61 protein-coding genes (2 of these 61 running past the window's edge) are annotated in these 55,293 nt (G+C 71.9%); 38 read left to right on the top strand and 23 right to left on the bottom strand.

The features are described 5' to 3' along the window. Nucleotides 1–744, bottom strand: the 5' portion of a protein-coding gene (locus tag NE235_RS02065; RefSeq protein ID WP_252798926.1) for an LLM class flavin-dependent oxidoreductase. It extends 357 nt beyond the left edge of the window; 744 of the gene's 1,101 nt are visible here — the first part of the coding sequence; the start codon lies at nt 742–744; the stop codon falls past the left edge of the window. 261 nt (nt 745–1,005) lie between these two features. Here NE235_RS02065 and NE235_RS02060 point away from each other — a divergent pair, with 261 nt between their 5' ends. Further along, entirely contained in the window at nt 1,006–1,638 is a 633-nt protein-coding gene (locus tag NE235_RS02060) for a hypothetical protein (protein ID WP_252798925.1), read from the top strand. A 294-nt stretch (nt 1,639–1,932) separates the two neighbouring features. On the opposite strand, the gene NE235_RS02055 is transcribed toward NE235_RS02060, so the two are convergent. Continuing rightward, the gene (locus tag NE235_RS02055) at nt 1,933–2,814 is read right to left on the bottom strand and encodes an aldo/keto reductase family oxidoreductase (RefSeq protein WP_289848005.1); all 882 of its coding nucleotides are present in this window, start codon (nt 2,812–2,814) and stop codon (nt 1,933–1,935) included. Nucleotides 2,815–2,907: 93 nt separating this feature from the next. Here NE235_RS02055 and NE235_RS02050 point away from each other — a divergent pair, with 93 nt between their 5' ends. Beyond that, nucleotides 2,908–3,771, top strand: coding sequence for a LysR family transcriptional regulator (locus NE235_RS02050; protein WP_252798924.1), 864 nt, complete (start codon nt 2,908–2,910; stop codon nt 3,769–3,771). Nucleotides 3,772–3,866: 95 nt separating this feature from the next. On the opposite strand, the gene NE235_RS02045 is transcribed toward NE235_RS02050, so the two are convergent. Next, a complete protein-coding gene (locus NE235_RS02045) occupies nt 3,867–4,160 on the bottom strand; it encodes a DUF1330 domain-containing protein (RefSeq protein ID WP_252798923.1) in 294 nt (97 codons plus the stop codon). On the opposite strand from NE235_RS02045, the gene NE235_RS02040 reads away from it, so the two are divergent. Continuing rightward, nucleotides 4,159–4,890 (top strand): LysR substrate-binding domain-containing protein, encoded by a 732-nt coding sequence (locus tag NE235_RS02040; RefSeq protein ID WP_308206002.1) that lies wholly within the window; start codon nt 4,159–4,161, stop codon nt 4,888–4,890. The genes NE235_RS02045 and NE235_RS02040 overlap by 2 nt on opposite strands. Before the next feature lie 99 nt (nt 4,891–4,989). Here the strand turns inward: NE235_RS02040 and NE235_RS02035 are convergent, their stop codons facing one another. After that, nucleotides 4,990–5,427, bottom strand: coding sequence for a winged helix-turn-helix transcriptional regulator (locus NE235_RS02035; RefSeq protein WP_252798922.1), 438 nt, complete (start codon nt 5,425–5,427; stop codon nt 4,990–4,992). A gap of 155 nt (nt 5,428–5,582) precedes the next feature. Here NE235_RS02035 and NE235_RS02030 point away from each other — a divergent pair, with 155 nt between their 5' ends. After that, a complete protein-coding gene (locus NE235_RS02030) occupies nt 5,583–6,776 on the top strand; it encodes a thiolase family protein (RefSeq protein WP_252798921.1) in 1,194 nt (397 codons plus the stop codon). Nucleotides 6,777–6,963: 187 nt separating this feature from the next. Beyond that, nucleotides 6,964–7,797 (top strand): pentapeptide repeat-containing protein, encoded by an 834-nt coding sequence (locus NE235_RS02025; RefSeq protein ID WP_252798920.1) that lies wholly within the window; start codon nt 6,964–6,966, stop codon nt 7,795–7,797. A 46-nt stretch (nt 7,798–7,843) separates the two neighbouring features. On the opposite strand, the gene NE235_RS02020 is transcribed toward NE235_RS02025, so the two are convergent. Beyond that, the gene (locus NE235_RS02020) at nt 7,844–8,662 is read right to left on the bottom strand and encodes an MBL fold metallo-hydrolase (RefSeq protein WP_252798919.1); all 819 of its coding nucleotides are present in this window, start codon (nt 8,660–8,662) and stop codon (nt 7,844–7,846) included. 136 nt (nt 8,663–8,798) lie between these two features. Between NE235_RS02020 and NE235_RS02015 the strand changes: the two genes are divergently transcribed. The 3 genes from NE235_RS02015 to NE235_RS02005 all read left to right on the top strand — a co-directional run bounded on the left by NE235_RS02015 (nt 8,799) and on the right by NE235_RS02005 (nt 9,952). Next, a complete protein-coding gene (locus NE235_RS02015; RefSeq protein WP_252798918.1) occupies nt 8,799–9,305 on the top strand; it encodes a DinB family protein in 507 nt (168 codons plus the stop codon). A 90-nt stretch (nt 9,306–9,395) separates the two neighbouring features. Beyond that, the gene (locus NE235_RS02010) at nt 9,396–9,764 is read left to right on the top strand and encodes a hypothetical protein (RefSeq protein WP_252798917.1); all 369 of its coding nucleotides are present in this window, start codon (nt 9,396–9,398) and stop codon (nt 9,762–9,764) included. Nucleotides 9,765–9,796: 32 nt separating this feature from the next. Then, nucleotides 9,797–9,952, top strand: coding sequence for a hypothetical protein (locus NE235_RS02005; protein WP_252798916.1), 156 nt, complete (start codon nt 9,797–9,799; stop codon nt 9,950–9,952). A gap of 78 nt (nt 9,953–10,030) precedes the next feature. Here the strand turns inward: NE235_RS02005 and NE235_RS02000 are convergent, their stop codons facing one another. Both NE235_RS02000 and NE235_RS01995 read right to left on the bottom strand, forming a co-directional pair. Then, nucleotides 10,031–11,386, bottom strand: coding sequence for an aspartate aminotransferase family protein (locus tag NE235_RS02000; RefSeq protein ID WP_252798915.1), 1,356 nt, complete (start codon nt 11,384–11,386; stop codon nt 10,031–10,033). A 14-nt stretch (nt 11,387–11,400) separates the two neighbouring features. Beyond that, a complete protein-coding gene (locus NE235_RS01995; protein WP_252798914.1) occupies nt 11,401–11,904 on the bottom strand; it encodes an Lrp/AsnC family transcriptional regulator in 504 nt (167 codons plus the stop codon). A gap of 152 nt (nt 11,905–12,056) precedes the next feature. Between NE235_RS01995 and NE235_RS01990 the strand changes: the two genes are divergently transcribed. The 7 genes from NE235_RS01990 to NE235_RS01960 are packed head-to-tail and all read left to right on the top strand — an operon-like array spanning nt 12,057 to nt 19,595. Then, nucleotides 12,057–13,487, top strand: a complete 1,431-nt coding sequence (locus NE235_RS01990) for a gamma-aminobutyraldehyde dehydrogenase (protein WP_252798913.1) — start codon at nt 12,057–12,059, stop codon at nt 13,485–13,487. Continuing rightward, nucleotides 13,484–14,611 carry an ABC transporter ATP-binding protein gene (locus NE235_RS01985; protein ID WP_252798912.1) on the top strand — a complete coding sequence of 376 codons (1,128 nt, stop codon included), beginning with the start codon at nt 13,484–13,486 and terminating at the stop codon, nt 14,609–14,611. The genes NE235_RS01990 and NE235_RS01985 overlap by 4 nt, the downstream gene beginning before the upstream one ends. Next, the gene (locus NE235_RS01980; RefSeq protein WP_252798911.1) at nt 14,608–15,831 is read left to right on the top strand and encodes a polyamine ABC transporter substrate-binding protein; all 1,224 of its coding nucleotides are present in this window, start codon (nt 14,608–14,610) and stop codon (nt 15,829–15,831) included. Before NE235_RS01985 ends, NE235_RS01980 begins: the two co-directional genes overlap by 4 nt. 3 nt (nt 15,832–15,834) lie before the next feature. Further along, a complete protein-coding gene (locus tag NE235_RS01975) occupies nt 15,835–16,689 on the top strand; it encodes an ABC transporter permease (RefSeq protein ID WP_252798910.1) in 855 nt (284 codons plus the stop codon). After that, nucleotides 16,686–17,510 carry an ABC transporter permease gene (locus NE235_RS01970; protein WP_406567524.1) on the top strand — a complete coding sequence of 275 codons (825 nt, stop codon included), beginning with the start codon at nt 16,686–16,688 and terminating at the stop codon, nt 17,508–17,510. Before NE235_RS01975 ends, NE235_RS01970 begins: the two co-directional genes overlap by 4 nt. Nucleotides 17,511–17,518: 8 nt before the next feature. After that, on the top strand, nt 17,519–18,916 hold the full coding sequence (locus NE235_RS01965) for an NAD(P)/FAD-dependent oxidoreductase (RefSeq protein ID WP_252798947.1): 1,398 nt from the start codon (nt 17,519–17,521) through the stop codon (nt 18,914–18,916). A gap of 58 nt (nt 18,917–18,974) precedes the next feature. Next, complete coding sequence (locus NE235_RS01960; RefSeq protein WP_252798909.1) at nt 18,975–19,595, top strand: ABATE domain-containing protein; 621 nt, start codon at nt 18,975–18,977, stop codon at nt 19,593–19,595. Between the two features lie 147 nt (nt 19,596–19,742). On the opposite strand, the gene NE235_RS01955 is transcribed toward NE235_RS01960, so the two are convergent. Continuing rightward, on the bottom strand, nt 19,743–20,690 hold the full coding sequence (locus NE235_RS01955; RefSeq protein WP_252798908.1) for a GlxA family transcriptional regulator: 948 nt from the start codon (nt 20,688–20,690) through the stop codon (nt 19,743–19,745). A 186-nt stretch (nt 20,691–20,876) separates the two neighbouring features. On the opposite strand from NE235_RS01955, the gene NE235_RS01950 reads away from it, so the two are divergent. The 3 genes from NE235_RS01950 to NE235_RS01940 all read left to right on the top strand — a co-directional run bounded on the left by NE235_RS01950 (nt 20,877) and on the right by NE235_RS01940 (nt 22,497). Then, on the top strand, nt 20,877–21,548 hold the full coding sequence (locus NE235_RS01950; protein ID WP_252798907.1) for a DJ-1/PfpI family protein: 672 nt from the start codon (nt 20,877–20,879) through the stop codon (nt 21,546–21,548). Between the two features lie 36 nt (nt 21,549–21,584). Further along, entirely contained in the window at nt 21,585–22,127 is a 543-nt protein-coding gene (locus NE235_RS01945; protein WP_252798906.1) for a hypothetical protein, read from the top strand. 118 nt (nt 22,128–22,245) lie between these two features. Then, complete coding sequence (locus tag NE235_RS01940; RefSeq protein WP_252798905.1) at nt 22,246–22,497, top strand: hypothetical protein; 252 nt, start codon at nt 22,246–22,248, stop codon at nt 22,495–22,497. 64 nt (nt 22,498–22,561) lie between these two features. Here the strand turns inward: NE235_RS01940 and NE235_RS01935 are convergent, their stop codons facing one another. Continuing rightward, entirely contained in the window at nt 22,562–23,635 is a 1,074-nt protein-coding gene (locus tag NE235_RS01935) for a tyrosine-type recombinase/integrase (protein ID WP_252798904.1), read from the bottom strand. 157 nt (nt 23,636–23,792) lie between these two features. Between NE235_RS01935 and NE235_RS01930 the strand changes: the two genes are divergently transcribed. The 3 genes from NE235_RS01930 (at nt 23,793) to NE235_RS01920 (ending at nt 27,848) form a co-directional block, all read left to right on the top strand. Beyond that, nucleotides 23,793–24,203: a VOC family protein gene (locus NE235_RS01930; RefSeq protein WP_252798903.1), complete on the top strand. Its 411-nt coding sequence runs from the start codon at nt 23,793–23,795 to the stop codon at nt 24,201–24,203. 325 nt (nt 24,204–24,528) lie between these two features. Further along, nucleotides 24,529–26,913, top strand: coding sequence for an ATP-binding cassette domain-containing protein (locus NE235_RS01925; RefSeq protein WP_252798902.1), 2,385 nt, complete (start codon nt 24,529–24,531; stop codon nt 26,911–26,913). Between the two features lie 179 nt (nt 26,914–27,092). Next, nucleotides 27,093–27,848 (top strand): GbsR/MarR family transcriptional regulator, encoded by a 756-nt coding sequence (locus NE235_RS01920; protein ID WP_252798946.1) that lies wholly within the window; start codon nt 27,093–27,095, stop codon nt 27,846–27,848. A 63-nt stretch (nt 27,849–27,911) separates the two neighbouring features. Here NE235_RS01920 and NE235_RS01915 read toward each other — a convergent pair whose 3' ends face one another. Together NE235_RS01915 and NE235_RS01910 are read right to left on the bottom strand one after the other, a co-directional pair. Then, the gene (locus NE235_RS01915) at nt 27,912–28,868 is read right to left on the bottom strand and encodes a sigma-70 family RNA polymerase sigma factor (protein ID WP_252798901.1); all 957 of its coding nucleotides are present in this window, start codon (nt 28,866–28,868) and stop codon (nt 27,912–27,914) included. A gap of 21 nt (nt 28,869–28,889) precedes the next feature. Then, the gene (locus tag NE235_RS01910; RefSeq protein ID WP_252798900.1) at nt 28,890–30,110 is read right to left on the bottom strand and encodes an NAD(P)/FAD-dependent oxidoreductase; all 1,221 of its coding nucleotides are present in this window, start codon (nt 30,108–30,110) and stop codon (nt 28,890–28,892) included. 193 nt (nt 30,111–30,303) lie between these two features. Here NE235_RS01910 and NE235_RS01905 point away from each other — a divergent pair, with 193 nt between their 5' ends. The 3 genes from NE235_RS01905 to NE235_RS01895 all read left to right on the top strand — a co-directional run bounded on the left by NE235_RS01905 (nt 30,304) and on the right by NE235_RS01895 (nt 33,085). Continuing rightward, entirely contained in the window at nt 30,304–31,959 is a 1,656-nt protein-coding gene (locus tag NE235_RS01905) for a serine/threonine-protein kinase (protein WP_252798899.1), read from the top strand. Between the two features lie 171 nt (nt 31,960–32,130). Beyond that, the gene (locus NE235_RS01900) at nt 32,131–32,829 is read left to right on the top strand and encodes a TetR/AcrR family transcriptional regulator (RefSeq protein ID WP_252798898.1); all 699 of its coding nucleotides are present in this window, start codon (nt 32,131–32,133) and stop codon (nt 32,827–32,829) included. Between the two features lie 40 nt (nt 32,830–32,869). Beyond that, nucleotides 32,870–33,085: a hypothetical protein gene (locus NE235_RS01895; protein WP_252798897.1), complete on the top strand. Its 216-nt coding sequence runs from the start codon at nt 32,870–32,872 to the stop codon at nt 33,083–33,085. Here NE235_RS01895 and NE235_RS01890 read toward each other — a convergent pair. After that, nucleotides 33,072–34,100 carry a zinc-binding dehydrogenase gene (locus NE235_RS01890; RefSeq protein ID WP_252798896.1) on the bottom strand — a complete coding sequence of 343 codons (1,029 nt, stop codon included), beginning with the start codon at nt 34,098–34,100 and terminating at the stop codon, nt 33,072–33,074. The genes NE235_RS01895 and NE235_RS01890 overlap by 14 nt on opposite strands. Before the next feature lie 394 nt (nt 34,101–34,494). Between NE235_RS01890 and NE235_RS01885 the strand changes: the two genes are divergently transcribed. From NE235_RS01885 to NE235_RS01865, 5 genes are all read left to right on the top strand, one after another. Then, on the top strand, nt 34,495–35,391 hold the full coding sequence (locus NE235_RS01885) for a helix-turn-helix transcriptional regulator (RefSeq protein WP_252798895.1): 897 nt from the start codon (nt 34,495–34,497) through the stop codon (nt 35,389–35,391). 201 nt (nt 35,392–35,592) lie between these two features. Then, nucleotides 35,593–36,786 carry a hypothetical protein gene (locus tag NE235_RS01880; protein ID WP_252798894.1) on the top strand — a complete coding sequence of 398 codons (1,194 nt, stop codon included), beginning with the start codon at nt 35,593–35,595 and terminating at the stop codon, nt 36,784–36,786. Between the two features lie 465 nt (nt 36,787–37,251). Then, nucleotides 37,252–38,676 carry a rifampin monooxygenase gene (rox, locus tag NE235_RS01875; RefSeq protein WP_252798945.1) on the top strand — a complete coding sequence of 475 codons (1,425 nt, stop codon included), beginning with the start codon at nt 37,252–37,254 and terminating at the stop codon, nt 38,674–38,676. Nucleotides 38,677–38,798: 122 nt separating this feature from the next. After that, a complete protein-coding gene (locus NE235_RS01870; protein WP_252798893.1) occupies nt 38,799–39,536 on the top strand; it encodes a VOC family protein in 738 nt (245 codons plus the stop codon). 154 nt (nt 39,537–39,690) lie between these two features. Next, a complete protein-coding gene (locus NE235_RS01865) occupies nt 39,691–40,167 on the top strand; it encodes a MarR family winged helix-turn-helix transcriptional regulator (RefSeq protein WP_252798892.1) in 477 nt (158 codons plus the stop codon). A gap of 98 nt (nt 40,168–40,265) precedes the next feature. Here the strand turns inward: NE235_RS01865 and NE235_RS01860 are convergent, their stop codons facing one another. The 4 genes from NE235_RS01860 to NE235_RS01845 all read right to left on the bottom strand — a co-directional run bounded on the left by NE235_RS01860 (nt 40,266) and on the right by NE235_RS01845 (nt 43,555). Continuing rightward, on the bottom strand, nt 40,266–41,246 hold the full coding sequence (locus NE235_RS01860) for an alpha/beta hydrolase (protein WP_252798891.1): 981 nt from the start codon (nt 41,244–41,246) through the stop codon (nt 40,266–40,268). A 271-nt stretch (nt 41,247–41,517) separates the two neighbouring features. Next, complete coding sequence (locus NE235_RS01855; RefSeq protein ID WP_252798890.1) at nt 41,518–42,189, bottom strand: class I SAM-dependent methyltransferase; 672 nt, start codon at nt 42,187–42,189, stop codon at nt 41,518–41,520. Between the two features lie 68 nt (nt 42,190–42,257). Continuing rightward, nucleotides 42,258–42,551, bottom strand: a complete 294-nt coding sequence (locus NE235_RS01850) for a sulfurtransferase TusA family protein (protein ID WP_252798889.1) — start codon at nt 42,549–42,551, stop codon at nt 42,258–42,260. Between the two features lie 296 nt (nt 42,552–42,847). Next, nucleotides 42,848–43,555 (bottom strand): SDR family NAD(P)-dependent oxidoreductase, encoded by a 708-nt coding sequence (locus tag NE235_RS01845; RefSeq protein ID WP_252798888.1) that lies wholly within the window; start codon nt 43,553–43,555, stop codon nt 42,848–42,850. Between the two features lie 102 nt (nt 43,556–43,657). Here NE235_RS01845 and NE235_RS01840 point away from each other — a divergent pair, with 102 nt between their 5' ends. Continuing rightward, nucleotides 43,658–44,497: a helix-turn-helix transcriptional regulator gene (locus NE235_RS01840; RefSeq protein ID WP_252798887.1), complete on the top strand. Its 840-nt coding sequence runs from the start codon at nt 43,658–43,660 to the stop codon at nt 44,495–44,497. A gap of 66 nt (nt 44,498–44,563) precedes the next feature. Here NE235_RS01840 and NE235_RS01835 read toward each other — a convergent pair whose 3' ends face one another. The 3 genes from NE235_RS01835 to NE235_RS01825 form a co-directional block, all read right to left on the bottom strand. After that, nucleotides 44,564–45,532 (bottom strand): pyridoxal-phosphate dependent enzyme, encoded by a 969-nt coding sequence (locus tag NE235_RS01835; protein WP_252798886.1) that lies wholly within the window; start codon nt 45,530–45,532, stop codon nt 44,564–44,566. A 113-nt stretch (nt 45,533–45,645) separates the two neighbouring features. Then, on the bottom strand, nt 45,646–46,104 hold the full coding sequence (locus tag NE235_RS01830; RefSeq protein WP_252798885.1) for a nuclear transport factor 2 family protein: 459 nt from the start codon (nt 46,102–46,104) through the stop codon (nt 45,646–45,648). Nucleotides 46,105–46,171: 67 nt separating this feature from the next. Then, nucleotides 46,172–46,957, bottom strand: coding sequence for an SDR family NAD(P)-dependent oxidoreductase (locus NE235_RS01825; RefSeq protein WP_252798884.1), 786 nt, complete (start codon nt 46,955–46,957; stop codon nt 46,172–46,174). A gap of 86 nt (nt 46,958–47,043) precedes the next feature. Here NE235_RS01825 and NE235_RS01820 point away from each other — a divergent pair, with 86 nt between their 5' ends. Continuing rightward, entirely contained in the window at nt 47,044–47,901 is an 858-nt protein-coding gene (locus NE235_RS01820; RefSeq protein WP_252798883.1) for a helix-turn-helix transcriptional regulator, read from the top strand. 57 nt (nt 47,902–47,958) lie between these two features. Here the strand turns inward: NE235_RS01820 and NE235_RS01815 are convergent, their stop codons facing one another. Further along, nucleotides 47,959–48,138: a hypothetical protein gene (locus NE235_RS01815; protein WP_252798882.1), complete on the bottom strand. Its 180-nt coding sequence runs from the start codon at nt 48,136–48,138 to the stop codon at nt 47,959–47,961. A 9-nt stretch (nt 48,139–48,147) separates the two neighbouring features. Here NE235_RS01815 and NE235_RS01810 point away from each other — a divergent pair, with 9 nt between their 5' ends. Then, entirely contained in the window at nt 48,148–48,774 is a 627-nt protein-coding gene (locus tag NE235_RS01810; RefSeq protein ID WP_252798881.1) for a LysE family transporter, read from the top strand. 101 nt (nt 48,775–48,875) lie between these two features. On the opposite strand, the gene NE235_RS01805 is transcribed toward NE235_RS01810, so the two are convergent. Then, complete coding sequence (locus tag NE235_RS01805; protein ID WP_252798880.1) at nt 48,876–49,820, bottom strand: alpha/beta hydrolase fold domain-containing protein; 945 nt, start codon at nt 49,818–49,820, stop codon at nt 48,876–48,878. Between the two features lie 2 nt (nt 49,821–49,822). Then, complete coding sequence (locus tag NE235_RS01800) at nt 49,823–50,287, bottom strand: Lrp/AsnC family transcriptional regulator (RefSeq protein WP_252798879.1); 465 nt, start codon at nt 50,285–50,287, stop codon at nt 49,823–49,825. A 94-nt stretch (nt 50,288–50,381) separates the two neighbouring features. Between NE235_RS01800 and NE235_RS01795 the strand changes: the two genes are divergently transcribed. The 4 genes from NE235_RS01795 to NE235_RS01780 are packed head-to-tail and all read left to right on the top strand — an operon-like array spanning nt 50,382 to nt 53,185. Continuing rightward, nucleotides 50,382–51,236: an LLM class flavin-dependent oxidoreductase gene (locus NE235_RS01795; RefSeq protein ID WP_252798878.1), complete on the top strand. Its 855-nt coding sequence runs from the start codon at nt 50,382–50,384 to the stop codon at nt 51,234–51,236. Between the two features lie 14 nt (nt 51,237–51,250). Continuing rightward, on the top strand, nt 51,251–51,676 hold the full coding sequence (locus NE235_RS01790; protein ID WP_252798877.1) for a nucleoside deaminase: 426 nt from the start codon (nt 51,251–51,253) through the stop codon (nt 51,674–51,676). A gap of 58 nt (nt 51,677–51,734) precedes the next feature. Continuing rightward, complete coding sequence (locus NE235_RS01785; protein ID WP_252798876.1) at nt 51,735–52,295, top strand: GNAT family N-acetyltransferase; 561 nt, start codon at nt 51,735–51,737, stop codon at nt 52,293–52,295. Continuing rightward, nucleotides 52,292–53,185: a TIGR02452 family protein gene (locus NE235_RS01780; protein ID WP_252798875.1), complete on the top strand. Its 894-nt coding sequence runs from the start codon at nt 52,292–52,294 to the stop codon at nt 53,183–53,185. The genes NE235_RS01785 and NE235_RS01780 overlap by 4 nt, the downstream gene beginning before the upstream one ends. Before the next feature lie 40 nt (nt 53,186–53,225). Here NE235_RS01780 and NE235_RS01775 read toward each other — a convergent pair whose 3' ends face one another. Beyond that, complete coding sequence (locus NE235_RS01775; protein ID WP_252798874.1) at nt 53,226–53,552, bottom strand: winged helix-turn-helix transcriptional regulator; 327 nt, start codon at nt 53,550–53,552, stop codon at nt 53,226–53,228. A gap of 172 nt (nt 53,553–53,724) precedes the next feature. Between NE235_RS01775 and NE235_RS01770 the strand changes: the two genes are divergently transcribed. Next, entirely contained in the window at nt 53,725–54,585 is an 861-nt protein-coding gene (locus NE235_RS01770) for an alpha/beta fold hydrolase (RefSeq protein ID WP_252798873.1), read from the top strand. A gap of 59 nt (nt 54,586–54,644) precedes the next feature. After that, nucleotides 54,645–55,293 carry the 5' portion of an alpha/beta hydrolase gene (locus NE235_RS01765; protein ID WP_252798872.1) on the top strand. The gene runs 242 nt beyond the window's last position, so only the first 649 of its 891 coding nucleotides appear in the window; the start codon lies at nt 54,645–54,647; its stop codon lies beyond the right edge, outside the window.

The raw sequence follows: 55,293 nt of genomic DNA, 5'->3' as shown, positions 1-55,293 counted from the left end.
GGCGTCCTGGGAGTTCCGGCGCATGAACACCTGCCCGCCCAGGCCGACGATCGCCTGTTCAGGGGTGCCGTGGCCATAGTGGGCGTAGCGCTCCCGGTACAGGCCGATGAGCCGCTGGAAGTGCTCCTTGGGCCAGAAGATGTTGTTGGCGAAGAAGCCGTCGCCGTAGTAGGCGGCCTGCTCGGCGATCTCAGGGCTGCGGATCGAGCCGTGCCAGACGAACGGCGGGATCCCGTCCAGGGGCCGGGGCGTGCTGGTGAACCCCTGCAACGGGGTGCGGAAGCGGCCCTTCCAGTCGACGACGTCCTCGCGCCACAGCCGGTGCAGCAGCGCGTAGTTCTCGATGGCCAGGGGGACGCCCTGGCGGATGTCCTGGCCGAACCAGGGGTAGACCGGACCGGTGTTGCCGCGGCCCAGCATCAGGTCGACGCGCCCGCCGGCCAGGTGCTGGAGCATCGCGAAGTCCTCGGCGATCTTCACCGGATCGTTGGTGGTGATCAGCGTGGTCGCGGTCGACAGGATCAGCCGTTCGGTCCGCGCCGCGATGTGGCCCAGCATCGTCGTCGGGGACGAGGGCACGAACGGCGGGTTGTGGTGCTCGCCGGTGGCGAACACGTCCAGGCCGACCTCCTCGGCCTTCAGCGCGATCCTCACCATCGCCGTGATCCGCTCGTGCTCACTCGGCGTCCTGCCGGTGGTCGGATCGGGCGTGACGTCGCCGACCGTGAAGATCCCGAACTGCATGACGCGACCCTTCCCTGCTGGTTGAATATTCAACTTTACCGTGAACGGTTCGGTCACCACGAATTCGCCGGACGGTCACCGGCACAACCGTCGGCGGCCTTTGCCAGGTGCTCGCGCCGCGATTGAATATGGATCATGAAAAAAGAAACGATCCACCCTGCCGGACGCCCTGGCACGGCCGGGGATCCGACGCCGGGTCCCGGCTTCCTCGCGGGGGGGAATGAGCCGCCCGGCCGCGGCGTGGGCCGTGGGCCCTCGCCGGTGCGGCCGATCGCGAGGCGTCCGGTCCTCGCGGCCGCGGCGGCCGGCGGTATCGCCCTGCTGACCGGTGTGATCCTGCTGACCGGAACCGGATCCCATCGCGACACGGCGAGCCGGACCTCGTCGACGTTCGGCGGCGGACAGGCGCCGACGGGCATCGAGCTCGTATCCTATCCATCCCCCGACGACCTCACGCGCGAGATGGCCCCCGGGCCGCAACTGGCCGGGCCGGAGAAACCGGACGGGTCCGGCCCGGACGCCCTCGTGGTCCTGGCCCCGCACGAGTTCTCCTTCGGGACGTACGGGAACCGCTATCCAGGCGGGGTTAAGACGAAGAACCTCGCCCTCTCCATGGACCAGGCGGGCATCCTCTCACTGGTCGGCGACCGCGGCCCGTTGTGGAGCACGGGGCCGCGCGCCCGCGGGGGCCGCGCCGTGTTCCAGCCCGACGGCAACCTCGTGGTCTACGACCGTGACGGCAATCCGGTCTGGGCGTCCGGAACGGACGGCAACCCCGGGGCGAGGCTCGTCCTCCAGGCCGACAAGAACCTGGTGATCTACGCCGCTGACGGCGGCCCGCTCTGGGCGACCGGCACCGACAACTACCAACCGCCGAGCCTCCCCCTCTTCTGACCCTGGCTCCCGGCCGGAGCAGCCCGCCCGGCTCCTCCAGGGAAGGCCGAGTTCCGCTCCGCCGAGCCCATGCGGTCGGCGGAGCGGGACCGGCCGGGGAGCCGGGCCTCCACCCGGCGGCGGGCCCATCACCTCCACGAGACGGAACCCGTTTCCGGTGGTGATCACGCACCGTCGAGCCGGAGGGCGCCTGCCCGGTGCAGGACCGGCACGGCGTCACCCCGGACGACGCCCCCATCACGGCACCGCCAACGGGTTCCCTGGCCGGCCGAAGCCCGATGTCACTCAGGACACCTAGCGGCCGATCTTGTCCAGTTCGGCGAGATCCTCGTCGGAGAGCGGGAGTCCCGCGCCGGCGACGTTCTCGCGCAGGTGTGCCACCGACGAGGTGCCGGGGATCAGCAGAATGTTCGGCGACCGCCGCAGCAGCCAGGCCAGGGCGACCGACATCGGCGTGGCGTCCAGCCGGGAGGCCACGGCCGTGAGCGCCGAGGACTGCAGTGGGGTGAAGCCGCCGAGCGGGAAGAAGGGCACGTAGGCGATGCCCTGCTCGGCGAGCTCGTCGATCAGCTCGTCATCCTGGCGGTGGGCGAGGTTGTACATGTTCTGCACGCACACGATCGGCGCGATGGCGCGTGCCTCGGCGACCTGCTCGGCCGTCGCGTTGCTCACGCCGAGGTGCCGGATCAGGCCCTGCCGCTGGAGTTCGACGAGGGTCTCGAACGCCTCGGCGACCGAGCCGGGCTGGGGGCCCTGGGCGTCGCCGAGCCGGAGGTTGACCACGTCCAGCGTCTCGAGGCCGAGGTTCTCCAGGTTGTGGTCGACGGCCCGGCGCAGGTCGTCGGGCTTGCGGGCCGGGGGCCAGCCTCCCTGCTCGTCCCGGGTCGCGCCGACCTTGGTCACGAGGTGCAGCGACGCGGGATAGGGGTGCAGCGCCTCGCGGATCAGCCGGTTGGTGATGTGCGGCCCGTAGGCGTCGGCGGTGTCGATGTGGGTGATGCCGAGGCCGACGGCCTCGCGCAGGACGGCGAGCGCGCCGTCGTGATCAGCGGGCGGGCCCATCACTCCGGGGCCGGCGAGCTGCATGGCGCCGTAGCCGACCCGGGTGACGGTCAGGTCGCCCAGGGTCCAGGTTCCACCGGTCAGTGACGAGGGCGTGTTCACGGTTTCGCTCATGCCGTCGATGCTGGCTCGCGGACGAGCCGCGCAGCCAATACCGATCCAGTGCCCTGTCATACCCGGTAGGTATCACCGGGCTATGCTGTGGCCATGGACGACTTGGAGACCCGCGAGCTGAGGTACTTCATAGCCGTCGCAGAGGAACTGCACTTCGGCCGTGCCGCCGAGCGCCTCGGCATGGCCCAGCCACCGCTGTCCCGGGCGATCCAGCAGCTCGAGCGGCGCCTCGGCGTCCGTCTGCTGGAACGCAACCGCCGCGGCGTCTCCCTGACCGGCGCCGGAGAGATGCTGCTGCACGAGGGCCGCGCCGCCCTCGACGCGGCCACCGCCGCCGCTCGCCGCACCCGTCGCGCCGGTGGCGCCGACAGCTCGGGCGGCCCCCGCAACCGCCTGGTGCTGGCGGTGAAGGCCGGCGCGTTTCACGAGCTGCTGCACAAGCTCCTCGACGCCTACGCGGCCGAGCCCGACGCCGCCGAGATCGAGGTGCTGCCGAGCGGCACGTGTGAGCAGGAAGGGATGCTGCGCGACGGCCGCGCCGACGTGGCGCTCATGCACACGCCGTTCAACTCCCTCGCCGGGTTCGACAGCGAGGAACTGATGACCGAGGGGCAGGTCGCCATCCTGCCCGCCGGGCATCCGCTCGCCGCGCGGAGCACCTTGTCCCTGGCCGACGTCAGCGACATCCCCGATCTTCCGCTCGCCCGCTGGTCCCGCGACGGCGTGTACCCACCCGGCCCGGGCCCCGAGATCCACGACCAGACGCAGCTGGCCCAGCTGATCGCCCTCGGACGCACCGTGGCCGTCTTCCCCGAGTCGGCCCGCGCCTGGCTGTGGGCCGAGCACGCCGCCGTCCCTTTGACCGACGCACCTCCCGTCGTCACCCACATCGCCTGGCCCGCGCACAGCCGCTCCCTCGCCCTCGCCGGGCTGATCCGCACGGCCACACGCCTCTGACGCGCCTCGCCGTCCATCGCCGCTGCACAACGCCTGACATGCACCAGCGGAAACCGAGATGGTGGATCTTCGGTGAAGATCCGCCTGGACCTAGGTCAGTCGATGCCTTCGACGATGCGGAAGTCGCGCTCGACGCCGTCGGGGAGGGCGACCAGCGCCTTCTGGTATGCCTCGCTCTCGTATGCCGCGACGGCCTGTTCAAAGCTGTCGAACTCCACCAGAACGACGCGTTGCGTGATTCCGGCCTCATGGGCGACGACTCGACCGCCACGGGACAGGACGCGCCCGCCCCCGGCCTGGACGGCCGGACGGGCCAGCTCGCCGTAGGCGGTCAGCTCCTCAGGGTCGGAAATGGCGGGGTAGACACTGACCCAGTAGCCCTTAGCCATGGAAACCTCCTGTGTTCGGCCGGACGCGTCCGGCTTCGAATCGGCCCTCAGATCGGTCGATCCAAGCGACGGGTATTGCGGTCGGTTGAATCGTCATATGCGCAGGTTAGGGCTTGATGTGCGATCGAGGGAAAGACCGGTACGGGATGGTACCGGCCCTGGTGGACAGGCTGATTCGCGGCAACAGCGGACTCGAGGTCGGCGCGGTCCCGATGGCGACACCGGAGATCTCCCCGCGGTCGGCGACGGCCGCATCGACGCCGGGATCACCCGCGGTGAACAGCCGGGCAGTGGCGTGCGCCGGTTCCTGCTGCGGCGTGCGCGCATCGGGGTCCAGCTGGCGCAGCACCATCCGCTGGCCGAAAATCCGGAGATCGAGATCGCCGACGCGGCCGCGTATCCGCTGCGACTCCCGGACCGTGCGGCCAACCCCGTGATCCACGATCAGCTGTCCGCACTGTTCCGAGACACCCGGCCACACCCCCGATTCCACACGCCCGCGGTCTCTTTCGACATGTCTCAGCGCGACCTGCGCGACGGGGTCACCCTCGCCCCGGCCGGAGAGGCCGCGGTCACGGTACAACCGGCCGGTCTCACCTGGCGACCGCTGCGGGGCGCGCCCAGCTTGACGATCCACCTGGTCCTCCCACGCGAGCAGTCGCCGCTGCACCGCCGCATCCGTGCCGTCGCCAAAGCCCTGGCGCACGAGCTGCACTGGCTGCCGGACTGACGCGCAAGAGGTCAAGCGGGACGGACGCCTGCGGTGGCGGCTGGTCGCACGGCCCCGAGTGGAGGGCCGGTCGCACCGGCGACGGAACGCGAGCCGCCGTCACCGTACGGGGCCGAGGCGGACCGCGCTGAGACCTTCCTCCGTCACCGGCTCGCCGCAGTGGGCGCACACCGTCTCGGGGTGCAGGTCGGCTCCGCAGGAGTGCCGCCAGACCGTCGGCGGCGGGCCGTCGGTGACGTACCGGTCGCCCCAGTCCATCAGGTTCAGCAGGATGGGCTGGAGCGCCCGCCCGGCCTCGGTGGGCACGTACTCATAGCGCGGCGGGTGCGCTTCGTACTGGCGTCTGGTCAGTACCCCGGCCGCGACCAGCGTCCGCAGCCGCGCGGCGAGGATGTCGCGGCTGGCGCCGGTGTTGCGGGCGATCTGGTCGAACCGCCGCTCGCCGAGCAGGATCTCGCGCAGGGCGAGCAGGCTCCACTTCTCGCCGATCACGGCCAGCGCGTCGGCGATCGAACACTGACGGCCGCGTACGGCCACGGGGCTGCCCTCCTCGCTCGGCGCCGCCGGCGCACCGGCCGGTCCTGAAGACCAACCTACCCCGGTGCGGCGACGCCCGCGACCACTGGGTTGTGAAATCCAACTTTGCACGCTATACCCGTCAGTAGCAGTCGTGGCGAGTGAGGAGAAGGCTCATGAACGACGCGGTCATCGTCGACGCGGTCCGCACGCCGATCGGCAAGGGCAAACCGGGCGGCGCCCTGTCGGGGATGCACCCCGTCGACCTGCACGCGCACGCGATCCGGTCGCTGCTGGAACGCACCGGCATCGACCCGGCCGCCGTGGACGACGTCATCAGCGGAGCCGTCGGCCAGATCGGCGAGCAGAGCGGCAACACCGCGCGGTGGGCGGCGCTGGCGGCCGGGCTGCCGGAGTCGGTGCCCGCCGTCACGGTGGACCGTCAGTGCGGCAGCAGCCAGCAGGCGATCCACTTCGCCGCCCAGGGCGTGATCAGCGGCGCGTACGACGTGGTGATCGCCTCCGGCGTCGAGTCGATGAGCCGCGTGCCGATCGGCAGCCAGACCGCCGGACGCGACTTCCTCGGCGCGGGGGTGGCCGAACGGTACGCCGGCGGCCTCGTACCGCAGGGCGTCAGCGCCGAGCTGATCACCCAGCGCTGGAACCTGTCCCGGGAACGGCTGGACGCCTTCGCCGCCGAGAGCCACCACCGCGCCGCGCGGGCGTGGGATGAGGGCCGCTTCGCCGGCGAGGTCTCCCCCGTCAAGGCGCCCGCGGCCGACGGCACGCTCGTACCGGTCACCCATGACGAGTCCGTACGGCCGGGCACGACGCCGCAGATCCTGGCCGGCCTGCGGCCGGCGTTCCGCGCCGGCATCTGGCAGGAGCGCTTCCCCGCCATCGACTGGCGCGTCACCGCGGGCAACTCCTCACCGGTCAACGACGGCGCCGCCGCCGTGCTCATCACCAGCAGCGAGACCGCGCGGCGGCTCGGGCTGCGGCCCCGGGCCCGCCTGCACTCCTTCGCCGTGGTCGGCGACGACCCGCTGCTCATGCTCACCGGCGTCATCCCCGCGACGCGCAAGGTCCTCGACCGCGCGGGCCTGTCCCTGGCGGAGATCGACGCGTTCGAGGTCAACGAGGCGTTCACCAGCGTCGTGCTCGCCTGGCTCGCCGAGACCGGCACCGACCCGGCCAAGGTCAACGTCAACGGCGGGGCGACCGCCCTGGGGCACCCGCTGGGAGCCAGCGGCGCCCGGCTGATGACCACGCTGCTGTCGGTCCTTGAACAGCGCGGCGGGCGCTACGGGCTGCAGACGATGTGCGAGGCCGGCGGCCTCGCCAACGCGACCGTCGTCGAACGCCTATGAACGCTGCGCGGCACGCGGGCCCCGGCACCCGTACCGGGTGATCGCACGACGCCGGCGCCTGCTCCCGGGCGGTCACACGCCGCCCGGGGACCGGTCCCGGGCGATCGCACGGCGCCCGGGACCGGATAATCGAGGTCCGTGCCGGGTCTCGCGCCCGGCGCCGAACCGAACCAGGAAGAACACGCCGTTGCCCCGCGAACGTCAGACCATCCCGCTCACCCCCGCCGGCTCGGAGCTGCGCGCCGACTGCGGCCGATGCCAGGGGCTGTGCTGCGTGGCGCTGCCGTTCGCGGCCTCGGCCGGCTTCGCCATCGACAAGGACGCCGGGCGGCCCTGCCCCAACCTGAACGCCGACTTCCGCTGTGGCATCCACGCCGACCTGCGGAGCAAGGGCTTCTCCGGCTGCACCGTCTTCGACTGCTTCGGCGCCGGGCAGCAGGTCTGCCAGGTCACCTTCGCCGGGCAGGACTGGCGGGAGTCGCCCGGCACCGCACGGCGGATGTTCGCGGTGTTCGCCGTCATGCGGCAGCTCCACGAGATCCTGTGGTACCTGACCGAGGCGCTCGCCCTGCCGGCCGCCCGCCCGGTCCACGGTGAGCTGCGCCGGGCCCTGACGGATCTCGACCGTCTCACCCGCGCGGACGCCGCGGAGCTGGCAGGCGTGGACGTCGCCGCGCAGCGGGACCGGGTCAATCCGCTCCTGACGCGCGCCAGCGAACTCGTACGAGCCGGGGTGCCGGGCCGGCGGAAGAATCACCGGGGCGCCGACCTCATCGGGGCGCGGCTGCGCGGCGCGGACCTTCGCGGCGCCGATCTGCGCGGCGCCTACCTCATCGCCGCGGACCTGCGGAACGCCGACCTGCGGACGGCCGACCTGATCGGCGCCGACCTGCGCGACACCGACCTGCGGGGAGCGGACCTGACCGGCGCGATCTTCCTGACCCAGGCGCAGGTCAACGCGGCCCGCGGCGATGACGCCACACGCCTGCCGTCCGCGCCGGCCCGCCCCGCGCACTGGTGACCCGGCCGGGCCGGCGCCCGCGCGGGACCCCCGCCGGCAGGCTCGATCAGCCGATCGGGGGTGCGAGGTACTCCAGCGCATAACCGTCGCCGGACGGGGTGACGCGGGCGATGCCGGGTGAGTCGAGGTGGGCGCCGGCCACGAAGTGATGTGGCCGGGTCAGCCGCTCGAGGAGCGCCGCTCGCGCGGCGCGGGCCTGGGGCTGGTCGCCGTCGAACTCCCAGGCCACGTTCGGCTGATCGAATTGGAGCGTGGGAACGTGAATGGTGTCGCCCCAGACGAGAAGGCGGCCGGCACCGCTCCTGACCTCGTAGACGATGTGACCGGGTGTGTGGCCCGGTGTCGGGATCGCGGTGGTCCAGTCGTTGATCGCGACCTGCTCCGACACGGGGACGACCCGGTCGCGGATCGGCTCGAGCCGGCCCGTGAACACCGAGGTGTCGCCCGCGCCGATCCACACGCGCTCGAGTCCGGCGAACGCCTCTGAGCCGTCCGGCGCGATCAGGCCGCCCACGTGGTCTACGTGCCTGTGGGTGATGGCCACATCGGTGACCTGCGCGCGGTCGATCCCCGCTTCGTCGAGCGCGTCGTAGATCAATCCCATGGTGGGGTCGTGCCACGCGTTGGACGCGCCGGTGTCGATGAGAACCGACCGCGTGCCGTCGGTGACGAAGAAGGCGTTGACCGCCAGCCGCAGGTTGCCGCCGACCAGCGGGACGGCGGCCGGCAGTTCAGTGAGCGCGCACCCGTCCTCGTCGCGGAGCCGTGTCGGCGGCATGTCGATGTACCCATCTCGCAACGAGATCACCTGCAGCTCGCCGAATTCGAACGTGGCATGGTGGCGGCCACTTGAGATCGAACGCATGGAACCTCCGTCGTGTGGTCGGCCCACCGGGCCGAATCGCTGTATCGACCTGCCGGACAAGAAGCTGGGTGAATCAGGTTAGGGCCGTCGATAATCCCCTCGACATGGGTCGGGGTGATGGAGGACGCTTCGCGAGATGACAAGAATCGATGACACACCGTCTGCCTGGGACGAGCGCACCCAGCTCACCACGTTTCTCGACTACGCACGTGACACCGCCCGCGCCAAATGTGAAGGCGTCTCTGCGGAGAACGCACGCAAGGCGCTCCTGCCGGGCTCACCGCTGATGACCATGAGCGGAGTGATCAACCACCTCCGCTGGGTCGAGTACTACTGGTTCCAGGTGGTCTTCCTCGGCGAGGAAGACCGGGGCCCCTGGACCGAGGAGGACCCCGACCGCGAGATGCGTATCGCCGTCGACTTCCCGCTCACGCAGTTGCTCGATGAGTACGCCGAGCAGAGCGCCCGCTACCGCGAACTTGTCGCCGCGAACGACCTGGACAAGCAGGCACAGCGAGCCATCCGCAAGGGCCTCCACGTCGACTTGCGCTGGATCCTCCTGCACCTCACCGAGGAGACGGCCCGCCACAACGGCCATCTGGACATCCTGCGCGAGATGCTCGACGGCACGACCGGCGACTAGATCTGGCGGAATCACGGGGCGTCGCCGGACCGCCCCGGGCGGTGGCTTATTCGGTCGACCGGCCCGGTGGGCGTCGATAGGGTCGCGGCCGTGCCGAGACCAGTCGTCCCCACCTCGGGAGTTCTTCCGGTGCACGCCATCGCCCGCCTGTCCGCCGCTGAGTTCACCGCACGCACTCCGGACCTGGCCGACCTGCTCCTGGATGCCGTCGCCGGCGGCCACTCGCTCGGTTTCGTTCGGCCGTTCGGGCGCGGCGCCGCGCTCGACTGGTGGCGGGCGCGCACCGCGGCCGTGGCCGATGGGAGCCTGCTCGTCTGGGCCTGCCCCGGTCCACGGGGTCTCGACGGGACCGTCGGTCTCGCCGTGGAATCCAAGCCGAACGGCCGGCACCGCGCCGAGGTGGTCAAACTGATGGTCCATCGCGACGCGCGGGGCCGGGGGCTGGCCGGGCCCTGCTGACCACCGCCGAGCAGGCCGCCGCGGACCTCGGCGTGACGCTCCTGCTCCTGGACACCGAGACCGGCAGCGCCGCCGAGAGCCTCTATGCCGCGGCGGGCTGGACGCGGTACGGCATCGTTCCGGGGTACGCCACCGATCCGTCCGGCGTGGCGCGCGACTGCAGCTTCTTGTATAAGCGCCTGCCGTGAGCCCCGCCGGCGCCGAACGGCACCTTCGCTCCGCGGACGCCTGTGGCGCTCTTCGCGGAGCGCCACAGGCGGGGCGGCTCAGAGGCGGGACCAGGCCTCGGTCAGCGTCTCGCGCAGGATCCGCTCGATCTCATCGAAGTGCTCCTGGCCGCAGATCAGGGGCGGTGCCAGCTGGATCACCGGGTCGCCGCGGTCGTCGGCGCGGCAGACGAGGCCGGCGTCGAACAGCGCCGAGGACAGGAACCCGCGCAGCAGCCACTCGGACTCCTCGGCGCTGAAGGTCTCCCGTGTGTCCTTGTCCTTGACGAGTTCGATGCCGTAGAAGTAGCCGGCGCCGCGGACCTCGCCCACGATCGGCAGGTCGGTCAGCTTCTCCAGGGTGGTGCGGAAGGCGGCCTCGTTGTCGCGGACGTGGTCGAGGACCTTCTCCTTCTCGAACAGGTCGAGGTTGGCCAGGGCGACCGCGGTGGAGACCGGGTGGCCGGCGAAGGTGATGCCGTGCAGGAAGGTGGCCGGGCCGTCGGCGAACGGCTCGACGAGCCGGTCGCTGACCATCATGCCGCCCAGCGGCGAGTAGCCGGAGGTGACGCCCTTGGCGAAGGTGATGATGTCGGGCTGGTAGCCGTAGCGCTCGGCGCCGAAGTAGTGGCCGAGCCGCCCGAACGCGCAGATCACCTCGTCGGAGACCAGCAGCACGCCGTACTTGTCGCAGATCGTGCGGACCCGCTCGAAGTAGCCGGGCGGCGGCGGGAAGCAGCCGCCGGCGTTCTGCACCGGCTCGAGGAAGACGGCGGCGACCGACTCGGGGCCCTCGCGCAGGATCGCGCGTTCGATCTCGTCGGCCGCCCACCGCCCGAACCGCTCCGGGGAGTCGCCGTACTCGGGCGCGCGGTAGAAGTTGGTGTTGGGCACGCGGACCGAGCCGGGCACGAGCGGCTCGAAGGGGTGCTTGATCGGGGCGAGGCCGGTGATCGACAGGGCGCCCATGGAGGTGCCGTGGTAGGCGATGTCGCGGCTGATCACCTTGTAGCGGCCGTGCTGCCCGATCAGCTTGAAGTAGTTGCGGGCGAGTTTCCACGCCGACTCGACGGCCTCGGATCCGCTCGCCGTGAAGAAGACGCGGTCTAGGTCGCCGGGGGCGAGGGCGGCGAGCCGCTCGGCCAGCTCGATCGCGCCGGGGTGGGCGTAGGACCACAGGGGGAAGTAGGCCAGTTCTCCGGCCTGGGCGCCCGCGGCGTCGGCGAGTTCGCGGCGGCCGTGGCCGAGCTGGGACACGAACAGGCCGGACAGGCCGTCGAGGTAGCGCCGGCCCTTGTCGTCGTAGACGTAGGCGCCCTCTCCGCGGACGATGACGGGGACGTCGGCGTCCTTGTAGGACGACATCCGGGTGAAATGCATCCACAGATGGCGCTTGGCGGCGTCCTGGAGGTTCATCTTTCTGCTTTCTCTCAGCGGGTTCCCCACGCGTAGGTCTGCTTGCGGAGCTTGAGGTAGACGAAGCTCTCGGTGCCGGCGACGCCGGGCACCGCCCGGATCCGGCCGAGGACGTCGAGGAGGTGGTCGTCGCTCTCGCACACGATCTCGACCAGCAGGTCGAAGGAGCCCGCGGTGATCACGACGTAGTCGGTCTCGTCGAGGCCGGCGAGGGCGTCGGCGACGCTCTGCAGGTCGCCTTCGCAACGGACGCCGATCATGGCCTGCCGGAAGAAGCCGAGCGAGAGCGGGTCGGTGACCGCGACGATCTGCATGACGCCGGACTCCAGCAGCCGCTGGACGCGCTGCCGCACGGCGGCCTCGGACAGGCCCACCGCCTTGCCCAGCGCGGCGTACGAGCTGCGGCCGTCCGCCTGGAGCAGCTCGATCAGCTTCTTGGACGTCTCGTCGAGGGTGTTGTTGCCCGTGCGCCGTCCGTTACCCGCCGGCCGTGCCGGGGGGCCTTGATCGTCGGTCATCGCGGCCTCCTTGCTGCGACATCGTGGCAGATCAGGCCCAGAAGTCAAGGATTTCGTTGTGAAATCTCTTCGTAACAACGGAATCGCTTGTTTTGGGGGTTTCGTTCTGCCAGGGTCGGCACATCACAGCCTGTAGACCCCGGAGGCCGACCGTGACCTTGCGGAACTTCGTGGGCGGCGAGCACGTCGATGCCAAGGACGGCCGCACGTCCGACGTGATCGATCCCAGCACCGGCGAGACGTACGCCCAGGCGCCCCTGTCGGGGCCCGCGGACGTCGACGCGGCGATGACCGCCGCCGCCACGGCGTTCGAGCAGTGGCGCGACGCCACCCCCGGCGAGCGAAGTCTGGCGCTGCTGCGCATCGCCGACGCCGTCGAGGCCCGGGCCGAGGACCTCGTCCAGGCCGAGTGCCGCAACACCGGCAAGCCCCTCCAGCTCACCCGGGACGAAGAGGTCGGCCCCATGGTCGACGAGTTCCGGTTCTTCGCCGGCTGCGCCCGGCTGCTGGAGGGACGCTCGGCCGGGGAGTACATGACCGGCCACACCTCGATGATCCGCCGGGAGCCGATCGGCGTCTGCGCCCAGGTCACGCCGTGGAACTACCCGATGGTCATGGCGACCTGGAAGATCGCGCCGGCGCTCGCGGCCGGCAACACGGTCGTGCTCAAACCGTCCGACACCACGCCGGTCACCACACTGATGCTCGCCGAGATCGCCGCGGAGTTCCTGCCACCGGGCGTGCTCAACGTGGTCTGCGGCGACCGGGACACCGGGCAGGAACTGGTCGGCCACCCGATCCCGCAGATGGTCTCGGTCACCGGCTCGGTACGGGCGGGCATGCAGGTCGCCCGGCAGGCCGCCGGGTCGCTGAAGAAGGTCCACCTCGAACTCGGCGGCAAGGCGCCGGTGCTCGTCTTCGACGACGCCGACGTCGCCAGGACCGCCCAGGGCATCGCCGAGGCGGGCTACTTCAACGCCGGCCAGGACTGCACCGCCGCCACCCGCGTCCTGGCCACCCCCGGAATCTACGACGACCTCGTCGCCGCGCTCGCCGAACGGGCCAAGGCCACGCGGGTCGGCCCGCCCGCCGACGAGGACGCCTTCTACGGCCCGCTGAACAACGCGAACCAGCTCCACCGCGTCACCGGCTTCCTCGACCGGGCGCCCGCCCACGCCGAGGTCGTGGCCGGCGGCGAACGCGTCGGCGACCGCGGCTACTTCTACGCCCCCACCGTGGTCACCGGCCTGCGCCAAGGCGACGAGATGATCCAGAGCGAAATCTTCGGCCCCGTCATCACAGTCCAGCGCGTCGCCGACGAGGACGAGGCGATCGCCATGGCCAACGGCGTGCCGTACGCGCTGGCCGCCAGCGTGTGGACCCGGGACCACGGGCGCGCGATGCGGATGTCCAGGCGGCTCGACTTCGGCGCCGTGTGGATCAACACCCACATCCCCTTCGTCTCCGAGATGCCGCACGGCGGCTTCAAGCACTCCGGCTACGGCAAGGACCTGTCGATGTACGGCTTCGAGGACTACACCCGGATCAAGCACGTCATGAGCTACATCGGAGCCGGCGAATGACCGAGCTGCGCGAGACCGGGCCCGTCACCGCCGCGAAGGTCGCCGCGATCGAGCTGCGCGGTGTCGTCAAGAGCTTCCAGTCCCACGGCGAGACCGTCACCGCCGTACGGGGCGTCGACCTGTCCATCGCCGAGGGCGAGTTCTTCTCCCTTCTGGGCCCGTCCGGGTGCGGCAAGACCACGACGATGCGCATGATCGCCGGGTTCGACGAGCCCACCGAGGGACAGATCATCCTGCACGGCGGCGACGTCGTCGGCGTGCCGCCGAACCGCCGCGACGTCAACATGGTCTTCCAGTCCTACGCGCTGTTCCCGCACATGAGCGTGTTCGAGAACGTCGCGTTCGGGCTGCGCCGCAAGAACACCCCAAAGGACGAGGTCACCCGCCGCGTCGGGGAGATGCTGGAGATCGTCGATCTCGCCGGCCGGGACAAGCGCCGGCCGCGCGAGCTGTCCGGCGGCCAGCAGCAGCGGGTCGCCCTGGCCCGCGCGCTGGTCAACCGCCCGCGGGCGCTGCTCCTGGACGAGCCGCTCGGCGCGCTGGACCTCAAACTGCGCCAGGCCATGCAGGTCGAGCTCAAGCGCATCCAGCGCGAGGTCGGCATCACCTTCGTCTACGTCACCCACGACCAGGGCGAGGCGCTCACGATGTCGGACCGCATCGCGGTCATGAACGAAGGCGTGATCGAGCAGCTCGGCCCGCCGCGCCAGGTCTACGAACGGCCCGCCACCGCCTTCGTCGCCGGCTTCATCGGCACCTCCAACGTCCTGTCCGGCACCGTCGCCCGTACCGACGGCGGCACCGCGGTCATCGAGCCGGGACCCGGCGAGCGGATCCTCGTGCCGGGCGCCGCCGCAGCGGGCGACGTCGAGCTCACCGTACGGCCCGAGAAGATCGCCATCGGGCTGCACCCTCCGGACGGGGACGTCTGCGCGCTGCGCGGCACCGTCACCGAGGTCGTCTACCTCGGCACCTTCACGAATTACACGGTCCGCACGTCCACCGGGGCCGAGGTCGTGGTGTTCGTGCAGAACGCCTCGTCCGCGGACGACGTCGCCGCGTCCGGGGACACCGTCTGGCTCTCCTGGGAGCCCCGCCACTCCTACGCGATCGGAGCAGCATGAACGAGATCAACCCCGAGCTCCTGCGCGGCATGACGCGGAGCCGGCGTGACGCACTGCGGCTGTTCGGACTGGCCGGCGCCGGCCTCGGGCTGGCCGCCTGCGGCGTCAAGGGCCAGAAGGCCGCCCCGGCGAAGCAGAGCGACGTGCAGAAGTACTGGAACGGCAAGACCAAGCACGGCCACGTGAACTTCGCCAACTGGCCGCTGTACATGGACAAGGGCCGTACGCCGCTCAAGCAGTTCACCAAGGAGACCGGCATCTCGGTGACCTATCGTGAGGTCATCCAGGACGACCCGTCGTGGTTCGGCAAGATCCAGCCGCAGCTGCAGGCGAACCAGTCGATCGGGTACGACCTGATGGTCATCACCAACGGCGTGTCGTTCACCAAGCTCACCGAGCTCGGCTACCTCGTGCCGCTGGACCACTCCAAGATGCCGAACTTCGCCAAGAACGCCGGCGCCGCGTACAAGAACGAGTCCTTCGACCCCGGCAACGTCTACAGCGTGCCGTACCAGACCGGGATCACCGGCATCGCCTACGACCCGGCGAAGACCGGACGGGAGATCACGAGCCTCGCGGACCTGTGGGACCCGAAGTTCAAGGGCAAGGTCGGGATGTTCTCCGACGTCCAGGAGATCGGCAACTTCGGGATGATGGCCGTCGGCGTCAACCCCGAGCAGTCCACGGCCGACGACTGGAAGAAGGCCGGTGCCAAGCTCCAGGAGCAGAAGGACCAGGGGATCGTCCGCAAGTACTTCGACCAGGACTACATCGACGCGCTCAGCCGCGGAGACATCTGGCTGTCGATGGCCTACTCCGGCGACATCTTCCAGCAGAACCTCTCGGAGGGGTCGAACCTGAAGTTCGTCATCCCCGAAGAGGGCGGCACGATCTGGACCGACAACCTGACGATCCCCAAGACCGCCGAGAACCCGGTCGACGCCCTCACGCTGCTGGACTACTTCTACCGGCCGGACGTCGCCGCCCAGCTCGCCGAGATCGTCAGCTACGTCACGCCGGTCCCCGGCGCCAAGGACGTCCTCGCGGCCGAGGCCGCCAAGGCCACCGGCTCGCGGAAGAAGACCCTGCAGACCCTCGCGGACAGCCCGCTGATCTTCCCCTCCGACGCCGACTACGCCCGGCTCCGGCACTACCGGAAGATGACCACGGCGGAGGAGCAGCAGTACAACGGCGTCTTCCAGAAGATCACGGCCGGGTGACCGATGCGCCGACGTCTCGCCCCGTACCTGCTGATCCTGCCCGGCGGGCTCTGGCTCGCGATCCTCTTCGTGCTGCCGATGGTCGTGATGCTGTCGTTCTCCCTGATGCAGGGCGACGTCGTCAACGGCTTCCAGCTCATCTGGCACTGGCAGAACTACACCGACAGCCTGTCGGCCTACGACGACCAGCTGATCCGCTCCCTCGTGTACGGCCTGCTCGCGACGGCGGCGTGCGTGCTGCTCGCCTACCCGGCCGCGTACTGGATCGCCTTCCGCGGCGGCGGCCGCAAGTCGACGTACCTGTTCTTGATGCTGCTGCCGTTCTTCGTGTCGTTCGTGCTGCGGACGTTCTCCTGGAAGTTCCTGCTGGCCGATGACGGCATCGTCCTCGGGCCGCTGAAGGACGCCGGGCTGCTGCCGCAGGACTTCCACGTGCTCGCCACCGGCTTCGCCGTCGTGGCCGGCCTGACCTACAACTACCTGCCGTTCATGGTGCTGCCGATCTACGTGGCGCTGGAACGGGTGGACCCGCGGCTGCTCGAGGCGGCGCAGGACCTGTACGCGGGCCGGGCGCAGGCGTTCCTGCGCGTGGTGCTGCCGCTGTCGGTGCCGGGGGTCTTCGCGGGCGTGCTGATGACGTTCGTGCCGGTCAGCGCCGACTACGTCAACGCGACGGTGCTCGGCGGCACCAACAACACGATGATCGGCAACGTCATCCAGAACCTCTACCTGGTCAACAACGACTATCCCCAGGCCGCGGCGCTGTCGTTCGCGCTGATGGCGATCCTGCTGATCGGGATCTTCGCGTACGCGCGGGCGCTGGGCACCGAGGACGTCCTGGAGGTGGCGGCCCGATGACCATGACGCAGGCCCGGCCCGCCGCGCGCGTACGGCGCGGCCGGCGCGGCTGGGGCGACCGGATCCTGTACGCCTACACCTGGCTGATCATCGTCTGGCTGTGCCTGCCGATCGCCGTGATGATCACGTTCGGGTTCAACAACGCCAAGGGGCGCCTGAACCTGACCTGGCAGGGCTTCACGCTCAAGTGGTACGGCAGGCTGTTCGCGGTGCCGGACCTGACCACGGCGCTGGTGAACTCCCTCACGATCGCGGTGCTGGCCGCGCTGGGCGCCACGGTCCTCGGCACGCTGATCGGCCTGGCCCTGGGGCGGTTCCGGTTCCGCGGCCAGGGCGCGCTGAACCTCGTGCAGTTCGCGGCGATCTCCGCGCCGGAGACCGTGATGGGCGCGTCCCTGCTGTCGTTCTTCGTGCAGTTGGGCGTGGGCCGCGGCTACCTGACGATCCTGGTCTCGCACATCATGTTCTCGCTGTCGTTCGTGGCGGTCACCGTACGGGCGCGGGTGCTGACCCTGGACCCGTTCGTGGAAGAGGCGGCGCAGGACCTGGGCGCGAGCGGCTGGACGACGTTCCGGCTCGTCACCCTGCCGATGATCTTCCCGGCGGTGCTGGCCGGCGGCCTGCTGGCGTTCGCGCTGTCCATCGACGACTTCATCATCACGAGCTTCAACAGCGGCTCCACCCTGACGTTCCCGCTGTGGATCTGGGGCGCGCAGAAGAACGGCCTCCCCCCGCAGGTCAACGTCATGGGCACGCTCATCTTCCTGGCGGGCGTCCTCCTCGCGGTGGGCAACGCGGTGCTCGCCCGCAGGAGGCGGTGAACGGTGAGATGAACGTCCTGGCGGCCCTGGCCGAGGCCGAGCCCACGCCGTACTGGCCGGCCGACCCGGCGGCACCCGAACCCGCGCCGGCGCTGGTCGGGCGGACCTCCTGCGACCTGGCCGTCGTCGGCGCGGGCTACACCGGCCTGTGGACGGCGCTACGGGCCAAGGAACGCGACCCTTCCCTGGACGTGGTCGTCGTCGAGGCGGACGTGGCGGGCGGCGCCGCGTCCGGCCGCAACGGCGGGTTCTGCGCGGCGAGCCTCACCCACGGGCTCGGCAACGGCCTCGCCCGCTGGCGCGCGGAGATGCCGGTCCTCGAGCGCCTCGGCCGGGAGAACCTCGACGGGATCGAGGACACGGTGCGGCGTTACGGCATCGACTGCGGCTTCGAGCGCACCGGTGAGCTGAACGTCGCCACGGAGGACTGGCAGCTCCCCGGCCTGCGGACGCTGGCCGGGGAGTCCGCCGCCCTCGGCCGTCCCCTCGAGCTCCTCGACGCCGAGGCCGTCCAGGCCGAGGTCGCCTCACCCACCTACAAAGGCGGGCTGTGGGACCGGGACGGCGTCGCGATGGTGCACCCGGCCAAGCTCGCCTGGGGACTGCGGCAGGCGTGCCTGACGGCCGGCGTCCGGCTGTACGAACGCACCCCGGCCGAGGCGGTGGAGGACGAGTCCCACGGCCGGCTCCGGCTGCGCACGCCGTACGGCTCCGTCGACGCCGCGAAGGTCGCGGTGGGCACGGGCGCCTTCGCCGGACCGCTGCGCCGCCTGCGGCACTTCACTGTCCCGGTGTACGACTACGCGCTGGTCACCGAGCCGCTGCCGGCGGGCCGGCTCGCGTCGATCGGCTGGCGGAATCGCCAGGGCGTCGGCGACGCCGGGAACCAGTTCCACTATTACCGGCTCACCGCGGACGGCCGGATCCTGTGGGGCGGCTACGACGCCGTCTACCACTTCCGCGGCGGGGTGGCGTCCGAGCTGGAGCGCCGCCCGCAGACGTTCGCGACGCTCGCCCGGCACTTCTTCGCCACGTTCCCCCAGCTGGAGGGCGTGCGCTTCAGCCACGCCTGGGGCGGCATGATCGACACGTGCAGCCGTTTCTGCGCCTTCTACGGCACGGCGTACGGCGGCCGGCTGGCGTACGCGGCCGGCTACACGGGTCTCGGCGTCGGCGCGACGCGGTTCGGTGCCGACGTCATGCTCGACCTGCTGTCCGGCGCGGACACCGAGCGCACCCGGCTGGAGATGGTGCGGTCCAAGCCGATGCCGTTCCCGCCGGAGCCGCTGCGGTACGGCGTCATCCAGCTCACCCGCTGGTCGCTCGCCCGCGCCGACCGGCACCAGGGTCGCCGCAACCTGTGGCTGCGCACCCTCGACCATCTGGGCGTCGGCTTCGACTCCTGAGCGGCCGTGTAACGCCTGGCCGCGGCCGGTCCCGTTAGAAGCGCGGTAGGGTGCGGCCATGGGAACGAGCGCGCCGCTGCTGGGCGAACCGCTGCCCATCGAGCTGATGAACACGGTCTGGGGCGACCGCGACGGCGTGCACGACGCGCTCGACGGGCCGTCCGGCGCCGAGGCGTGGCTACGGGCCGTCCTCCCCCGGATCGAGCCGCTGACCGCCGCCGACCTCGACGGCCTGACCGCGGACGACGCCGAGGACCTGGCGCGGCGGCTGCGCGCGCTGCGCGACGCCCTGCGGCGGCTCGCGGCCGAGGCCACCGGCGATCCGCGGCCGGCGGCGGCGGCCCCGGTACGGGACCTGGCTGCCGCCGTCGCCGTCGTCAACGAGGCCGCCGGCGCGGCGCCCCGCTGGTCCGCGCTGACGTGGGCGCCCGGTGGGACACCCGCCCGTTCCGTCCGGGCCGGTGGGCGGGCGCCGGCCGCCGCGGTGTCGGCCGTCGCCGAAGAGACCGTCGCCCTGTTCGGCCGCCCCGACCGGTTGCGGCTGCGCGCCTGCCTGGCCCCCGGATGCGTCCTGTACTTCCTCAAGGACCACCCTCGCCGCGAGTGGTGCTCCACGGCCTGCGGCAACCGGGTCCGCGCCGCGCGTCACTACCGGCGCCGCCGCCGCCCGGCCTCCTGAGACGGCCGCGCGCCCGGCCGCGCGACGGCCGGGCGCGGGAGCCGGTCAGAGCGATCAGCGACGTACGCCGCCGTGGTCGTTCAAACGGCCGGGCGCGGAGCCGGTCGGGGTGATCCGCGCGCGGGAGGCGTGTGCCGCGGTGGTCGTTCAACGGGAGCCGCGGAACGCGGCCCGGTAGGCGTGCGGGGTCGTGCCGGCGACGCGCTTGAAGCGGTCGCGGAAGGCGGTCGCGGATCCGAAGCCGGCCTGGACGGCGATCCTCTCCACGGAGTGGTCGGTGTGCTCGAGGAGGTACTGCGCCCGCCTGACCCGGGCGCGCAGCAGCCACTGCAACGGGGTGGTGCCGGTGTGCTCGCGGAAGCGGCGGCTGAAGGTGCGGGTGCTCATGCCGCAGCGCGCGGCCATGGTCTCCAGGGTGAGTTCCTCCCCCAGGTGCTCTTCGATCCAGGTCAGCGCCGGCTCGAGCAGCGAGCCGCGTGGCACCGGATGGTGCTCATGGACGATGTACTGCGCCTGGCCGCCCTCCCGCTCCAGGGGGGTGACGGCCAGGCGCGCGGCGTCCGCCGCGACGGCGGAGCCCAGGTCGCGGCGGACCATGTGCAGGCACAGGTCCAGGCCCGCGGACGCGCCGGCCGAGGTGAGCAACTGTCCGTTGTCCACGTACAGCACGTCGGGCCGCACCTCGACCTTGGGGAACAGCTCGGCGAATTGCTGCGCGGCGGTCCAGTGCGTGGTCGCGGCCAGCCCGTCCAGCAGGCCCGTGGCGGCCAGGATGAAGGCGCCGCCGCAGATCGAGGCGATGCGCGTGCCGCGGGCGGCCGCGTCCCGCAGGGACTCCAGGACGTCGGCCGGCGGGGGCCCGGCGGTCTCGCTGCGGCCCGGCACGATGATCGTGTCGGCGTCCGCGAGCGCCTCCAGCCCCCACGGGGGGTGGATCGTGAAGATCTCGGTCGGCACGTGCGGCCGCGGTCCGCAGGCGCGGACCCGGTACGGACGGCGCCCGTCCGGCAGGCGGACCCGGCCGAAGACCTCGACCGGAATGGCCAGGTCGAAGACCACCGTCTCGTCCAGCACCAAGATCGCCACTGTGTGCACGGGCGCAGCGTACGCCGGATTCCGGCCAATCCACAGCCGTGCGATCCAGCGGCGGCGACGATGGAACCCGCAGTTCAGCGAGTTGGCGAGAACTCGTTGGAATCTGTCGTTCCAGCCTGTGGTCCGCGCGCGCCGGCTCTCCTAGCGTGAGCGCGGCAGTGGCGGAACGACAGAGACGAGACCCCGATGCTTGCCCAATTCGTCCTTTTCGACGGCTTCGACCCGCTCGATGTCGTCGGCCCGTTCGAGGTGTTCAGCGCCGCCGGCATGGTCACCGATCAGGTGAGCGCCGAGCTGGTCGCCCCCGACGGGCCAGGGGAGATCCGCAGCGGAGTCCCCGGCGTCTCCCTGACGGCCGCCGCCTCCCTGAACCCCGACCGCGCCGACCTGATCGTCGTCCCCGGCGCCGCCGGCAGCACCCCTCCCCCGGACCGGAACGACCTCACCGACGAGGAACGGGAGGCCACGGTCCCCGCGATCCTCGGCCGCACCCTGACCACCGGGCTCCCGGCACTGCTGGGCAAGGCCCTGGCGGCACCCCGCACCACGGTGGCCGCGGTGTGCGGCGGCTCGCTGATCCTCTCGATGGCCGGGCTCATCGAGGGCCGCAACGCCGCCACCCATCACCAGGGGCTCGGCATGCTCGGCGCGAGCGGCGTCAACGTCATCCGGGCCCGCGTCGTCGACGACGGCGACCTGGTCACCTCCGGTGGCGTCACCTCCGGTCTGGACGTGGGCCTGTACCTGCTGGAACGGGAGGTGGGTCCGAAGATCGCGCTCGCCGTCGAGGAGCTGTTCGAGTACGAGCGCCGCGGCGTGGTGTGGCGCGACCTCGGGCCAGCCCCGGCGAGCGCCTGACCCATCCCCTCCTGCAATCGAAAGCGCACCCTGGCGATGACGAAGATCCTCCTCATCCTCCACGTACTCGCGGCGGTCATCGCCGTGGGCCCGGTCACCGTCGCGGGCAGCATGTTCCCGGCCGCGGCCCGCAGGGCCGCCGGCGCATCCGGCGGGCCTGGCGCATCCGGCGGGCCTGCCGGGGCCGGTGGGGCCGGTGGGGCCGTTGGGGCCGGTGCTGAAACGGCCGCCATGCGGCTGCTGCACCGCATCTGCCGCGTCTACGCCGCCGTCGGCCTCGCCGTCCCCGTCTTCGGGTTCGCGACCGCCGCCGGCCTGCACGTCCTCGGCACTCCCTGGCTGATCGTCTCCATCGTCCTCACCGGTGCCGCCGCCCTCGTGCTCGCGCTGCTGGTCCTCCCCGCTCAGGAGGCCGTCCTCGCCGGCCTGACCGGCGGCGGTACCGGCGCCGCGACAGCGGCGGGCATCGAGCCCGCGCGGATCAGGCGGCTGGCCATGCTGACCGGCACGTTCAACCTGCTGTGGGCCACGGTCACCGTCCTGATGATCGTCCGCCCCGGCTCCACCACAGGAGTGTGACCCCATCACCGCGCCCACGCCCCCGACGCCACGGCCCGCCCGCAGGCCCCTGCGCGTCTCCGCGACCGTCGAACTGGTCAGCCTCGCCGTCCTGCTCGTCAACCTGGCGACCGCGCACGTGCAGGAGGTCGCCGCGCTCTTCGGCCCGATCCACGGCATCGTCTGGCTCTTCGGGGTCTTCGCCACCTGGCGCGACCCGCGCCGGACCACCGGGATCGCGGTGTGCGCCGCCGTCCCCGGCATCGGCGGCCTGCTCGCGCTCCGCGCCCTGGACCGCGCCGACGCCCAGGCGCCGAACCCGCACGCGCCGGCGGACCCCGCCGGCTCCGGACGGCACGCCGCCCCGAGCGCGACGCGAGGCCGGTCGTGAGGACCTCGCCGAGTGAACACCGGACCCGCTGCGGGGTCCGTGGCGTGCTGCGGCCCCGTACAGATCAGGGCAGGCGCAGCCGGTCCACGGCGTCGCGGCGTTGCCGTTCGGGACGGCGGTCATAGCGCGCGGTCGTGGCCGGTGAGGCGTGACCGACGAGCTGCTGCGCCGTGGCGAGGTCGACTCCGGCGTCGAGCAGCTCCCCGATGAAGGTCCGGCGGAAGTCGTGGGGCGTGTGCGGCGGAACGCCCGCCTGCGCCAGCCGGCGGTCGAGGATCCCGGCGATCGCCTGCCCCGTGGGGTGGGTCAGGACCCCATCGCGTACTCGGCACCGGCCCATCCTGCTGATCGGCGGGAACAGCGCCCCGGGCCCACGGCCGCGGACGGCGACCCACGCGTCCAGGCGCATGGCCGCCTCGACCGTCACGTACACCAGCCGTTCCTTGTCGCGCTTGCCGCGGACCCGCAGCGACCGCTCCGCCGGGTCATAGTCGCCGACCGCCAGCCCGGCGATCTCCCCGCGCCGGGCACCGGTGGTGTAGAGCACGGCGAGCAGCGCCGCGTCCCGCCGCCCGGCGGGCGAAGGATCGGCGTCGCACACGGCCAGCGCGGCGGCCAGGGAACGATCCGGGATGTGGTGGCCGCGCGGCAGCCGGCTGCCCTCCACCGACTTCAGGTCGACGGCCCGCTGGTAGTCCTCGGCGGTCATCAGCCCCAGCCGCCAGCACTCGCGCAGCACCTGCCGCAACGCCACGAGATGCTTGTTGATCGAGGACGGCGAGTAGGCCGGCCGCCCGTCCTCCATCGTCCTGGCGCGCAGTTCGGCGCGGATCCGCGTCGTGTGCTCGTAGCGGAGCAGCCACCACGGGCGCCCGGCCCCGGTCACGCTCTCGTCCATGGCGACGATCCGGGCGATACGGTCCAGGCAGCCGCGCATCGTCCGCCGCGACTGCTCGCTGTCGAGCCGGTCCAGGTAAACGCGGTACGGATCGCGTTCCGGGTCGTACGCCGACGGCAGGCCGGGCGCCCCCCACTCGTGCAGCGCGCCACCGCCGGGCGACGCCGACCCGGCCGGCGTGCCGGCTCCACGGATCCGGTCGAGGCCCGCTGCTGTGCCCTGGAGTTCGTCGTCAGCCATCGGTGGACCATCTTGTCACCCGGCGATCATCTTTTTCGATCCGCGCCCACCGGCGTCGGGCACCGCGTACGAAGTCCCGCTCAGGGGTGCGGCGGGTGACCGGACCGATCAGGAATCGAGAAGCGCGGGCATGGCGGCCGCGCCTAGCCTTACGGCCATGGACCTCACCATTCACAACACGTTCCTGCCGCACGACGACCCGGATGCCTCTTTGGCGTTCTACCGCGACACGCTGGGCTTCGAGGTCCGCAACGACGTCGGCCAGGGCACGATGCGCTGGATCACGGTCGGCCCCAAGGGCCAGCCCGGCACGTCCATCGTCCTGCACCCGCCGGCCGTCGATCCCGGTATCACCGAGGACGAGCGCCGTACGATCAGCGAGATGATGGCCAAGGGCACCTACGGCATCATCGTCCTGGCCACCAAGGACCTCGACAGCGCGTTCGAGCGGCTTCAGACCGGCGACGCCGAGGTCGTCCAGGAGCCGACCGATCAGCCGTACGGCATCCGCGACTGCGCCTTCCGCGACCCCGCCGGCAACATGGTCCGCATCAACGAGATCCGCTGAGCCGGCCGCCGCGGCCATCACCGGTGCCGGCGCCGCGAAGGAGGCGGTGTCCGGCACCGGGCGGCCGCGGTCTCGTCTCCGATCACCACGTTCCCGACCGGCCCGTACGGGTTCCGATCCCCGTGAGGAGGCCACGCCGTACCGCTGGTTCCGCGTCCTCCCGCGCCGGATCCAGGCGTGGCGTGCGGTGAACGAGCCGCCGGACCGCGAGCTGATGCGCGGCGGCCGCCGGCCGGTCTGAGATTCTGGCCGCCCGGAGCCGGTCGGATCGCCCCAGGCGGCGCCGCCGGTGACCCCGGCGGCCCGCCCAACAGATGGAGACACGATGAGCATTGCCACGAGGACGGACACGCAGGCGCCTGCGCTCCACGTGGCCGACGGCCACGACCTGATCCGGGTCCACGGCGCGCGCGTCAACAACCTCAAGGACATCAGCGTCGAGATCCCGAAACGCCGGCTGACGGTGTTCACCGGCGTGTCCGGCTCGGGCAAGAGCTCGCTGGTGTTCGGCACGATCGCCGCGGAGTCACAGCGGCTGATCAACGAGACCTACAGCTCCTTCGTGCAGTACTTCATGCCGACGCTCGCGCGGCCCGACGTCGACGTCCTCGACGGGATCACGACCGCGATCATCGTCGACCAGCAGCGGATGGGCACCGATCCCCGATCCACGGTCGGCACCGCGACCGACGCGTACGCGCTGCTGCGCATCCTGTTCAGCCGGCTCGGGGAGCCGCACGTCGGCTCGCCGCAGGCGTTCTCCTTCAACGTCGCCTCGGTCAGCGGAACGGCCTCGGTCACCTCCGAGCGCTCCGGGCAGGGCGGGGACCGCAGCTTCACCATCACCGGCGGCATGTGCCCGCGCTGCGAAGGACGGGGCAAGGTCTCCGACATCGACCTGGCCGAGCTGTTCGACGACTCCAAGTCGCTCAACGAGGGCGCGATCACCGTCCCGGGCTACAAGGCCGGCGGCTGGAGCTACAAGCTGTTCACCGCGTCGGGGTACCTCGACCCGGACAAGCCGATCCGCGACTACACCAAGCAGGAGCTGCACGACTTCCTCTACCGGGAGCAGACCCGGATCAAGATGGAGGGAGTCAACATGACCTATGAGGGGCTGATCCCCCGCGTCCAGAAGTCGATCCTGTCCAAGGACAAGGAGGCGATGCAGCCGCACATCCGGGCGTTCGTGGACCGGGCGGTCACCTTCACCGCCTGCCCCGAGTGCGGCGGTTCCCGGCTCAGCGAGACGGCCCGGTCCTCGCGGATCAAGGGCGTCAACATCGCCGAGGCGTGCGCGATGCAGATCAGCGACCTGGCCGAATGGGTCCGCGGCCTCGACGAGCCGTCGGTGGCGCCGCTGCTGGCGTCGCTGCGGGAGAGCCTCGACTCGTTCGTCGAGATCGGTCTGGGCTACCTCTCACTGAACCGGGCCTCGGGGACGCTGTCGGGCGGCGAGGCCCAGCGCGTCAAGATGATCCGCCACCTCGGCTCTTCGCTCACCGACGTGACCTACGTCTTCGACGAGCCCACCGCGGGTCTGCACCCCCACGACATCCAGCGGATGAACGAACTGCTGCTGCGGCTGCGGGACAAGGGCAACACGGTGCTCGTCGTCGAGCACAAGCCGGAGGTCATCGCGATCGCCGATCACATCGTCGACCTCGGGCCCGGCGCCGGCACGGCGGGCGGCACCCTCTGCTTCCAGGGCACCGTCGACGAACTGAGGGCCAGCGGCACCATCACCGGCCGCCACTACGACGACCGGGCCGCGCTCAAGGGCACCGTGCGCAAGCCCACCGGCGCCCTGGAGATCCGCGGCGCGACGGCGAACAACCTCCGCGACGTCGATGTCGACATTCCGCTCGGAGTGCTCACCGTCATCACCGGCGTCGCCGGCTCCGGCAAGAGCTCGCTCGTGCACGAGTCCATCCCCGCCGGCGCGGGCGTGGTGTCGATCGACCAGGGGGCGATCCGCGGCTCACGGCGGAGCAACCCGGCGACCTACACCGGACTGCTCGACCCGATCCGCAAGGCGTTCGCGAAGGCCAACGGAGTGAAGCCGGCGCTGTTCAGCGCCAACTCCGAGGGCGCCTGCCCGAACTGCAACGGCGCCGGCGTCATCTACACCGACCTGGCGATCATGGCCGGAGTCGCCACCACCTGCGAGGAGTGCGAGGGCAAACGGTTCCAGGCGGCGGTGCTGGAGTACCACCTCGGCGACCGCGACATCAGTGAGGTGCTCGCGATGTCGGTGGCCGAGGCCAGGGAGTTCTTCGGCACCGGCGAGGCGCGCACACCGGCCGCCCGCGCCATCCTCGACCGGCTCGCCGACGTCGGCCTGGGCTACCTCATCATCGGCCAGCCGCTCACGACGCTGTCCGGCGGCGAGCGGCAGCGTCTCAAGCTGGCCACCCATATGGCCGAGGAGGGCGGGCTCTACGTCCTCGACGAGCCGACCACCGGCCTCCACCTCGCCGACGTCGAGCAGTTGCTCGGGCTGCTCGACCGGCTCGTCGACTCCGGCAAGTCGGTCATCGTCATCGAGCATCACCAGGCGGTCATGGCGCACGCCGACTGGATCATCGACCTCGGTCCCGGTGCGGGCCACGACGGCGGCCGGATCGTCTTCGAGGGCACACCCGCCGACCTCGTCGCCGCCCGCTCCACTCTCACCGGCGAGCATCTCGCGGCCTACGTCGGCGCCTGACCGGAGCCCTGCCGTCCCGGCCCGGCCGCCGGGGCGGCAGGGCCGGGCTCCGAGCCGGTTCGCTCGCCGGGCCGGCCTCGCGGTCGCTCGTTGCGTTACCTCAAAGGTGAACGCTATGGTGGGGGCCAGAGGCCATCGAGCAGCGCCGTGGAGCACCCATGGGGCATGGAGGGGGTCCGGTGCCGGGAGGCAGGCTCACCCAGCAGGATCGCCAGCAGATCGCCGCAGGGCTGGCCGACGGCCTGGCCTACGCCGAGATCGCCCGCCGGCTCGACCGTCCGACCTCCACGATCACGCGTGAGGTGATGCGGAACGGCGGCCCCACCGGCTACCGCGCCGACCTGGCCCAGCGCACCGCTCAGCAGCGCACCCGCCGGCGCAGGCAGGCCACGCCCCGAGGAGCGGAGGCGTCTCCCGAGCCCCACGGGCGCGACGCCGACGCCGTGCGCGACTTCCAGGAGACCCTCACCACCGTCTACATGGCCTCAGGCCTGCCCAAGATGATGGCCCGGGTACTGGCCTGTCTCTACACCGTCGACAGCGGCAGCCTCACCGCCGCTGAACTCGCCCAGCGCCTTCAGGTCAGCCCGGCGTCCATCTCCAAAGCGATCGCGTTCCTCGAGAGTCTGGACCTCATCCGCCGGGAACGCGACGAACGCCGCCGCGAGCGCTACGTCGTCGACGACGACCTGTGGTACCAGTCGATGATCCGCAGCGCCCGGTCCAACGACCAGATCATCGAGGCGGCACGGCAGGGCGTCGGCATCCTCGGCCCCGGCACCCCGGCCGCCACCCGCCTCGAGAACGCCGCCCGATTCCTCGACTTCGTCAGTGAAGCGCTCATCCGCGCCGCGGACCAGGGGCGCGAGGTCCTCTACACCAGAACCGAAGCGACCTCGGGTGGCGCCACCGGGCCGAGCGCGGATCGCGGTTAGCGAACCGCCCGGCCGGCTCACTCGCTCAGCGCGGGTGCTGCGCCTGGCCGCGGCGGCGTCGGGTCACCACTGGGTGATGAGCGGTGGTCCCGGCTCGTACTGCCGCCAGGCCCCGGTCAGGCGGGTGAGCCGGGCGGGCGCGGCGATGCCGCGCACGGTCGCGATCCTGCCGTCGGCGATGTCGAACGTCACGGCGCCGACGACCCGGTCCCCGAGCACGAAGAGGATAGCGGGGCCGCCGTTGACGAGCGCGTAGTGGACGGCGGACGTGCCGCCGGCAAGCCGCCGTTTCGCGGGGGTGGGTTTGAGACCGGCCCGCGCGACGGCGGCGATGCGCTGCGGAGTGTCGTACCGCAGCAGCGTCCTGGTCAGGCCGGCGCCGTCGGAGATCGCGGTCGCGTCGTCGGTGAGCAGCGCCACCAGCCGCTCGGTACGGCCCGAGGAGGCGGCGGCGAGGAACTCCTCGACGAGCCTGCGGGCGGACGCCGGGTCGGTTTCACCGCCGCCCCGGCGCCGCGCGGAGGTGATGCGGCGCCGGGCCCGGTGGAGGTGCTGCTGGCTCGCGGACTCGGTCATGCCGAGGAAACCGGCGATCTCGGCGTGGCTGTAGGAGAACGCTTCGCGCAGGAGGTAGACGGCCCGCTCGAGGGGTGACAGGCGCTCCATGAGCGTCAGTACCGCCAGGGACACCGTTTCACGCTGCTCGACAGTGTCGGCGGGGCCGAGCATCGGATCGCCGTCGAGGAGCGGTTCGGGCAGCCAGGCGCCGACGGTGCGTTCGCGGCGGGCCTGTGCCGAGCGAAGCCGGTCGAGGCACAGGTTGGTGACGACCTTGGTCAGCCATGCCTCCGGCACCTCGATCCGCTGCCGGTCGGCGGCCTGCCAGTGCAGGAACGCGTCCTGCACGGCGTCTTCGGCGTCGGCGGCGGAGCCCAGCAGCCGGTACGCCAGCGAGGCCAGCCGGCTCCGGCTGGCCTCGAACCGGCTGATGCCGAAGCGATCAGTAGTGGTGCTGTCCACGTGGACCACCGTAGAAGCCGGCTACGCGACGGCCTCGTCGGCGTACGCCACCGCCATCTCGGCGTACGCGCCCGGCGCCGTGGTCAGGCCGCGCCTGCGCTTGGGCACGCCCAGGGTCGGGTGCGAGACGGCCCACAGCGACATTCTGAGGATGCCCGCCTTGACCCGCGCGGCCTTTCGGCCGCCCACGTACCTCGATTTCGCCTGCGCTTCGTCGTCGACCATCTGCAGGATCCCGTCCCGCCGACCGAGGCTGATGTGGTTGCCCGGGTAGGCCAGCTTGAGGTTCGCGATCTTGCGGCCGGTGAGGCGTCCCACGATCGCCTCCGTGGCCTGCCGGCCGGTGTAGCCGGCCGAGGCACACGACATCGGCAGCGGCAGGCCGTTGTCGCCGATGGCGTGGACACTGTCACCGGCGGCATAGACGTTCGGGTGTGAGACCGACCGCATCGTGCGATCGACGACGATCTGACCGTCTTCGGTGACCTCCAGCCCGCCGGCGGCGGCGATGGGGCCGACCGCGAACCCGGCCGTCCACACGGTCGCGTCGGATGGCAGGGCGGTGCCGTCCGAGCACAGGACTCGCTTCGCTTCGACGGCTTCGACGCCGGTGTGCTCCAGGACGGTGATGCCCAGCCGGTCGCAGGCCTGGCGCAGGTGACTGCGGGCCCCGGCGGAGAGCCGGGCGCCCAGTTCACCGCGCGCGACCAGCGCCACCGACAGACCGGGCCGGGATTCGGCGATCTCGGTGGCGGTCTCGATGCCGGTCAACCCGTCGCCGACGACGAGTACGTTCCCGCCTTCATGCCGCCTGACCAGGCCGTCCAGGCGCTCGCGCAGGCGTAGCGCCGAGGGCCGACCGGTGACGTCGAAGGCGTGCTCGGCCACACCGGGGACGCCGCGGCCGGCGACGTGACTGCCCAGCGCGTACACGAGCGTGTCGTAGCCCAGCTCGCCGCCGCCATCCGCGTCGGCCACGGCGACGACCTGGCGCTCGGGAGCGACGGCGGTGACACGCGCCACGCGCAGCCGTATCCCCGTGCCCGCGAAGACGTCGGCGAGCTTCGGCGCCTCGATCTCCCGTCCGGCCGCCAACTGGTGCAACCGCAGCCGCTGGACGAAGTCCGGCACGGCGTTGACCACGGTGATCTCGATGTCCGCCGGGGACAGCCGCCGGGCCAGGGTGCCGGCCACGTAGGTCCCGGCGTAGCCCGCGCCGAGAACGACGATGCGGTGCTTCATGGGTTGCTCCTGTCGGTCCGCTTGCTCTCGGTGACTTGAGCGGAGCGGCGCTTCGATTGCTGACAGGAACTGCGTGTGGCGCCGGTCACAGAGCAGAAGAGGCCCGGCGCGCGATGGCACCTATGAGCCGGCCTTGGCGGGGCGTTCCCGCCCGTCGCTCTGTGTGGAAGGGTGCTTTCTAGATCATCAGTGCGTGTGGGAGGGCGTGCGGGTGTCCAGCGAGAAACTGAAGCCGCTCGAGGCCGGCGACCCGAAGAAGGTCGGCGGGTACCGGCTGCTGGCGCGGCTGGGAGCGGGCGGGATGGGCCGCGTCTACCTGGGCCGCTCGAAGGGCGGCCGGCCGGTCGCGGTCAAGGTGATCCACCCGCACCTGGCGGAGGACGCGCAGTTCCGGCGGCGGTTCGAGGCGGAGGTCGCCGCGGTGCGGCGGGTCGGGGGCATCCACACCGTGCAGGTGGTGGACGCCCGCGCCGACGCCGATCCGCCCTGGCTCGTGACCGAGTACATCGCGGGGCCGTCGCTGCACGAGGCCGTCGGCGAGCACGGCGCGTTCTCCGCGGCGGCGGTCGCGGGGCTCGGCGCGGGTCTGGCCGAAGGGCTGATGGCGATCCACGAGCGGGGCGTCGTCCACCGGGACCTCAAGCCCGGCAACGTGCTGCTCGCCCAGGACGGGCCCCGCATCATCGACTTCGGCATCGCACGCGCGCTCGACGCCACCTCGCAGACCACCCGCACCAGCGTGGTCGGTACGCCCGGATTCATGTCGCCCGAGCAGCTTCGGGGCCGCGAGGTCGGGCCGGCCAGTGACGTGTTCTGCCTGGCCGCCGTGCTGGCCTTCGCCGCCACCGGCCGGCGGCCCTTCGGCGAGGGCCCGATCGAGGCCCTCGGCTACCGCGTCGTCAACGAGGAACCCGACCTGACCGGCGTACCGGAGCCGCTGCTCCCGCTGATCGCGTCCGGCCTGGAGAAGGATCCGGCAGACCGGCCCGGCCTCGACGTGTTCCTCGAACGTTGCTCCGCGCTCGCCGAGGGCGGGGACGCTCCGCTGCCGGAGCCCGTCAGCACGATGATCGCCACGCGGGTGGCGGAGACCGAGGTGCTGGCGCCCCCGCCGCAGGACGCGCCAGGGAACGGCCGGCGGTTTCCGCCGCTCGGACGAAGGAGGCTCCCGGTGGCCGCGGCCGCGGTCGCGGTCGTCCTGCTGGTCGCCTTCGCCGCCTGGGCCATCGAGGACGACCGAAACGCACCGGCCATCTCCAAGGCCGGCGCCACTCCCTCGCAGACCCCGACCTCCCCGGCGCCCGCGCCTCAGCCGTCCGAGATCGCGAGCACCACCGACAGTGCCACCCCCACCCCCACTCCCAGCTCCGATCCCACCCGCAAGGCGTTCGAGAAGATCTCGGCGGGCGACTGCCTGGACGCCTACGAGCGTCCGTCCGGCGAGTGGAGCAGGAGCAAGCCGCGCGCGGTCGGCTGCGGCCGCTCCGATGCCTACCTGAAGGTGTGGAAGGTGATCGATGGCGACCTGGGGTGCAACAGGCACGGCGCCGATCTGGACGGGGAACTGTGGTGGAGCTACGGCAAGGAACCGAACGAGATCACCCTCTGCGTGCAGCGGCAGTTCCACACGGGTGACTGTTTCCTGGCCACAAAGGGTGAGGAGAAGAACTCGGTCGCCATCAGCAACACGGATCTGATGACGTCGTGGCCGTGCGGGGCCGGCTCCGCTCCGGGGGAGTACGACTTCGTCCTCCGTATCACCGCGTTCACCAGCGGTGCCTGCCCGCAGGGAGGCAGAAGGGTCCACTGGGAGGTCCGGGGCCGCACCCTCTGTGCCCGCATAGTCTGACCACGTCCGCCACCACGGCACCGGCACCGGCACCGGCACCGAACCTGGAACGGATCCTGCCGGCCCTCATGAGGTTCGGGGGCCGGCGGCCTCGTCATCGGATGGTCCGGCCGGTCTCGGCGCCGTGAGCCGCTTCGCCCCCACTCCGCACGGGCATTGCAGAATGGGGGCATGCCGCGGACACGAGGAAGGGCGCCTGCCGGAGGGCGTGCCGAGGCCCTCTCCCAGGAGATCGTTGTCGGCGCCGCCGTCGCGTTGCTGGACGAGTTCGGCGAACGGGGATTCACCTTCCGGCTGCTGGCCGAACGGCTGAAGACCGGGTCCGGAGCCCTGTACTGGCATGTGGCGAACAAGGACGAACTCGTCGCCCTGGCCGCCGATCGGGTGCTCGGTGACGCGCTCACGGCGGCACCGGGACCCGCGGCCGGTGCCGGGGCCGAGTTGCGGGCGCTCGCCATCGCCGTGTTCGATGCCCTGGACCGGCACCAGTGGGCGGCCTCCCACGTCACCGCGCCTCCCACGCTGGCCAACGCGCTGCGTCTGCTGGACAGGATCGGCACCCTCGTCACGCGAACCGGGCTGCCCGCCGATCGGCGGTTCGCGGTCGCCACCGCGATCTTCTACTACGTCACCGGTGTCAGCGCCCAGATCATCGTCCCGGGTCCCGCCGGCGGCGCGGTCCCCAGCCGTGATGCCTTCCTCGACCAGACGGCCGAACACTGGGAGAGACTCGATCCCGCCGAGCATCCCTTCCTGACACGAGTGACCGGGGACCTGCGCGACCACGACGACCGGGACCAGTTCATCATCGGCCTCGATCTCCTGCTGACCGGCCTGGACGTTGCCAGAGACCCGCGGCCACCCGCCTGAAACCGCGCCCAGGGCCGCCCCACGCGCCGGGTCGCCGCCGTTGACCGTCCGTCCATCAGGAGACCGGGCCGGTACGGCGGCGCCGAGTGACGGCGCGGCCGACAAGGTCGAGGCCGACAACGGGTTCTCCGCTCGACTGCGGTTCGGTGACGCCGGCGCGATCACCGCCAGGAACCGGTCGTTGTTCAAGGTCACGTACCGCATGGCGGGGATGTCCTTCGCTGCGCGGGTGGGAGGCGAGGTCAGGGGCGGATGAGGGCCTTGAGCACCTGGCGGTCGGCCATGGCCCGGTAGGCGTCCGGGGCCTGTTCGAGGGTGAAGGTACGGTCGAAGACGCGGCCAGGGGCGATGGTGCCGTCCAGGATGTCGGGCAGCAACTGCTCGATGTAGGCGCGGGCAGGGCTGGCGCCGCCGGTCAGGGTGATGTTGCGCATGAACTCGGCCGGGCCGACCGGCCCCTGCTCGTACTGGGGGACGCCCAGGCGGCTGATGGTGCCGCCGTCCAGGACCGCGCCGAGCGCGGTGTCCAGGGCCTGGCGGGTGCCGACGGCCTCGATCACCTTGTCCACGCCACCGGTCAGCTCGCGAATGCGGGCGATGCCCTCCTCACCGCGCTCGGCGACGACATCGGTGGCACCGAACTCGCGACCCAGATCGGTGCGGGCTTCGTGGCGGCCGGCGAGCACGATCCGCTCGGCACCGAGCCGCTTGGCGGCGATCACCGCGCACAGGCCGACCGCGCCGTCCCCGACGACCAGCACCGTGTCACCGCGGCCGACACCCGCGGTGACGGCGCCGTGGTGGCCGGTGCTCATCACGTCCGACAGCGCCAGCAGTGACGGCACCAGCGCGGAATCGGCGGCGACCGGCAGCTTCACCAGAGTGCCGTCCGCGTAGGGGACGCGGACCGCTTCGCCCTGCCCGCCGTCGACGCCGTCGAAACCGTACCGGCCGCCGTTGCGGCACGAGAAGTGCAGGCCCTTGGCGCAGTAGTCGCAGGTGTTGTCGCTGTAGGTGAACGGGGCGACGACCAGATCACCGGTTCTCAGGCCGGTCACGTCCGCGCCGGTCGCCTCGACGACGCCGAGGAACTCGTGCCCCATGGGACGACCGGTGTCGGTGGCGGGCATCGACTGATACGGCCACAGGTCGCTGCCGCACACACACGCGGCGAGCGTGCGCACCACCGCGTCGGCCGGCTGGACGATCTTCGGGTCGGGCCGGTCCTCGACGCGAACGTCGCCGGCTCCGTACATCACTGCTGCGCGCATAAGAGGTGTTACTCCAAACGAGGGGGTGGGGTGGCGCCACGAGAAGCGCGGCGTGCCGGGGTGGGATCAGCGTTCGAGCATCCGTGCCTGAGCCTCGGTGTGCGTGTCCCCTGCGGGAGGCGGCGAGCTGCTGAGCTTGTGGCCAGGTCACGCAGCTTGATGTACCGCATCTCGCCTTCTCCGGTTGGTGGCGTTGCCTGCCCCCTCACCTCCGCCCGGTCCGGCAGGTCGTGCCGGTTGGAGCCCGGGCGCCGGCGATGGGACGGCGTCTTCCTGTCTTCCTCATTCACCTTTGCCCGGATTGCTCCGCGGTGGCAGGCCGGGATCTTCAGGGGTAATGACAGGGCCCCCCTCCCGTCTGCGCAGCGGATACCCAGCGGGTGAGACTGGAGTCATGGCATCCCAGAGCGCGAACAGCGAGGGCGCTGAGCTGGGTCGCTACCTGCGCGCCCGCCGCACCCAGACCAGCCCCGAACACGTGGGCCTCACCGTCGGCCCCGGCATCCGCCGTACTCCCGGCCTGCGCCGCGAAGAGCTGGCCACCCTGGCCGGGATCAGCATCGACTACTACGTGCGTCTGGAACGCGGCAAGGAGACCCGCCCCAGCCCCGCCGTCCTCGACTCCCTCGCCCGCGCTCTGCACATGGACGACCAGGAGCACCAGCACCTGCGCGAGCTGGCCGCCCGGGCCGCCCGCTACGCCCCCGAACCGCCCCCGGCCCCGAGCCGCACCGTGCGCCCCCACCTGAAACTGCTGCTGGAATCACTGCGGCCGAACCCCGCCTACGTCATCAGCCGCAGCATGGACATGCTGGCCTGGAACCCCGGCGGCCTCGCCCTGTACGCGGGCTTGGAGGACTGGCCGGTCAAACACCGCAACCTGGCCCGCTACCTCTTCCTTCACCCGGCCGCGCGTGACCTGTTTCCGGACTGGGGCCGCCAGATCACCGGCTGCGTCGCCCGGCTGCGCGCCGTCGCCGGCATCGCCCCCGACGCCCCCGACCTGACCAACCTCGTCGGTGAGCTCCTCCTCAAGAGCCCCGACTTCGCCCGGCTGTGGGAACGCTACGAGGTCACCGGCCGCAAACCCGCGCAGAAGACCTTCCACCACCCCCGCGTCGGAACGGTCACGCTCACGTCCCAGCCCATGTACCTGGAAGGCACCCCTGGCCAGCGCATCGGCGTCTATACCGCCCAACCCGGCACTCCCGACCACGACGCCATGATGCTGCTCGACCTGACCGCGCCCGTAACCGCGCCCAGCCAGGAGATCCCGCACCCATCGCCCTGACCGCTCCGGCCGGCGCCCCAACTCGAGCGTGGTGCCCCGACCACTCGCGTCGGGCATCCGCGTAGGTGGCACGCGTCGCAGCGTGGCCACCGATCACTACACGTAACTTGCGGGAATCATCATTCCCGTGGGTTGCTCATCTGGTTTTCTGGGACTTCTTATTTACTGGAAACAGAAAACCAGAAAATGTAGACTGTCGCCGTGACGATCTCGAGTGCGGAAGACCCCGGTACGGACGAGGCACAGCCGGCCGAGCGGCCGTGTCGTTACTGCGGGAAGCCGGTCCCCCAGCGGAGCGGGCGCGGCCGGCCGCGCGCGTACTGCCCCGACGGTGACTGCCAGGCCCGCGCCAAACGCGACCGCGAGCTGCGCCGCGCGGTCCCCGGCCTGGACGGCGCGCTGGCCCGCGCCGAGGATCTCTACGACCGCATGGAACAGGGCCTGGCCGCGGCCATCGCCCCACTGGCCTCCGCGCTGGAGTCCGAGCTGTCCCCGCGCGGTGTCGAGGCTCGCCTCAGCGCCGAGCGCGCGCAGGCGCAGACCCGGGTCGCCGCCGCCATGGCCGCCAGGGAAGAGGCGACCCGGATGGCCGAGCAGGCCCGGCAGGCGGCCGCGGACGCCGACGCGCGCGCCCACGCCGCCGAACAACGAGCGCAGGAGGCCGAGCGCGCTCGCGACGACGCGCAGACCTCGGCCCGGCAGGCCCGTACAGAGGCGGAGCGGGTACGGGCGGAGGCGTCCGACCTGGTGCGTCAGGCCGAGGAGACCGCCGAAGAGGCGGCGCGGCGGGCCGCACAGGAGATCGAGGACACCCGCCGGGTGGCCGCCGAGGACGTCGACCGGGCCCGCGCGCAGGCCGAACGCGCCCGGCAGGACGCCGAGACCGCGCGGAGCGCCCAGGCGGAGGCGGAACTCGCCGCCCGGCACGCCGAACGCGAGACCGAGCAGGCCCTCGCCCGGCTGGAGGAGGCCCGCGCCGAGCTCGCCGAGGCACGGACCGCCGCGGTACACGCCGACCGTGATCGGGCCGCCGCCCTCGCCCGGGCCGAGGTCGCGGAGGCCGGCCGAGAGCGCGCCGAGGCCAGGGCGGCCTCCGCCGACGCCGAGCGTGCCGCCGCCCTCGCCGTACGGGACGGCGCCCTCGCGGAGACGGAACGGCTCCGTGCCGAAGCCGCCGAGGCCCGGTCGTCCGCCGAGCGCCTGCGCGGCGAGCTCGAGGAGGCGCGGCTGCGATTGAGTGCCGAGCAGGCGCGCGTCCGTGACCTCGAGCGCGACCGCGCCGCGGCCCGCGCCGAGGCGGACGCCCAGCGAGAGCGCGCCATCACCGCCGAACTGCGCGCCGCCCGTACCGAAGAATCGAATCCTGCGGATACCGGTTCCGGAACGACGGAGTGATGCCCGGCCCGTTCACGCTCGCACGTCGGGGGGTTACTCCAGCTGGTCCGCGGGCGGCCCTGGCGTACGGATCCGGAGCGCTGTCCATCGGCTCCGACATCGGCGGCTCGCTGCGCACCCCCCGCTGCCGGACCCGCCATCCGCGCATCCACCGATTGAAAAGAGTGGACGGGACGATGCTCGGGCTTGTAGCTTGCAGCCGACCGTGGCACGGCCCGAGGAGGTGAGACCCATGAACGCTGTACCGATGTGGGTGCTCTCCCTTCCGGTCACGGTCGGGCGATTGACGTAGGTGTCGCCGGGAGCGCCTCGACGATAAGGCACTCCCGAAGGGCAACACCTGTGCACTCTCTGCATTCCCCCGCCGAGCCGTCGCCGAACGGCATGGACGAGCCTGGCCGAACCGTGGGCGACGTCCCCGGCGTCGTCCGGTCACCGGCCTCCGGTGCCGATCGTGCGCCCTCCATTTTCGACGTGATCATTACCGGCTGCGGACCGACCGGTGCGATGCTGGCCGCCGAACTGCGGCTGCACGATGTGCGGGTACTCGTTCTGGAGAAGGAGACCGAGCCCGCGTCGTTCGTCCGCATCGTCGGTCTGCATATTCGCAGTCTCGAGCTGATGGCGATGCGCGGGTTGCTGGCGCGAATCCTCGGACACGGAAGACGGCGGCCGGCCGGCGGCTTCTTCGCCGCCATTCCCAAACCCGCGCCCGAGGGCCTGGATTCCGCGCACGCCTACATGCTGGGAATTCCGCAGCCGGTCATCAATCACCTGCTCGAAGAGCATGCGATCGCACTGGGCGCGCAGGTCCGGCACGGTTGTCCAGTGGTCGGTATCGAGCAGGACGACGAGGGCGTGACCGTCGAGCCGGCCGACGGGGAACGGCTGCGTTCGCGCTACCTCGTCGGCTGTGACGGCGCGCGCAGTACGGTGCGCAAACTGCTCGGCGTCGATTTCCCCGGCGAGCCCTCGCGGACCGACACGCTGATGGGCGAGATGGAATTGGGGGCGCCGCGGGAGGAGATCGCCGCCAAGGTGACCGAGATCCGCGAGACCGATAAGCGTTTCTGGCTCAGGCCCTTCGGCGCGGGGGTCTATCAGGTCGTGGTCCCCGCCGCGGGAGCCGGCGACCGCGCGGAACCGCCCACCCTCGAGGATTTCAAACGAGGGCTGCGCGCCATCGCCGGAACCGACTTCGGCGTGCACTCCCCCCGCTGGTCGTCCCGCTTCGGGAATGCCACCCGGCTGGCCGAGCGTTATCGGGTCGGGCGGGTGCTGCTGGCCGGCGACGCGGCGCACATCCATCCCCCCGTCGGCGGGCAGGGCCTCAACCTGGGCGTTCAGGACGCATTCAACCTCGGCTGGAAACTGGCCGCGCAGATCCGCGGCTGGGCGCCGGAAGGACTGCTGGACACCTACCAGGCCGAACGCCGGCCGGTCGCCGAGGAGGTACTGGACAACACCCGCGCCCAGCTGGAACTGATGTCCACCGAACCGGGCCCGCAGGCCGTACGCAGGCTGCTCACCGAGCTGATGGACTTCGACGAGGTGAACCGCCATCTGATCGAGAAGATCACCGCGATCGGCATCCGCTATGACTTCGGCGAAGGCCCCGACCTGCTCGGCCGCCGCCTGCGTGACATCGACGTGCGACAGGGCCGCCTGTACGGTCTGCTGCATCGCGGCCGCGGTCTGCTACTGGACCGCACCGAACGCCTGACCGCCGGCGGCTGGTCGGACCGGGTCGATCACCTCGCGGATCCCACTGCGGACCTGGATGTTCCGTGCGTCCTGCTACGCCCTGACGGCCACGTCGCCTGGATCGGCGACGATCAGCAGGACCTGGACGACCACCTCTCCCGCTGGTTCGGCGAGCCCGCCGACTGATTCGCGCTCGGCGCTCTGGCCTCCGGGCCACGCCGCAGGGACGATCCGGCCTCAGGTCCTCACCCCGCTCGGCGGCTCGTTGCATGAGGTGCCAGTAGGCATCAGCCCTTACGATCTCCGGCATGGCCACGAGACTGGTGCAGATCAATATGAAGGCCCATGACGACTCCGCGCTCGGCCGGTTCTGGGCAGAGGCGCTCGGCTGGGCCATCGACAGCGAGGCGCCCGGCGTCACCAACCTCACACCCGTCGGCTTCGCCTACCCCGATCCCGCCGCCGTCTGCATCGACCTCGTCGCCCGCCCGGAGCCCAAGACGGTCAAGAACCGGGTGCACCTCGACCTGGCCACCACCTCGGCCGCCCACCAGGCGGAGCTGGTCGCGCGTCTCCGGGAGCTCGGCGCGACCCTCGCCGACGTGGGCCAGGGCGACGTCCCCTGGACGGTCATGGCCGACCCGGAGGGCAACGAGTTCTGCGTCCTGGAACCCCGGCCGCGCTACCAGGACACCGGCCCGATCGCCGCGGTGGTCGTCGACTGCGCGGACCCGCGCGCCATGGCCCGCTTCTGGGACGAGGCGATGGACTGGACCCTGCATGAGGTCACCGACGACCACGCGACCCTGCGCTCCGCCGAGGCGGTCGGCCCCTACCTGGAGTTCGTCCGCACCCCCGACCCCAAGACCGTGTGGAACCGCGTCCACCTCGACATCAGTCCCTACCCCGGCGACGACATGGCTGCGGAGGAGGCCCGCCTGCGCGCGCTGGGCGCCACCGACCCCGGCATCGACCAGTCCGACCTTCACTGGCGGGTCCTCGTCGATCCCGAAGGCAACGAGTTCTGCCTCCTCACCCCCCGCTGACCTTGCGCGACGGCTCTGGGGGTTCCGCATCAGCGGCGGGACCGCCCCTGGGTGAACCCGGCGGCCTCCTCCCGGCGGAACGACCGGTGGCGGTGACGTCCACACCGGACGCGCATCACCCTGACCGCAGGTGCGTGCCCGTACACTAAATGCGGTGGAATATAAATCGGGCCGTGACCCGGTCGACCTCCCGGGTTTCTTCTCCGATCTCGTCCGGTGCGAGACGCGCCTCTACAACGCCGTGAACGACCGGCTTCGCGAGCGGCACGGGATCGTCACCTCACAGTTCGAGTTCCTGCGCTACCTCCGCGACCACCCCGGGTCTCGGGTGGCGGATCTCGCCACCGAGTTCGCCATCGGGATCGGGGCGACCAGCAAGGGCGCCGACCGGCTGGAGAAGCAGGGATGGGTCGTGCGGCAGCCGAACCCGTCGGATCGCCGGTCATCGCTGCTGGCCCTGACCGATGACGGCGCGCGGCTCGTCGACGCGGCGGAGGAGACCTTCACCGAGCGGGTCGCCGAACTGGTCGGAGGCGCCCTCGATGGTGAAGCGCTCCCGGTCGCCGCGCAGGCCCTCACGGATCTCCGCCTCAGGCTCGAACGCGACCGGATCGGCCTGCCGACGGGGTGACGAGCGACCCGCGGGGAACGCCGGTGCGAGTCCCCGGCGGGATGGCTGCTGTCAGCAGGTCCGGGGGCGCCCTGCCCGCGAGGTCGCGAACCGGGCGCTCAGGACCGGCGGGTGCTGAACTGGCGGCGCAGGTATCCGTACCAGGCGTGGACGTACGCGGCGCTCAATGCGGCTTCGGGGGCGAAGAGGTCCCATGCATGGTAGGCGCCGGGGTACAGGTGCAGTTCGACGGGCACGCCGGCGGCCTGGAGCCGCGTCGCGTAGCTCAGGTCCTCGTCGCGGAAGACGTCGAGTTCGGCGGCCGCGATGAAGGTGGGCGGCAGGCCGGTAAGGTCCGTCGCGCGTGCGGGTGCGCTGTACGGCGGCACGTCGTCGGTGCCCGCGCGGTCTGCGAGGATCGAGTTCCAGGCGAGGATGTTGGTCGCGCGGTCCCAGATGCCGATGTCGGTGATCTCGTGGCTCGAAGCGGTGCTGTTGCGGTCATCGAGCATCGGGTAGCTCAGCGCCTGAAAGAGTGGCGCCGGCTCGTCCTGGTCGCGGATCATGAGCGCGGTGGCTGCGGCGATGCCGCCGCCGCTTTGCCCGGCCAAGGCGATGCGGCCCTCGTCGAAGCCGAGCGAGGCCGCCTGGCTACGAAGCCAGCGGTAGGCGAGCAGTCCGTCCTCGGCGGCGGCCGGGGCGGGAGCCTCCGGCGCGAGCCGGTAGTCGACTGAGGCGGCGGCACAGCCGATCCTCAGGCACAGGCGCTTGAGGGTGGGATCGTCCTGGGCCGCGTACCCGAGGACCTGCCCGCCGCCGTGGAACCAGAGCAGTACCGGCAGGGGCCCGGTCTCCGCGGTCGGCCGCAGCAGCCGGATGGCGAGGGTGGATCCGTCCGGGCGGACCACCTCGGCCTCTTCGACCGACACGGACGGCTCATCCGGCGTCTGGGCGGCGATCGCCTCGGCGAAGGCGCGGACGCCGGCGCGCGTGCCCTCCAGATCGCCGAGGTCGAACACCCCTGCCTCCGTCATCGGCACCGCCTTCAGGGCCTCGGCGAGTTCGGGGTCGATTCGCTCGTGTGCGCTCTTGGTGTTCATGTCGTTGGTCTCCTCGCGGCCGTGCAGCCGCCGGTCGTGCAGGGGTGCCGTTCGGACCTGCCACCCCGCCCCGGGAGCGGAGCCTGATGTCAGTCTGTGACATCACTATAGCGCCGATGTCAGTCCCCGTCATCATGTTGATGTCAGTTTCTGTCATCGGTGTGCGGGGCCGGAGCATGAGCCGGTGGAAACCCGACGCGCGAGGCCCCCGCCCCGCCACCGCTGAGTCCCGTTCCGGTACTCCCCGGGAGCCGTGCCTGCCTCGGCGAGGTCACTCGTCGCCGGCCCGTCCAGACCGGGACGTCACCGTGGCGGTGCCGAGGATCTGCGGGGCCGCGGGGAACGGGATGCCGGTCTCCCCGGAGCCGAGCCGGTCCAGGCGCTCGATCGTGAAACCGGCGCGTTCGATGGCGGCGGCGGTGTCGCGGCCGGTGTGGCAGCCACCGCTCAGGCGCGGCCACAGGGTGACGTCGAGGACGCGCTGGACGCGCCGCCGGGCCGGGGTTTCGGCGTGGACGTGCTCGAGGAACCGCAATCGCCCGCCGGGTCTCAGCACCCGGGCGATCTCGGCGAGGGCGGCGGCCGGGTCGGGCACGGTGCACAGCACCAGGCAGGTCACGGCCGCGTCACAGGAGGCGTCGGCGGCCGGGAGCCGGTCGGCCGATCCACCGGTGACGTCGATCGGCACGGGCGTACGGGCGGCGGCCGCCTGGGCCAGGCGCCGGAGGTACGGCTCGGGTTCGACCGCCAGTACGGCCTCGACCTGGTGCGGGTAGTGGGTGAAGTTGGCTCCGGTGCCCACCCCGATCTCGATGACCCGTCCGGACAGCCCGTCCAGCAGGGCCCGACGGTACGCGGCCAGGCGCCGGTCCAGCAGCGGGCAGGCGCGGGCGTAGAGGCGGGCGAACAACGGATGCCGGTGGGAAGCGCTGACGGGCGTCATGGAGGTCATCCTTCCCCGGCGGCCGTGGCGCGACCGGCCTGGCGGAATGCGCGGATCCGCCTGCCGCGTCAGCGCCGGGGCCGCCAGGGAGAGGCGGGGTCGGTGGCGCGGGGGGCGGGAGCGGTCCGCAGTGCGTACGCGGGTGCTCCCTCCGGCGCGGTGGGGACCGGGCCGAGGTAGGCGTGGCCGGTCAGGTGGCACCAGGCGGGCAGATCGATGGGTGCGGCCGGGTCGGCGGCGATGAGGTGAATGAGGGTGCCGCCGGGCAGTTCGGCGATCCGGGCCCGCAGCTCGAGCAGAAGGCGGACGCAGGCGCGGTCGCCGCCGTCGATGACGACCGGCTGCTCCTGCGTCTTCTCCACGCGACTCCTCCCGCACCACCCCGGCGCCCGTGACGAGGTTCACGCCGCCGGTTCCACGCCCGATCGAGCCGAACGGTCGGACCGAATCTACCGCCCCAGCCGGCGGCCGGTGCGCGACAGGGGTTCGGCGTCACACCACCGGAAGGACGATCTTCCCCTCGCACAGCCCGTCTCGCTCAGCTCATAGGCCTCGGCGGCCTCCCCCAGCGGCAGGACCTGCTCGACGGCGACCGGAGGGTGCCGCGTCCGGCCGATACGGTCACCTCGCGCAGGTCCGCGCCGCACCACCGGCTCTGCTACCAGGGCAGCGTGCCTTCGACGGTGAAGTAGCCGCCGGTCGGGCCGTCGGGGCCGACCTGGGCCATGCGCACGATGATCTCGGCGCCCTCCTCGACGGTCTGGATGCCCGTGTGGGCGTTCAGGTCGGTGGCGGTGTAGCCGGGCTCGACCGCGTTGATCCGCATGTCCGGGAACGCCTTGGCGTACTGCACGGTGACCATGTTGACAGCGGTCTTCGACGCCGGATAGGCGACCCCCGGGTAGAGGTACACGGGAGTGCCCTCGGTGGTGACGCCGGTCAGCGAGGCCAGGCCGCTGCTGACGTTGACCACGACGGGGGCCGCGGACCGCCGCAGCAGCGGAAGGAAGGCATGGGTGACGCGTACCAGGCCGAAGACGTTCGTCTCAAAGATCTCCCGCATCAGGTCCGCGGTCGTGTCGGCGGCGCCGACCACTCCCCCGTCCGGCGTGCGCCCTTCGACGCCGGCGTTGTTGACCAGCACGTCCAGTCCCCCGTCGGCCTCGATCGTCTTGGCGGCCGCGGCGACGGACGCGTCGTCGGTGACGTCGAGGAGGACCAGCCGCGCGCCCAGCCGCTCGGCGGCCCGGCGGCCGCGTTCGGCGTCCCGGCTGCCGATGTAGACGGTGTGGCCCGCGGCGATGAGGCGGCGGGCGGTCTCGAAGCCGAGGCCCTTGTTCGCCCCGGTGATCAGTGTTGTCGTCATGGCTCCAGGCTGCGGCCGCGCCACGGCGTCAGCCAGCCGTCCCATCTTCCTGGGACCACCGGTACCAGGCACTTCCCCGGCCGGCGGTGCACACTGGTGGGCATGGCGACGACAGAGTTCGGAAGGGCGATGCATCGCTGGCGCGACCGCCTGTCACCCGAGGTCGTCGGGTTGCCCGCCGGCGGTCAGCGGCGGGCGCCGGGTCTCCGCCGTGAGGAGCTGGCGCTGCTGGCCGGAATCTCCGTCGACTACATCACCCGCCTGGAGCAGGGCCGCGCGGCCAACCCGTCCCCGCAGGTCGTCGAGGCGCTGGCCAGGGCACTGCGGCTGTCGAACGGCGAACGGGCCCACCTGTTCTGCCTGGCCGGGCTCGTGCCGCCGGGGCCCGACACGGTGCCCGCGTACATCACCCCGAGCGTCCAGCGGATGCTGGACCGGCTGGCCGGGACACCCGTCGCGGTCTACGACGCGGCCTGGACGCTGCTCGTCGCCAACCCGCCGTACGCCGCGCTGATGGGCGACCCGTCCGGCTGGCGGGGCAACGAGCGCAACGCCGTGTGGCGGAACTTCCTCGGCTACGAGAGCCGGGTCCGGCAGACCCCGGAGACCCAGCACGCGCTGCGGACCGCCCTGGTCGCCGGCCTGCGCGCGGCCGTCGGCCGGTACCCGGCCGACCAGCCGCTGCGGCGGCTGGTGGCGGAGCTTCGGGCGCGCAGTGAGCTGTTCGCCGAGCTGTGGGACTCCGGCGCCGTCGGCCGTCACGAGGCCGCCCGCAAGACCATCGACCATCCGCAGGTGGGCGCCGTGACGCTGGACTGTGACGTGGTGACCGTGGCGGGCAGCGACCTGAACATCATGATCTACACGGCCGAGCCCGGAACCGAGGACGCCGAGCGCCTGGCCTTGCTGACCGTTCTCGGCACCCAGTCGCTCGTCGGGTGACCGTCCCTGCCCGGGCCGGTCAGGGCGGGCGGGTGCCGCGGGGGCCCGGCGAGCGGTCATGACCGGTCAGTCGCCGCAGAGTTCGGCGAACCGCCGCGCGCCGATGTTGCCCCCGGAGACGATCACGCCGACGCGCGGCGGCAGCGGGGTGATACGGCCGCTCAGGAGGGCGGCGAGCGGGGTGGCGCCGCTCGGCTCGATGACGATTTTCAGGCGCTCGAAGGCCAGCCGCATGGCCGCGCGGATCTGATCGTCGGTGACCAGGGCGATCTCGTCGACCAGACGCCGGTTGATGGAGAACGTCAGCTCCCCGGGAATGTCCGCGGCCTGCCCGTCGGCGATGGTGCGGGGTACCGGGATGGACACGCGCCGGCCCGCCTCGAGGGAGCGCTTGGTGTCGTCGCCCGCCTCGGGTTCCACGCCGATCACGCGGCTCGCCGGGGTGAGGCCCTTGGCGGCGGTGGCGCTGCCGGCGATGAGCCCTCCGCCGCCGACCGGGACCACCAGGGCGCCGAGGTCGCCGACCTCCTCGATGAGCTCGAGTGCGGCGGTGCCCTGCCCCGCGATGACGTGCGGGTGCTCGTACGGCGGGATGAGCGCCAGGCCGCGGTCGGCCGCCATCGCCTCTCCGATGGCGACCCGGTCGCCGGTGTAGCGGTCGTAGGTGACGATCTCCGCGCCGTACCCGGCGGTGGCGTCCATCTTGGACTGCGGGGTGTCCTCGGGCATGAGGATCACGGCGGTCGTGCCGAGCTCGCGGGCGGCGAGGGCGACGGCCTGGGCGTGGTTGCCCGAGGAGTACGCGGCGATGCCCTTGGCCAGCTGCTCCGGTGTCAGCCGGGAGGCGGCGTTGTAAGCCCCGCGGAACTTGAACGCGCCGATGCGCTGCAGGTTCTCGCACTTGAGGAAGACCTCCGCGCCGACGAGCGCGTCGAGTGTGCGCGAGCGCAGCACCGGAGTGCGGTGCGCGACGCCCGCGATCCGCGCGGCGGCGGAACGGACGTCTTCCAAGGTCACCGGCGATGTGGTGGTCATGCTCAGTCTTTCTGCGAGGCGGTGGCGCCGGGCTCGGCGCCACCGGTGGAGACCGCGGTCCGGATGGCCGGCCGCCGGGCGGATCGCCCGGCGGCCGGACGTACGGTCCAGTCTTACCGGATCGGCAGGAGGACACCTCGCTCGCCGGCGGGCCGTGGACCGAAGATGCGCCGGTCGGCCTCGGTGATGCGGACGTCGTTGATGCTGGCCTCGCGGCGGCTCATCAGGCCTTCGGGGGTGAACTCCCACAGCTCGTTGCCGTGGCTGCGCCACCACTGGCCGGACGGGTCCCGGCACTCGTACTGGAAGCGCACCGCGATCCGGTCGCCGTGGAACGCCCAGAGCTCCTTGCGGAGGGCGTAGTCGAGTTCCCGGTCCCACTTGTCGCGCAGGAACGCGATGATCTCAGCCCGGCCGGTGACGAACCGGTCGCGGTTCCGCCAGGCCGAGTCCTCGGTGTAGGCGAGCGCCACACGTTCGGGATCGCGGGTGTTCCAGGCGTCCTCCGCGGCCTGGACCTTTTGCAGCGCGGTCTCCGGGGTGAACGGCGGGACGGGCGGTCGTACGGCCACGGCGGACTCCTCGATCGATCAGTTCTAACGTTTACATCGTAGCAATGCCGTTAGAAGAGCTTCCCTCTCATGCGCCGGCGCCGCCGTCGACCGGAACGATCGCGCCGGTCACCATCGAGGCCCGGTCGCTGAGCAGCCACGCGGCCACCTCGGCGACCTCGCGGGGCTCGGCCATCCGGCCGAGCGGTGTCGCCGCCTTGTTGGCCTCGATGATGCCGGGAGTCACCGCCTCCCACTCCTCCATCATCTCCGTGGCGGTGCCGCCGGGGGTGATGCCGTTCACCCGGATCCCCTGCGGGGCCCAGGTCACCGCGGCGGTCTCGGTGATGCTGTTGAGCGCGCGCTTCATGGCGCCGTAGGCGGGCAGCGGGGGTACCGCGCGGCGGCTGCCGATGCTGGAGGTGTTGACGATCGCCCCACCGCCGCTGCGCCGCATGAGCGCGGCCTCGGCGGTCATGGCGATCCAGTGCGCGCGGAAGTTCACGGCGAACTGCTGGTCGATGTCCTCGTCGCTCGTGGCGTCGAGCGGGCCGGGCCGCTGGGCGACCCCGCCGTTGTTGAAGGCGCCGTCCAGCCGCCCGTGCAACTCCCCGACGCGGCCGACGGCGGCGCGGATGCTCGCGTGGTCCGCGAGATCCATGGTGACGGCGTCGGCGGCGCCTCCGCCGGCGCGGATCTCGGTGACGATGCGGTCGAGAGCGGCGGTGTCGCGGGCGGCGAGCACGACCGCGGCGCCCTCCCGGGCGAAGAGCCGGGCGGCGGCGGCGCCGATGCCGCGACTGGCGCCGGTGATGAACACGACCTTGCCGGTGAGCAGGCCGACGGGCGTGGTGGTGTCGATGTCGTTCGTCATGCCGGCAGCATGCGCCGCCCCGGGGACCCGGAGACAGGCACAGGCGGTACTACGATGAACGGCCGCGCGGCGTGCACAATCGGGACATGGACAAGCATGAGCTCGGCGCGTTCCTCCGCAGCCGTCGCGAGCGGCTCCGGCCGGAGGACGTCGGCCTCCCCTCAGGCTCACGACGCAGGACGCCGGGTCTCCGCCGCGAAGAGGTCGCGGTCCTCGCCCACATCTCCACCGAGTACTACGTCCGGCTCGAGCAGGGCAGGGCACCGCGTCCCTCGGGCGAGGTCCTCGCCGGGATCGCGGGCGCGCTGCGACTCACGGCCGCCGAGTCCGACCACCTCCACGTCCTCGCGGGCACCGCGCCGATCCAGACCGGACTGCATCGGCGCGACGTGCGCCCGAGCATCCTCGCACTCATCGAACGGCTCCCGCAGACGGCCGCGTTCGTGATGTCCGCGGCGTTCGAGGTGCTCGCCTGGAACGATCTCGCGGCGGCCCTGATGGAGGACTTCGCCGCGCTCGCCCCCGAAGACCGCAATCTCGCGCGTAAGGCGTTCTTCGGGCCGGCACGGCCGGACGCGCCGCCGTACGGGATCTCCGACGCCGCCGAGTTCCGGCACCACGTCGTGATGGGACTCCGGTCCACCCTCGCCCGGTACCCGTCGGATCCCGCGGTGACCGGTCTCGTCGAGGAACTGCGCGACGGCAGCCCCGAGTTCGCCCGGCTCTGGGAACGGCACGACGTGCGGGCGGCGCCGACGCTCACGAAGACCTTCCGTCACCCGGCCGTCGGGGAGATCACCCTCGACTGCGACTCCCTCGGACTCACCGACCGCGACCAGCATCTCGTGCTGTACACCGCGTCCCAGGGATCCCGTGACGCGGACGCCCTGGCTCTGCTGGACATGCTCGGAACCGAGGGCGTCGGCGCGAGCGAATCGCGCTGACCGGGGTCCCGCCGGGTCACGCCTCCCGGGCGTCCCGGCGGCCGGCATGACGGGTGCTCACCGCAGGGGGAACCGCGCGTACGGCCAGGCCCGGCCGCCGGAAAACCGGTTGCCGCGCGCGCCGGGCGACGGGCAGGATCCGGGCATGACCACGACCCGCACCGTACTGCCGCCGACCATCGCCGTCCTTCCGGCGCGGGTCCAGCAGCAGCCGGGGCGTCCGCGGAGGCCGATCACCGCACGATCGTGATCGCCGCCCTGGTCGCGGGGCTGCTCGCCGGCTACGGCATCGCGGTCCCCGTCGGAGCGGTCGCGGCCTACCTCATCGCGCTGACGAGCCGGACATCCCTGACCACAGGCGCGTGCGCCGCGCTCGGCGTGGCCACCGCCGACGGCCTGTACGCGCTGGTCGCGACGGTCGGAGGGTCCGCCGTCGCGGCCGCGATCCGGCCCGTACTGGTGCCGCTGCGCTGGTGCTCGGCCGTCGTGCTGCTCGTCCTGGCCGTCCGGGGACTGGCCGGGGCGGTGGCCCGGTACCGCGAGCGCCTGACGCCCACCCGGCGCGCGGAACCGCCGACCGGTCCCGGGCGCGCCTACCTGGGATTGCTCGGGATCACACTGCTCAACCCCATCACCGTCGTGTACTTCGCGGCGCTGGTGCTGGGCGGCCACAGCGCGGTGACCGCCGGCCAGGCGCAGCGGGCGGTGTTCGTCCTGGCCGCCTTCGCCGCGTCCGCGACGTGGCAGCTGCTGCTGGCCTGCGGCGGCGCGCTCCTCGGCCGGGCCCTGACCGGCGCCCGGGGACGGCTCGCCACCGCTGCCGTGTCCAGCCTGGTGATGGCCGTCCTGGCCCTGAACCTGCTCATCTCCTGATGAACGCTCCGGACAGCGGAGAGGGCGCACCGAACCCGATGGCCGGCCGGCGAACAGGCCGAGCCCGGAGTCGCCGCCGGGCCTGCGTCGGGACGCCGCGCTCAGGCGGGGGCCGGCGCGGCGCGCAGCCGGTCGACGATGACGGCCCGGGCGGCCCTGCCCTCGGGAGTCGGGGTGAGTGGATAGACGTGCACGAGGCCCGGGGCCTCGTGGAACTCGATGTCGACGCCCGCCTCGGTCGCCTTGCCCACCAGGAGGCGCGCGTCCGGATGCAGGATGTCCCGGGTGCCGCAGAACACCGTCACCGGCCCCAGCCCGCGCAGGTCCGCGTTCAGCGGGCTGACGCGCGGGTCGGTGATGGGCAGGTCGCCGCGCCAGTGCTCGACGAAGACCCGGGCGCCGTCGCGCCCGAGCCACGGGTCGCTGGGCTGCACGGCGTCGATGCCGGGGTTGGCGAAGGTGAGGTCGAGCGCGGGTGAGATCAGCACGGTCCGCGGCAGCGTCACCTGATGGCGGTCGCGCAGGACCACGGCGGCCGACAGCGCGATCTGCCCGCCCGCGGAGTCACCGGCCAGGCGCGCGCTGCCGTGCTCGTCCCGGGCGGCCAGGACCAGGTCGGCGACACACCCGACGACCTCCCCGGCCGTGCCGTACGGGATGAGCGGATAGATCGGCAGGAGCACGGCCGTTCCGGCGTCGGCCGCGATCCGCGCGGCCAGCCGCCAGTGCTGGGAGACGATCTCGTTGACCCACCCTCCGCCGTGCGCGTACACGACGCAGCCTCGGGGCCGGCGCCCGCGTGGGGCGACGGTGTAGACCGGCCAGCCGTACGGCCGCCGCACCGAGACCGTCACGTCGGCGCGGAGCCGGCGGGGCGGCCCGTACGGCTGCGGGCGCAGCGTCCGCTCCCGGAGGTGGTCCCGTGCTCCTGCGGCCGTGACGTACGGGCGGTTCATCCGCCTGACGCGGACATAGCCGGCGACGAGCCGGCTGCGCACGCTGACCACCGTGTCCCGCCGTCCCTCCTGCTCTGGTGCGCCGCTCATCCTCACGGCCGTCCTTCGTCCGGCGGCGTGCCGGGGCCACGGTAGGGCAGGGTCTGGCTGTAGACGACGTTGGTCGTGGTGCTGCCGAACCGCGCCAGCTCGTCGACGAGGCGTTCGAGGTGGGCCATGGATCCGGCGGCGACCTTGAGGGTGTAGCAGTCCTCACCCGTGGTCCGCAGGCACTCCAGGACCTCCTGGCGCCGTTCCAGCAGCCGGTGCAGCGGCTCGTGCCGGCTGCCGGGGTACTTCAGCCGCACGACCGCCAGAACGGGGTACCCGACCTTCGTCAGGTCGATGTCGGCGCGGTAGCCGGTGATGACGCCCAGGGACTCCAGCCGCCTGAGCCGGTCCGTCGCCGCCGAGGCGCTGAGGCTGACGCGGCGGCCGAGCTCGGTGAGGGCTACCCGGCCGTCGCGCTGCAGCTCGGCCAGGATCGCCCAGTCGGTCGCGTCGAGATTCTCGGCCATTCGCGGAATATACCGGCGGATCCCCGGCGACCGGCTCCGTACGCCGTGAATGATCTCTTCCAGGCGGGCGGGCGCCCTCGATAGCGTCTTCCTCATGCGCGTCGGGGTGAATGTTCCCAACTACGGACCGGGCACGAACCCGGAGGTGCTGCGCCGATGGGCTCGGACGGCCGAGGCCCTCGGGTACGACCTGCTGATGCTGTCGGACCACCTCGTGGTGACGCCGGACGTCGCCGCGCAGTATCCGGCGCCGTTCTACGAGCCGTTCACCGCGCTGTCCTGGCTGGCGGGCGTCACCGACCGGATCCGGCTCGGCACCTCGGTGGTCATCGTGCCCTACCGGCATCCCCTCCTGCTCGCCCGGATGGCGGCCAACCTGAACGACCTCAGCGGCGGCCGGCTGGTCCTCGGCGTGGGCGTCGGCTGGGCGCGCCAGGAGTTCGACGCGCTCGGAGTGCCGTTCGAACGGCGCGGCGCGCTGACCGACGAGCACCTGCGGGCCGTCCGCGCCGCGTGGGCGGAGGAGACGGACTACCGGAGCGGGCCGATCCCGATCTGGGTGGGCGGCAACAGCGCGGCGGGCATCCGCAGGGCCGTGCGCCTGGGGGACGCGTGGCATCCGCTGCGCGACCTGACGCCGTCCGGTCTCCGCGACGCGGTGGGACGGATGCGGGCCCTCGCCGGTGAGCTCGGGCGCCCGGTGCCCGCGCTGGCGCCCCGCATCCTCCTGCGGCTGACCGACTCCCCCCTCCCCGGCCCGGAGCGCCGGCTCGGCGAGGGCTCGATCGAACAGGTCGTCGGCGACCTCGAGCAGCTGAGCCTGCTGGGCGCCGACACCGTCGTCCTCGACCCGTTCCTCGGCGATCCCGCCGAGACCCTGCGTCCGCAGACGGCCTGGAGCGCGCTCGCGACCGTGGCCGACCACTGGAACCCGACCCCACGACCTTGACGAACGGAGCGACCGTGACACCTGAGGACGAGCGGTTCCTGCGCCGGGCCATCGAGCTCGCCGCCGCCGCGACCACCGGCGGGGACGCCCCGTACGGCTCCCTGCTGGTCGGCCCGGACGGCACCGTGCTCGCCGAGGAGCACAACACCGTGCTCAGCGACCGTGACATCGCCGCCCACCCGGAGCTGAAGCTGGCCCGGTGGGCGGCCCGCGAGCTGGACCCCGCCACCGCGGCGGCCACCACCATGTACACCAGTTGCCAGCCCTGCACGATGTGCTATGGCGGCATCCAGCGCTCCGGGCTGGGCCGGGTGGTCTTCGCGCTGTCCACCGAGCAGGCGGACGCGCTGACGCCGGGCGCCGGCTGGCCGGTCGTGCCCCAGGAGGGTCCCGCGCTGTTCGACGAGGCCCGCGTCCCGGTCACGGGCTTCTACGGCTGAGGCCGCCGAAGCGCGTGATCGCGGGCGGCGGCCGCGCGGCGGGCAATACGATCATCTGGTGCTCAAGCCGGATTACCCGATCGTCACCGAACGGCTCCACCTGCGCCCCTACACCCCGGGGGATCTGGACGCCCTGCACGACATCCAGTCCCGGCCGGAGGTCGCCCGCTACCTGTACTGGGACGCCCGCGACCGCGACGAGGTCCGCGAGGCGCTGCGGCAGAAGATCCGTTCGTCGGTGCTCGCCGATGAGAACAACGGATTGCAGCTGGCCGCGGTGCTCCCGGAGTCCGGGACCCTGGTCGGGGACGTGCTGCTGATGTGGACGAGCCGCGAGCACCGGCAGGGCGAGATCGGCTACGTGTTCCACCCCGACCACGGTGGCCGCGGGTACGCCACCGAGGCCGCCGCGGTGATGCTCCGCCTGGGCTTCGAGGGGCTCGGCCTGCACCGCGTCGTCGGGCGCCTCGACGGCCGCAACACCGCCTCGGCCCGCGTGCTGGAACGCCTCGGCATGCGCCGAGAGGCGCACCTGGTGCAGAACGAGTGGGTCAAGGGCGAGTGGACCGACGAGGTGATCTACGCGATGCTCGAGGACGAGTGGCGGGCCCGCGCGTGAGCGCGCGCCTGCGCCGGTACGCCGACGACAACGCCCGGATCGTCGCCGACGGCGCGTACACCACCGCGGACGGCACGGTCGTCGTCATCGGCCCGGCGCTGGAGGCCGCGATGGCGGGCACGGTCGGCCATCCCCCGGACGGGCCGATCCCGCCGCCCGCGGCCGGGGCCGGGCACCGGACGCGCTTCGAGGTCACCGCGGAGGGCAGCCTGCAGGCGGCCCGGCGGCTTCACGACACCGGCGACGGCACGGGCAGCGACAACGGCGACGGCACCGGTTCGGGCGCCGGCCGGATCGCCGTGCTGAACTTCGCCTCGGCCCGCAACCCGGGCGGCGGATACCTCGGCGGCGCCCGCGCGCAGGAGGAGGACCTGTGCCGGCACGCGCTGCTGTACCCGTGCCTGTTGCGCGTCCCCGGCCACTACGAGGCGCACCGCGCCTCCCGCGACCTGCTCTACAGCGACCGCGTCATCTGGTCCCCCGACGTCCCGGTCCACCGGGGCGACGACGGAGAACTGCTGCGCGAGCCGTACCCGGTGTCGTTCCTGACCTGCCCGGCGCCCAACACCGGTGAGGTGCTGCGCCGCGACCCGGCCGTGGCGGACCGGATCCCGGAGGTGCTGCGCCGCCGGGCGCGGCGGGTGCTGGCGGTGGCCGCCCACCACGGTGCGCGCCGGCTCGTCCTGGGCGCGTGGGGGTGCGGGGTGTTCCGCAACGACCCGCGTCAGGTCGCCGGGGCGTTCCACGCCCACCTGGCGGCTGACGGGGAGTTCGCGGGCGCCTTCGAGCACGTGGTGTTCGCGGTGTGGGACCGGAACCCGGACTCGGCCAACCGCGCCGCGTTCGCCGCGCGCTTCGCCGCCGAGACCGGAGCGGGACGGCCGGCCTGAGACGATACCCATCGTGACCGGTTCGGTGTGGAGCCGGTCGCTAGCCGTGGCCGTTCGGGCGGTCGGCGGCGTCGAACGTGGCGCAGTTGTGCTGGATCAGGGGCATGTACTGCTCAGCCCACGCTCGCAGACTCCGTAGCGGCGCGACGAGCGTCGTGCCCAGGTCGGTCAGACGGTAGTACACCCGTGGAGGCTTGCTCGCCTCGACACGACGATCGACGAGTCCGTCTCGTTCCAGCGCCCTGAGGGTCTGCGCCAGCATCTTCTGCGACACACCGGTCATCTCGCGCTTCAACTCGGTGAACCGCAGCTCGCCCTCGGCGGCGGCAAGCGACAGCACCGCCATGGTCGTCCATCGCGACGCCACCCGATCGAGCAGGAGCCTTGTCGGGCACCGAGGATCGAACAGGTTCCCCTGCCGTGAGGTGGTTACCACGGGGTCACCTGGTGTCGGCAAAGTGCCTTCTTCCCCGCTCATCTGAGGTCTCCTATCGTTACCACGTTCCTAAGCGTAACCATGGAGGACACCTGTGCGCCAGATGACGCTTTCTCCTCACCTTCCCGGCGCGACCGTGCACCGGATACCGATCGACGGGGTCGAACTCGCCGTAGAGACTCTCGGGGATGGGCCGGCCGTGATGCTGCTGCACGGCTTCCCGCACACCCGCGCGATCTGGCGCGAGGTCGCGCCCCGGCTGGCCGCGGCGGGTTTTCGGGCCATCGCGCCGGACCTGCACGGGCTGGGCGACAGCACACCCGCCGTCCGTGGCTACCAGGCATCCGCGATCGCCACGGACCTGCTCCGAATGCTGGACGCCCTCGGTGACCGCGAGGCACACGTCGTCGGCACCGATCTAGGTGTCACTCCGGCATTCGCTATGGCGGCATTGTCGCCCGAGCGCGTGACCAGCCTGACCCTGTCCGAAGGGTTGGTCGGACTTCTGCCCGGCGCCGAGTCCTTCCTACGGCAGGGGCCGCCGTGGTGGTTCGGCTTCCACCAGGCGCCCGGTGGTCTGGCCGAGGACGTCCTGGAGGACTCGGCGGAGCGCTACGTCCGCTTCTTCCTCTCCGCCGGCAGCCGCCGAGGTGTGCCGGAAGACCTCACACGGGTGATCGTCGAGGCCTATCGCGGCAGAACGAGTCTCCGCAATGCCTTCGAGCACTACCGCGCGGCGCCGGCCACCGCGGAATGGATCGGGAACTGGGCGCAGGACCAGCGACTGCCGATGCCGACCCTCGCCATCGGCGGTGGCGCGATCGGCGCGGCCACCGCGGGGCAGCTCGAGCCGATCACCGGCCGCCTCACCCAGCACCTGCTCGAGGACTGCGGCCACATCACCCCGATCGACCAGCCGGACGCCTTCGCCGACCTTCTCATCGAGCACGCCCGGAACGTCTGACTCACACCCTCAAGACCCGTCCGAAACACGGCCGACCGAACTCACAGCAAGGAGCAGATATGAGCCGCGAGCAGCGAGAGGCCATCCGGCGGCTTCGCGCCTCGTCCCCCCTCGACCTCGGCGGCGCGGTCCACGAACAGCGCATCCTGTTCGAGCAGCTGTTGTCCCACCATCCCGTCCCTGAGGACGTCATCGTCACCGAAACCCACTACGACACGATCCCCGGCCTGTTGGTCGAACTCGCGGACGAGCCCTGCGCCGGCACCGTCCTGTACTTCCACGGCGGGGCGTACGTCTTCGGGTCGGCGCGCAGCTCGCTGGGGATCGTGGCAGACCTCGCCCGCAGGTCACAGACGCGGGTGATCACCGTCGACTACCGCTTGGCACCCGAGCATCCCGCCCCTGCCGCCACCGAGGACGCGGTACGCGCTTATCGCGCCCTGATCGCCTCCGGCGCCGACCCGCAACGGGTAGTGGTCGCCGGCGAGTCGGCCGGCGGCGGAGTGGCGCTCGGCCTGCTGGCGGCGCTTTCCTCCGCCGGCGAGCCGATGCCCGCCGCAGCGTTGCTGTTCTCGCCGTGGGTCGACCTCACGCTCAGCGGCGATTCGATGACGGCCAGGGCCGAGGCTGACTTCATCCTGAACCGCACCGCCCTCGAACGCCGCGTGCGTGACTACGTCGGCGACGCATCCGCGGCGAAACAGCACA

This window comes from Actinoallomurus spadix (assembly GCF_024055725.1).
GTDB lineage: Bacteria > Actinomycetota > Actinomycetes > Streptosporangiales > Streptosporangiaceae > Actinoallomurus > Actinoallomurus spadix.
This window is presented reverse-complemented; position numbering and strand designations above follow the sequence as displayed.

Coding starts and splice junctions, on each gene's coding strand:
- NE235_RS01995 (WP_252798914.1), bottom strand. CDS start 11,904: ATGACCGACGATCAAGGCCCCCCGGCACGGCCGGCGGGTAACGGACGG.
- NE235_RS01960 (WP_252798909.1), top strand. CDS start 18,975: ATGGGAACGAGCGCGCCGCTGCTGGGCGAACCGCTGCCCATCGAGCTG.
- NE235_RS01795 (WP_252798878.1), top strand. CDS start 50,382: ATGCGCGTCGGGGTGAATGTTCCCAACTACGGACCGGGCACGAACCCG.
- NE235_RS01945 (WP_252798906.1), top strand. CDS start 21,585: ATGACGAAGATCCTCCTCATCCTCCACGTACTCGCGGCGGTCATCGCC.
- NE235_RS02055 (WP_289848005.1), bottom strand. CDS start 2,814: ATGAGCGAAACCGTGAACACGCCCTCGTCACTGACCGGTGGAACCTGG.
- NE235_RS01800 (WP_252798879.1), bottom strand. CDS start 50,287: ATGGCCGAGAATCTCGACGCGACCGACTGGGCGATCCTGGCCGAGCTG.
- NE235_RS01860 (WP_252798891.1), bottom strand. CDS start 41,246: ATGAACACCAAGAGCGCACACGAGCGAATCGACCCCGAACTCGCCGAG.
- NE235_RS01900 (WP_252798898.1), top strand. CDS start 32,131: ATGCCGCGGACACGAGGAAGGGCGCCTGCCGGAGGGCGTGCCGAGGCC.
- NE235_RS01970 (WP_406567524.1), top strand. CDS start 16,686: ATGACCATGACGCAGGCCCGGCCCGCCGCGCGCGTACGGCGCGGCCGG.
- NE235_RS01965 (WP_252798947.1), top strand. CDS start 17,519: ATGAACGTCCTGGCGGCCCTGGCCGAGGCCGAGCCCACGCCGTACTGG.
- NE235_RS02040 (WP_308206002.1), top strand. CDS start 4,159: ATGGAAACCTCCTGTGTTCGGCCGGACGCGTCCGGCTTCGAATCGGCC.
- NE235_RS01930 (WP_252798903.1), top strand. CDS start 23,793: ATGGACCTCACCATTCACAACACGTTCCTGCCGCACGACGACCCGGAT.
- NE235_RS01845 (WP_252798888.1), bottom strand. CDS start 43,555: ATGACGACAACACTGATCACCGGGGCGAACAAGGGCCTCGGCTTCGAG.
- NE235_RS02030 (WP_252798921.1), top strand. CDS start 5,583: ATGAACGACGCGGTCATCGTCGACGCGGTCCGCACGCCGATCGGCAAG.
- NE235_RS02020 (WP_252798919.1), bottom strand. CDS start 8,662: ATGCGTTCGATCTCAAGTGGCCGCCACCATGCCACGTTCGAATTCGGC.
- NE235_RS01835 (WP_252798886.1), bottom strand. CDS start 45,532: ATGACCACCACATCGCCGGTGACCTTGGAAGACGTCCGTTCCGCCGCC.
- NE235_RS01910 (WP_252798900.1), bottom strand. CDS start 30,110: ATGAAGCACCGCATCGTCGTTCTCGGCGCGGGCTACGCCGGGACCTAC.
- NE235_RS01840 (WP_252798887.1), top strand. CDS start 43,658: ATGGCGACGACAGAGTTCGGAAGGGCGATGCATCGCTGGCGCGACCGC.
- NE235_RS02015 (WP_252798918.1), top strand. CDS start 8,799: ATGACAAGAATCGATGACACACCGTCTGCCTGGGACGAGCGCACCCAG.
- NE235_RS01980 (WP_252798911.1), top strand. CDS start 14,608: ATGAACGAGATCAACCCCGAGCTCCTGCGCGGCATGACGCGGAGCCGG.
- NE235_RS01950 (WP_252798907.1), top strand. CDS start 20,877: ATGCTTGCCCAATTCGTCCTTTTCGACGGCTTCGACCCGCTCGATGTC.
- NE235_RS01935 (WP_252798904.1), bottom strand. CDS start 23,635: ATGGCTGACGACGAACTCCAGGGCACAGCAGCGGGCCTCGACCGGATC.
- NE235_RS02045 (WP_252798923.1), bottom strand. CDS start 4,160: ATGGCTAAGGGCTACTGGGTCAGTGTCTACCCCGCCATTTCCGACCCT.
- NE235_RS01925 (WP_252798902.1), top strand. CDS start 24,529: ATGAGCATTGCCACGAGGACGGACACGCAGGCGCCTGCGCTCCACGTG.
- NE235_RS01885 (WP_252798895.1), top strand. CDS start 34,495: ATGGCATCCCAGAGCGCGAACAGCGAGGGCGCTGAGCTGGGTCGCTAC.
- NE235_RS01890 (WP_252798896.1), bottom strand. CDS start 34,100: ATGCGCGCAGCAGTGATGTACGGAGCCGGCGACGTTCGCGTCGAGGAC.
- NE235_RS01855 (WP_252798890.1), bottom strand. CDS start 42,189: ATGACGCCCGTCAGCGCTTCCCACCGGCATCCGTTGTTCGCCCGCCTC.
- NE235_RS01975 (WP_252798910.1), top strand. CDS start 15,835: ATGCGCCGACGTCTCGCCCCGTACCTGCTGATCCTGCCCGGCGGGCTC.
- NE235_RS01985 (WP_252798912.1), top strand. CDS start 13,484: ATGACCGAGCTGCGCGAGACCGGGCCCGTCACCGCCGCGAAGGTCGCC.
- NE235_RS01770 (WP_252798873.1), top strand. CDS start 53,725: ATGACGCTTTCTCCTCACCTTCCCGGCGCGACCGTGCACCGGATACCG.
- NE235_RS01870 (WP_252798893.1), top strand. CDS start 38,799: ATGGCCACGAGACTGGTGCAGATCAATATGAAGGCCCATGACGACTCC.
- NE235_RS01805 (WP_252798880.1), bottom strand. CDS start 49,820: ATGAGCGGCGCACCAGAGCAGGAGGGACGGCGGGACACGGTGGTCAGC.
- NE235_RS01825 (WP_252798884.1), bottom strand. CDS start 46,957: ATGACGAACGACATCGACACCACCACGCCCGTCGGCCTGCTCACCGGC.
- NE235_RS02050 (WP_252798924.1), top strand. CDS start 2,908: ATGGACGACTTGGAGACCCGCGAGCTGAGGTACTTCATAGCCGTCGCA.
- NE235_RS02000 (WP_252798915.1), bottom strand. CDS start 11,386: ATGAACCTCCAGGACGCCGCCAAGCGCCATCTGTGGATGCATTTCACC.
- NE235_RS01820 (WP_252798883.1), top strand. CDS start 47,044: ATGGACAAGCATGAGCTCGGCGCGTTCCTCCGCAGCCGTCGCGAGCGG.